This is a genomic window from Winogradskyella flava, assembly GCF_014243395.1.
Taxonomy (GTDB): Bacteria; Bacteroidota; Bacteroidia; order Flavobacteriales; family Flavobacteriaceae; genus Winogradskyella; species Winogradskyella flava.
On the sequence record NZ_JACLCP010000002.1, the window covers coordinates 346,029 to 403,699 of the forward strand.

General features: G+C 34.5%; 57 protein-coding genes (2 of these 57 cut by a window edge). 37 read left to right on the plus strand and 20 right to left on the minus strand.

The features are described from left to right. Both H7F21_RS08625 and aroC read right to left on the minus strand, forming a co-directional pair. Positions 1–2,611 carry the 5' portion of an AsmA-like C-terminal region-containing protein gene (locus tag H7F21_RS08625; RefSeq protein ID WP_246431449.1) on the minus strand. 584 nt of this gene lie to the left of the window's left edge, so the window shows 2,611 of its 3,195 coding nt (coding positions 1–2,611); it begins with the start codon at positions 2,609–2,611; its stop codon lies off the left edge, out of view. Between the two features lie 29 nt (positions 2,612–2,640). Then, positions 2,641–3,705 carry a chorismate synthase gene (aroC, locus tag H7F21_RS08630; protein WP_185788866.1) on the minus strand — a complete coding sequence of 355 codons (1,065 nt, stop codon included), beginning with the start codon at positions 3,703–3,705 and terminating at the stop codon, positions 2,641–2,643. A 206-nt stretch (positions 3,706–3,911) separates the two neighbouring features. Between aroC and H7F21_RS08635 the strand changes: the two genes are divergently transcribed. Then, complete coding sequence (locus H7F21_RS08635) at positions 3,912–4,763, plus strand: UDP-2,3-diacylglucosamine diphosphatase (RefSeq protein WP_185788867.1); 852 nt, start codon at positions 3,912–3,914, stop codon at positions 4,761–4,763. On the opposite strand, the gene H7F21_RS08640 is transcribed toward H7F21_RS08635, so the two are convergent. Next, on the minus strand, positions 4,755–7,673 hold the full coding sequence (locus H7F21_RS08640) for an FAD-binding and (Fe-S)-binding domain-containing protein (protein ID WP_185788868.1): 2,919 nt from the start codon (positions 7,671–7,673) through the stop codon (positions 4,755–4,757). The two genes, H7F21_RS08635 and H7F21_RS08640, sit on opposite strands and share 9 nt — an antisense overlap. Before the next feature lie 106 nt (positions 7,674–7,779). On the opposite strand from H7F21_RS08640, the gene H7F21_RS08645 reads away from it, so the two are divergent. After that, the gene (locus H7F21_RS08645; RefSeq protein WP_185788869.1) at positions 7,780–8,262 is read left to right on the plus strand and encodes a hypothetical protein; all 483 of its coding nucleotides are present in this window, start codon (positions 7,780–7,782) and stop codon (positions 8,260–8,262) included. A 48-nt stretch (positions 8,263–8,310) separates the two neighbouring features. Here H7F21_RS08645 and H7F21_RS08650 read toward each other — a convergent pair whose 3' ends face one another. Then, positions 8,311–9,084, minus strand: a complete 774-nt coding sequence (locus H7F21_RS08650; RefSeq protein WP_185788870.1) for a TIGR03915 family putative DNA repair protein — start codon at positions 9,082–9,084, stop codon at positions 8,311–8,313. Further along, on the minus strand, positions 9,085–10,347 hold the full coding sequence (locus H7F21_RS08655) for a putative DNA modification/repair radical SAM protein (RefSeq protein WP_185788871.1): 1,263 nt from the start codon (positions 10,345–10,347) through the stop codon (positions 9,085–9,087). A 181-nt stretch (positions 10,348–10,528) separates the two neighbouring features. On the opposite strand from H7F21_RS08655, the gene gcvT reads away from it, so the two are divergent. From gcvT to H7F21_RS08810, 31 genes are all read left to right on the plus strand, one after another. Continuing rightward, positions 10,529–11,611 (plus strand): glycine cleavage system aminomethyltransferase GcvT, encoded by a 1,083-nt coding sequence (gene gcvT / locus H7F21_RS08660; protein ID WP_185788872.1) that lies wholly within the window; start codon positions 10,529–10,531, stop codon positions 11,609–11,611. Between the two features lie 22 nt (positions 11,612–11,633). Further along, the gene (locus H7F21_RS08665) at positions 11,634–12,464 is read left to right on the plus strand and encodes a sugar nucleotide-binding protein (protein WP_185788873.1); all 831 of its coding nucleotides are present in this window, start codon (positions 11,634–11,636) and stop codon (positions 12,462–12,464) included. Between the two features lie 224 nt (positions 12,465–12,688). After that, the gene (locus H7F21_RS08670; protein WP_185788874.1) at positions 12,689–12,976 is read left to right on the plus strand and encodes a 4a-hydroxytetrahydrobiopterin dehydratase; all 288 of its coding nucleotides are present in this window, start codon (positions 12,689–12,691) and stop codon (positions 12,974–12,976) included. A gap of 144 nt (positions 12,977–13,120) precedes the next feature. Then, complete coding sequence (locus H7F21_RS08675; RefSeq protein WP_185788875.1) at positions 13,121–13,867, plus strand: YebC/PmpR family DNA-binding transcriptional regulator; 747 nt, start codon at positions 13,121–13,123, stop codon at positions 13,865–13,867. Positions 13,868–13,923: 56 nt separating this feature from the next. Further along, entirely contained in the window at positions 13,924–14,433 is a 510-nt protein-coding gene (locus H7F21_RS08680; protein WP_185788876.1) for a hypothetical protein, read from the plus strand. 188 nt (positions 14,434–14,621) lie between these two features. After that, the gene (locus tag H7F21_RS08685) at positions 14,622–15,386 is read left to right on the plus strand and encodes a DUF6090 family protein (RefSeq protein ID WP_185788877.1); all 765 of its coding nucleotides are present in this window, start codon (positions 14,622–14,624) and stop codon (positions 15,384–15,386) included. A gap of 96 nt (positions 15,387–15,482) precedes the next feature. Beyond that, positions 15,483–16,001: a RidA family protein gene (locus tag H7F21_RS08690; protein WP_185788878.1), complete on the plus strand. Its 519-nt coding sequence runs from the start codon at positions 15,483–15,485 to the stop codon at positions 15,999–16,001. 154 nt (positions 16,002–16,155) lie between these two features. Continuing rightward, a complete protein-coding gene (locus tag H7F21_RS08695; RefSeq protein ID WP_185788879.1) occupies positions 16,156–16,752 on the plus strand; it encodes a hypothetical protein in 597 nt (198 codons plus the stop codon). Positions 16,753–16,828: 76 nt separating this feature from the next. Continuing rightward, positions 16,829–17,614, plus strand: a complete 786-nt coding sequence (locus H7F21_RS08700) for a hypothetical protein (RefSeq protein ID WP_185788880.1) — start codon at positions 16,829–16,831, stop codon at positions 17,612–17,614. 218 nt (positions 17,615–17,832) lie between these two features. Further along, complete coding sequence (locus tag H7F21_RS08705; RefSeq protein ID WP_185788881.1) at positions 17,833–18,465, plus strand: hypothetical protein; 633 nt, start codon at positions 17,833–17,835, stop codon at positions 18,463–18,465. Positions 18,466–18,641: 176 nt separating this feature from the next. After that, positions 18,642–19,220, plus strand: a complete 579-nt coding sequence (locus tag H7F21_RS08710; protein ID WP_185788882.1) for a hypothetical protein — start codon at positions 18,642–18,644, stop codon at positions 19,218–19,220. Between the two features lie 331 nt (positions 19,221–19,551). Beyond that, on the plus strand, positions 19,552–20,241 hold the full coding sequence (locus H7F21_RS17295) for a DUF6090 family protein (RefSeq protein WP_221892459.1): 690 nt from the start codon (positions 19,552–19,554) through the stop codon (positions 20,239–20,241). Between the two features lie 117 nt (positions 20,242–20,358). Further along, positions 20,359–20,832: a GNAT family N-acetyltransferase gene (locus tag H7F21_RS08720; protein ID WP_185788883.1), complete on the plus strand. Its 474-nt coding sequence runs from the start codon at positions 20,359–20,361 to the stop codon at positions 20,830–20,832. 150 nt (positions 20,833–20,982) lie between these two features. Continuing rightward, positions 20,983–21,441 carry a hypothetical protein gene (locus H7F21_RS08725; protein WP_185788884.1) on the plus strand — a complete coding sequence of 153 codons (459 nt, stop codon included), beginning with the start codon at positions 20,983–20,985 and terminating at the stop codon, positions 21,439–21,441. Positions 21,442–21,674: 233 nt separating this feature from the next. Beyond that, complete coding sequence (locus tag H7F21_RS08730; protein ID WP_185788885.1) at positions 21,675–22,178, plus strand: TlpA family protein disulfide reductase; 504 nt, start codon at positions 21,675–21,677, stop codon at positions 22,176–22,178. A 136-nt stretch (positions 22,179–22,314) separates the two neighbouring features. Next, complete coding sequence (locus H7F21_RS08735) at positions 22,315–22,803, plus strand: SgcJ/EcaC family oxidoreductase (protein ID WP_185788886.1); 489 nt, start codon at positions 22,315–22,317, stop codon at positions 22,801–22,803. Between the two features lie 177 nt (positions 22,804–22,980). Beyond that, positions 22,981–23,406, plus strand: coding sequence for a VOC family protein (locus H7F21_RS08740; protein ID WP_185788887.1), 426 nt, complete (start codon positions 22,981–22,983; stop codon positions 23,404–23,406). 88 nt (positions 23,407–23,494) lie between these two features. Then, positions 23,495–24,091: a Crp/Fnr family transcriptional regulator gene (locus tag H7F21_RS08745; RefSeq protein WP_185788888.1), complete on the plus strand. Its 597-nt coding sequence runs from the start codon at positions 23,495–23,497 to the stop codon at positions 24,089–24,091. A gap of 194 nt (positions 24,092–24,285) precedes the next feature. Beyond that, entirely contained in the window at positions 24,286–25,365 is a 1,080-nt protein-coding gene (locus H7F21_RS08750; RefSeq protein ID WP_185788889.1) for a zinc-dependent alcohol dehydrogenase, read from the plus strand. A gap of 79 nt (positions 25,366–25,444) precedes the next feature. Then, a complete protein-coding gene (locus H7F21_RS08755; RefSeq protein ID WP_185788890.1) occupies positions 25,445–25,828 on the plus strand; it encodes a nuclear transport factor 2 family protein in 384 nt (127 codons plus the stop codon). A 46-nt stretch (positions 25,829–25,874) separates the two neighbouring features. After that, a complete protein-coding gene (locus tag H7F21_RS08760; protein ID WP_185788891.1) occupies positions 25,875–26,549 on the plus strand; it encodes a ZIP family metal transporter in 675 nt (224 codons plus the stop codon). 286 nt (positions 26,550–26,835) lie between these two features. Beyond that, positions 26,836–27,495, plus strand: coding sequence for an HAD family hydrolase (locus H7F21_RS08765; protein WP_185788892.1), 660 nt, complete (start codon positions 26,836–26,838; stop codon positions 27,493–27,495). A gap of 151 nt (positions 27,496–27,646) precedes the next feature. Continuing rightward, positions 27,647–28,348 (plus strand): hypothetical protein, encoded by a 702-nt coding sequence (locus H7F21_RS08770; protein WP_185788893.1) that lies wholly within the window; start codon positions 27,647–27,649, stop codon positions 28,346–28,348. Next, the gene (locus H7F21_RS08775) at positions 28,335–29,096 is read left to right on the plus strand and encodes a hypothetical protein (protein ID WP_185788894.1); all 762 of its coding nucleotides are present in this window, start codon (positions 28,335–28,337) and stop codon (positions 29,094–29,096) included. The genes H7F21_RS08770 and H7F21_RS08775 overlap by 14 nt, the downstream gene beginning before the upstream one ends. Positions 29,097–29,282: 186 nt before the next feature. Next, complete coding sequence (locus H7F21_RS08780; protein WP_185788895.1) at positions 29,283–29,690, plus strand: YybH family protein; 408 nt, start codon at positions 29,283–29,285, stop codon at positions 29,688–29,690. 117 nt (positions 29,691–29,807) lie between these two features. Further along, a complete protein-coding gene (locus tag H7F21_RS08785; RefSeq protein WP_185788896.1) occupies positions 29,808–30,470 on the plus strand; it encodes an O-methyltransferase in 663 nt (220 codons plus the stop codon). A gap of 70 nt (positions 30,471–30,540) precedes the next feature. Then, the gene (locus H7F21_RS08790; protein WP_185788897.1) at positions 30,541–30,924 is read left to right on the plus strand and encodes a VOC family protein; all 384 of its coding nucleotides are present in this window, start codon (positions 30,541–30,543) and stop codon (positions 30,922–30,924) included. A gap of 133 nt (positions 30,925–31,057) precedes the next feature. Continuing rightward, entirely contained in the window at positions 31,058–32,743 is a 1,686-nt protein-coding gene (locus H7F21_RS08795; RefSeq protein ID WP_185788898.1) for a DNA cytosine methyltransferase, read from the plus strand. Between the two features lie 67 nt (positions 32,744–32,810). Beyond that, a complete protein-coding gene (locus H7F21_RS08800) occupies positions 32,811–33,377 on the plus strand; it encodes a hypothetical protein (RefSeq protein WP_185788899.1) in 567 nt (188 codons plus the stop codon). A 186-nt stretch (positions 33,378–33,563) separates the two neighbouring features. Further along, positions 33,564–34,346 (plus strand): alpha/beta hydrolase family protein, encoded by a 783-nt coding sequence (locus tag H7F21_RS08805; RefSeq protein WP_185788900.1) that lies wholly within the window; start codon positions 33,564–33,566, stop codon positions 34,344–34,346. A 1-nt stretch (position 34,347) separates the two neighbouring features. Further along, on the plus strand, positions 34,348–34,698 hold the full coding sequence (locus tag H7F21_RS08810) for a ribose-5-phosphate isomerase (protein WP_185788901.1): 351 nt from the start codon (positions 34,348–34,350) through the stop codon (positions 34,696–34,698). On the opposite strand, the gene bshA is transcribed toward H7F21_RS08810, so the two are convergent. From bshA to H7F21_RS08860, 10 genes are all read right to left on the minus strand, one after another. Further along, entirely contained in the window at positions 34,691–35,830 is a 1,140-nt protein-coding gene (bshA, locus tag H7F21_RS08815) for an N-acetyl-alpha-D-glucosaminyl L-malate synthase BshA (RefSeq protein WP_185788902.1), read from the minus strand. The genes H7F21_RS08810 and bshA overlap by 8 nt on opposite strands. A 165-nt stretch (positions 35,831–35,995) precedes the next feature. After that, positions 35,996–38,953: a serine hydrolase domain-containing protein gene (locus H7F21_RS08820; RefSeq protein WP_185788903.1), complete on the minus strand. Its 2,958-nt coding sequence runs from the start codon at positions 38,951–38,953 to the stop codon at positions 35,996–35,998. Between the two features lie 120 nt (positions 38,954–39,073). Continuing rightward, positions 39,074–40,297, minus strand: a complete 1,224-nt coding sequence (gene serB, locus H7F21_RS08825) for a phosphoserine phosphatase SerB (protein WP_185788904.1) — start codon at positions 40,295–40,297, stop codon at positions 39,074–39,076. 134 nt (positions 40,298–40,431) lie between these two features. Next, positions 40,432–41,859 carry a serine hydrolase domain-containing protein gene (locus H7F21_RS08830; protein ID WP_185788905.1) on the minus strand — a complete coding sequence of 476 codons (1,428 nt, stop codon included), beginning with the start codon at positions 41,857–41,859 and terminating at the stop codon, positions 40,432–40,434. A gap of 55 nt (positions 41,860–41,914) precedes the next feature. After that, positions 41,915–42,400 (minus strand): ABC transporter ATPase, encoded by a 486-nt coding sequence (locus H7F21_RS08835; RefSeq protein ID WP_185788906.1) that lies wholly within the window; start codon positions 42,398–42,400, stop codon positions 41,915–41,917. Positions 42,401–42,607: 207 nt separating this feature from the next. Further along, on the minus strand, positions 42,608–43,390 hold the full coding sequence (locus H7F21_RS08840; RefSeq protein ID WP_185788907.1) for a (Fe-S)-binding protein: 783 nt from the start codon (positions 43,388–43,390) through the stop codon (positions 42,608–42,610). Between the two features lie 16 nt (positions 43,391–43,406). Next, the gene (locus tag H7F21_RS08845; protein WP_185788908.1) at positions 43,407–44,054 is read right to left on the minus strand and encodes an outer membrane beta-barrel protein; all 648 of its coding nucleotides are present in this window, start codon (positions 44,052–44,054) and stop codon (positions 43,407–43,409) included. An 18-nt stretch (positions 44,055–44,072) separates the two neighbouring features. Beyond that, positions 44,073–45,389, minus strand: a complete 1,317-nt coding sequence (locus H7F21_RS08850) for a 4Fe-4S dicluster domain-containing protein (protein WP_185788909.1) — start codon at positions 45,387–45,389, stop codon at positions 44,073–44,075. Between the two features lie 13 nt (positions 45,390–45,402). Next, positions 45,403–46,350, minus strand: coding sequence for an MlaD family protein (locus H7F21_RS08855; protein WP_185788910.1), 948 nt, complete (start codon positions 46,348–46,350; stop codon positions 45,403–45,405). A gap of 55 nt (positions 46,351–46,405) precedes the next feature. Beyond that, on the minus strand, positions 46,406–47,524 hold the full coding sequence (locus H7F21_RS08860) for an N-acetylmuramoyl-L-alanine amidase family protein (RefSeq protein WP_185788911.1): 1,119 nt from the start codon (positions 47,522–47,524) through the stop codon (positions 46,406–46,408). Positions 47,525–47,634: 110 nt separating this feature from the next. On the opposite strand from H7F21_RS08860, the gene H7F21_RS08865 reads away from it, so the two are divergent. Further along, a complete protein-coding gene (locus H7F21_RS08865; protein ID WP_185788912.1) occupies positions 47,635–50,439 on the plus strand; it encodes a putative LPS assembly protein LptD in 2,805 nt (934 codons plus the stop codon). A 109-nt stretch (positions 50,440–50,548) separates the two neighbouring features. Next, the gene (locus H7F21_RS08870; protein ID WP_185788913.1) at positions 50,549–50,929 is read left to right on the plus strand and encodes a RidA family protein; all 381 of its coding nucleotides are present in this window, start codon (positions 50,549–50,551) and stop codon (positions 50,927–50,929) included. Between the two features lie 35 nt (positions 50,930–50,964). Here the strand turns inward: H7F21_RS08870 and H7F21_RS08875 are convergent, their stop codons facing one another. Next, positions 50,965–51,783, minus strand: coding sequence for a ComEC/Rec2 family competence protein (locus H7F21_RS08875; protein ID WP_185788914.1), 819 nt, complete (start codon positions 51,781–51,783; stop codon positions 50,965–50,967). Further along, the gene (locus H7F21_RS08880; RefSeq protein WP_185788915.1) at positions 51,780–52,343 is read right to left on the minus strand and encodes a hypothetical protein; all 564 of its coding nucleotides are present in this window, start codon (positions 52,341–52,343) and stop codon (positions 51,780–51,782) included. Before H7F21_RS08880 ends, H7F21_RS08875 begins: the two co-directional genes overlap by 4 nt. A gap of 240 nt (positions 52,344–52,583) precedes the next feature. On the opposite strand from H7F21_RS08880, the gene H7F21_RS08885 reads away from it, so the two are divergent. Further along, positions 52,584–53,708, plus strand: a complete 1,125-nt coding sequence (locus tag H7F21_RS08885) for a carboxypeptidase-like regulatory domain-containing protein (protein WP_185788916.1) — start codon at positions 52,584–52,586, stop codon at positions 53,706–53,708. 183 nt (positions 53,709–53,891) lie between these two features. On the opposite strand, the gene H7F21_RS08890 is transcribed toward H7F21_RS08885, so the two are convergent. The 3 genes from H7F21_RS08890 to H7F21_RS08900 all read right to left on the minus strand — a co-directional run bounded on the left by H7F21_RS08890 (position 53,892) and on the right by H7F21_RS08900 (position 56,686). Further along, on the minus strand, positions 53,892–54,656 hold the full coding sequence (locus tag H7F21_RS08890; RefSeq protein WP_185788917.1) for a DUF4145 domain-containing protein: 765 nt from the start codon (positions 54,654–54,656) through the stop codon (positions 53,892–53,894). A 513-nt stretch (positions 54,657–55,169) separates the two neighbouring features. Continuing rightward, a complete protein-coding gene (locus tag H7F21_RS08895; RefSeq protein WP_185788918.1) occupies positions 55,170–56,111 on the minus strand; it encodes a hypothetical protein in 942 nt (313 codons plus the stop codon). Positions 56,112–56,332: 221 nt separating this feature from the next. Next, complete coding sequence (locus tag H7F21_RS08900) at positions 56,333–56,686, minus strand: 4Fe-4S dicluster domain-containing protein (RefSeq protein ID WP_185788919.1); 354 nt, start codon at positions 56,684–56,686, stop codon at positions 56,333–56,335. Between the two features lie 76 nt (positions 56,687–56,762). On the opposite strand from H7F21_RS08900, the gene H7F21_RS08905 reads away from it, so the two are divergent. Then, positions 56,763–57,671, plus strand: partial view of an acyl-CoA reductase gene (locus H7F21_RS08905; protein ID WP_185788920.1) — the 5' portion only. It continues 150 nt past the right edge of the window; 909 of the gene's 1,059 nt are visible here — the first part of the coding sequence; its start codon is at positions 56,763–56,765; its stop codon lies beyond the right edge, outside the window.

A 57,671-nucleotide genomic window follows, 5' to 3' on the forward strand; every position in this document is an offset into this window, starting at 1 on the left:
TAGTTAGATTAGGTTTAAAATAAATATGCTTAGGATCACTACCATTAAAATAACCCGAAAGTTTAAAATTTCCACCAGCAGAGTCAAGATGTAATGTATCTACATAAATAAAATGATCTTTTGTCATTCGCAATTTACCCGAAATATTTTTCAAATCAATTCTATGATACTTCATGCGCTTTACTTCGACATCTAATAGCATATCGGTAAAAGGTAACTCATATATATTAAAGGCTTCGGCATGAGATTTTACATCATCAAATTCATTTTCTACAACAACTTTATTTGGTGGTTCTGGATTAAACTTAAAAAGCGCATCAAAATCAATATAGCTAGATTTCAACATAAGCGAATTATTTTTACTTTTTTCGGCATCTTTACCTAGATGAAAATTTAAATCTGCCTCAAAGTTGGTGCTTCCTATTTTACCTTGTAAATCATTAACAACAAGTTGATCATTCTCAAATTGAAAATGGCCTCGGAAATCTTCAAAAGTATTAGGGTGTAATTGCATTTTTGCTTGCAACTTGTCTAGGTCTAAATCGATAGATTCTAAATTTGAAGCTTTGTAATGCATTGAAGCGTTAAGATGAATCTTTAGGTTTTTAAACATTTCATGTCTATACTCTTTCGGTACGTAATTCTCACCTTTATAAGTAAAAATGTCTTCAAGTTTTAATAATCCTGAGGCCATTGTAAAGTCTAAATCAACATCGCCATTTAGAGTCTCTTGCAACCAAAACCCATAATTATGTGCTAGTCCATTAAGATGAAAATCAGAATCGTCAATATAACCTGTAAAATCGACGATCTTCATGTCATTGTCATCAATAAGGACGTCAGCATGAAAGTCATGAAAATCATGAGGATAATGCTTTAGTTGTGCATACAGACTATCGATAAAAAATTCACCTTTAGGTAAATTCTTAAACTCTGTAAAATCTTTTGCAGAAGCTTTAAAAGACACTCCAGTTTTTAAATTTTGAATTTGCTCATTCATACCTAAACTATCTGCTTCAGAATATTCAGTTAGTTCAGCAATATCAATGAGTTTCGAGGTAATATCTAAATGCGTTTCAATAGTATCACTCGTATGATGAATAATAGCAGGAAAATTTGAAAGTGTACCTGTCATAGCTATATCAGACTTACCTAAAAGCATATCAAACTTATCAATCTGTGCTGTTTTTCCATTTATAACCAAATGCGCATCGAGTCGATCTAATGGCACCGCCAAATCATCAGAGGTAATGCTCAAATTACTCACTGTTAACTCAGTAAAATAAGATTGATCTAAATTATTTAAGGTTAATTCTGGTTCGTTCAAGTCTATAATATCATGAAAATTCATACTTAAGGCTATATTCCCAGATGTATTTTGAATGCTCTTAATATTAAAAAAGTCTGCTACAAATTTTATATTAAAATCGACATCTAATTGCGCGTTGATCTCTGGATGCTCGAAATTTTTGACGATTAAAGAACCTGTAAAATTTCCTCGTTCTAATTTTGCATTCATATTGGTTAAGGCCAACTCCATACTTGCTAAACTGCGATCTTCTCCATTTGTAAAATGGCCGTTAAAACCTAAATCACTTATCCGTCGTCTTTTTTGTGTGTTCTCGAGATAGGCCTTATCTGTTCCGAAGCTCGCCTTAATAAATGGCATTTTGTTATCTGTTATTGGACCATTTATAGTGGCATTAAAATAAATATCACCTGCGTTGTTATAACTTTCTAATACGGGGATAAGGTCATGTGGCGCAAATGCTATGAGCATATCAAAATTTGACTTAGCCCCCTTAACGGTAAGATCTAAATCCATATTTTCTTTAGTATCTAATAATCCCTCTAATTCAAAGTCAGCATGCTCCATGACCACATTAGTAGGTTGTATACTAAGCATCCCTGAGGACTCATTGTAGCTTAAGTCTGTATCAAATTCAAAATGCTTGTTCTTGATATACGTGGTATCACCATTTTTAATAAGATTAAGCTTAAACTCCGTGTCGATATGTGCTTCTATTTGTTCATTTTTAGTTTTAAAGCCGCCATTTGCCCAATAGATATAAGTTTCGACATCCATGTGATTAGATTCATCCAGTTTATGAATATCTAAATTTTTAAGTTTTATCTTCTTAAGATGAATATTTAGTGGTGTTTCACTATCTGAATTCTCACTATTAGTCTTTAAGGCATTTTCAAGGTTATTTGTGCCATCTTGATGCAGTACAAAATTGAAAAATCCTTCTTCTATTAAGAGTGACTGTATATCGTAATTTTGATTTAAAATATCCCACAAATTAAATCCCACATATATATCCTCTACCTGCATAATGATAGGAGAATCATGAGCTTTGGTTTCAAATATTTCTAAATCATCTATTTTAAATGATATATTGGGAAAATTATTAAAAAGAGATACATGGCTTTTACCAACTTTTATGAGTCCTTTGTAATCTGTATTTAATTGAGAGATTTGATTTTGCAGAATAGACTCCTGCTTAGTATAGACTAAGAATAATATGATACCTAAAATGAACATAGGAATTAAACCCAACAATGCAATGAGCCGCCATAATTTATTTCCCCTCAAAGCAAAATATTTCATATCACGCTAAGTTAAGTGCTGCTGAAAATTTATAGTCTACTGGTTTTGTCTAGCAACATATAATCAGCAAGAACCAATGCAGCCATAGCTTCAACAATAGGCACAGCGCGTGGTACTACACAGGGATCGTGTCTTCCTTTGCCTTGCATTTCTACAGTTTCTCCAGAGCTATTTATAGTGTACTGCTTTTGCAGCGTTGTCGCTACAGGCTTAAAGGCTACCCTAAAGTAAATATCCATACCGTTGGAAATACCTCCTTGTACACCGCCTGATAAGTTGGTCTGTGTACTACCATCTTTATTGAATTTATCATTGTGCTCACTACCTTTCATTCTGGCACCACAAAACCCGCTACCATATTCAAAACCCTTAACAGCGTTAATGGATAGCATCGCTTTTCCTAGTTCGGCATGCAATTTATCAAAAACAGGTTCTCCCAAACCAACTGGCACATTTTGCAACACACAAGTTATGGTACCACCAATGGTATCTCCTTGTTTCTTGACTTCCTGTACCTTGGCAATCATCTTTTCTGCAGAGGCTTCATCAGGGCAACGAATCACATTCGATTCAATCTTGGAGAAGTCTAAGTCTTGATAGGGCTTGTCCAAAAAAATATCGCCTACAGAAGATGTAAAGGCATTAATTTTTAAGTTATTCAACATCTGCTTGGCAACAGCACCTGCTACTACTCTACTGGCAGTTTCTCTTGCAGAACTTCGTCCGCCGCCTCTATAGTCGCGAACACCGTATTTTTTGTCATAGGTATAATCGGCATGACTAGGGCGATACACATCCTTTATATGCGAATAATCCTTTGATTTTTGATTGGTATTATGAATTACAAAGCCTATTGGTGTTCCTGTTGTCACACCCTCAAAAATACCAGAGTAAAATTCTACCGTGTCTGGTTCTTTACGCTGTGTTACAATTTTAGATTGTCCAGGTTTACGTCGATCCAGTTCATTTTGAATAGCTTCAAAATCTAGCTTTAAACCTGCTGGGCAACCATCTATAATGCCGCCAATAGCAGGACCATGTGATTCACCAAACGTCGTAAGTTTAAATAATTTTCCAAAGGAATTTCCTGCCATGAAATATAATTTATGCTAATGTAAATCTATTCTATCAGAAACAAAAATGCTTGTTTGGTTTTTGTAATGTTATATCAACGTTAAGAGATTTTTAAAGTACATAAATTCAGTAACATATTAATAACAGTTTACTGATATATAGATAATTATAGTATTACATTCAGTTAACAGTATAGTCGGTTATTTGCAAAACTTAATAGCATGTTTTGAATCTAAAACGAAAAGTAGAAATAGCCGTTGTTTCCGATGTACATCTTGGTACTTTTGGTTGCCATGCTAAACAACTATTAACATATCTAAATAGCATAGAGCCAAAAACATTAATTCTTAATGGCGATATTATTGATATTTGGCAATTTAAGAAACGATACTTTCCGAAATCGCATTTAAGTGTTATCAAAAAAGTTATGGATTTTGCAGCAAATGGCACTGAGGTTATCTATATTACTGGCAACCATGATGAGATGCTAAGAAAATTTACTGATACAGAAATTGGCAATATTTCAATAGTCAATAAAGCTGTATTGGACCTTGATGGCAAGAAAGCTTGGTTCTTCCATGGTGATGTTTTTGATATTTCTATTCAGAATGCAAAATGGTTAGCAAAGCTTGGTGGTTGGGGCTACGATCTCTTGATTCTTTTCAATCGTTTTGTTAACTGGAGCTTGGAAAAATTAGGTAAAGAGCGTTATTCCCTCTCCAAAAAAATTAAAAATAGTGTTAAGGGAGCTGTTAAATATGTCAGCGATTTCGAAACTGTTGCTACAGAATTAGCTATAGAAAATGGCTATGATTATGTGATTTGTGGCCATATTCACCAACCTAAGATGTTACGAAAAGAAACTAAAAAAGGCACAACAACCTATTTAAATTCTGGTGATTGGGTAGAAAACTTCACCGCATTAGAATATCAGTTTAAGCGCTGGAAGATATATAATTACAATAGTGATAAGCTCTCTCCCTTTTTTGCTGATGAAGATTTAAAGGATATGGATGTGAAGGACTTAATTGCAGCAATTACTATTGTTCAGAATCCTAAAAAAGAGAAATCAAATTAGGGCTTCTTTTAAAATGGTGACAGGGTGTTTAGCTACTTTACCTGTACCATCTTTTATTTGATGCCTACAGCTAGTGCCATTGGCCGCAATAATTGTGTCTTCTGAGGCTTTTCTTACCGCTGGAAACAAAGTTTGCTCTCCTATTTGCATACTAATATCATAATGGTTCTTCTCATAACCAAAACTACCAGCCATACCACAACAGCCACTAGGAATTATGGTGACTTTATAATTTTTGGGCAGGTTCATGATATCGAAACTCGACTTCTGATTGGATAGTGCTTTTTGATGACAATGCCCATGAAACTTAATGGTTCTTTCGGCTTTGGTAAATTGTTCTACTTTGATATGACCTAATTCTATTTCTTTCTGAATAAATTCCTCGATCAGAAAAGTATGCGTCGCAATGGATTGAGCCGCATCTTTGTCATCTGCCAGTTTTAAATATTCATCCTTAAATGTGAGTATGGCCGAAGGCTCTATTCCAACGAGATGGTGCTCTGAATTCACCTTATTTTTTAGATAGGCTACATTGGTATTTGCCAAAGCTTTTGCTTCTTTCAAAAACCCTTTAGAAATATAACTTCTTCCACTTTCTAAATTACTTAAAAATAGAACTTTATATCCTAATGAATTAAGTAAAACTTCAATATCTGTTGCAATATCAGATTCTAGATAATTGATAAATTCATCAACAAATAGATAGACTGTTTTAATAGGTTGTGTAACATGATTATTTTTAGCGACTTTTTCGAAAGACTTAGTGATTTTAGGAAAACTTCGTTTGGGATGAATACCTAAGGCTAACTTCAAATAACCTGCCACGAACTTGGTTCGAAACAAGGCATTAGACAAACCAGAGAACTTTGAAGCCATCTTGTTATATGTCGTAGAGTTAGCAAAGAACTTATCTTTAAAACTAAAACCGTTGGCGTTTTGATACTGATACTGAAACTCCGCCTTAAGACTAGCCACATCAACGCTACTTGGACATTCACTGGCGCAAGCCTTGCAGCTTAAGCATAAATCAAAAACCTGCTTCAATTCTTCATGATTAAACTTATTGGCTTTATCTGAATTAGTTAAATACTCACGCAGCGCATTGGCTCTGGCCCTTGTGGTATCTTTTTCGTTTCTAGTAGCACGATAACTAGGACACATTGTCCCCCCAAATTCTGGCAACTTTCTACAATCACCTGACCCATTACATTTTTCGACCTCCCTAAGAATACCTTGTGATGCTGAAAAATCCATGACTGTTTCAATTCGTGGTTCTGCCCTGTCGACTTCATAACGCAAGTTCTTATCCATAGGAAATGCCTCTACAATCTTACCTGGATTAAAAATACCACTAGGATCGAAAGCCGATTTAATGCGCTTTAAAATCTCATAATTGTCTTTACCTATCATCATTGGGATAAACTCAGCGCGCACAATGCCATCACCATGTTCCCCTGACATGGAGCCTTGATATTTTTTAACCAATTTTGCTACATCCGTAGTTATTTGTCTAAACTGTTTAACATCTTCGGAGCTTTTTAAATCCAGTATCGGTCTGAGGTGTAACTCTCCTGCGCCAGCATGCGCATAGTACACCGCTTTTTGATCGTATGTAGCCATTAAGGCTGTAAATTCCGAAATATAGTCATCTAAATCACCCAAAGCTACTGCAGTATCTTCAATACATGCTACAGCCTTTTTATCGCCAATCATATTACCCAAAAGGCCTAAGCCTGCTTTTCGCAATTCTAATGCTTTATCAATTTCGGCACCTTTTAGAACTGGTGCCGCATAACTTAGACCAAGCTGATTCACACTTTGCAAAACATCAGAAACATCACTATTAAGTTTTTCAGATGTTTCTGCTTTCAGTTCACACATCAAAATAGCAATAGGATGACCTTCGATAAAAAACCTATTGCTTTGTTGCGCTTTATTATGTTTCGTAAGATTAAGTATTGAATCGTCCATCATCTCGCAAGTATGGAGATGGTGTTGCATTAAAGGCCTTATGGCTTTCATGCAATTTTGAATACTTTCAAAATGTAAGGCTATCATAGCATTTTCAGCTGGAGGTAATTCATCCAATTGTAAGGTAATCTCAGTCGTAAATGCCAAAGTTCCCTCACTACCAGACAATAACTTACACATGTTGAAGTTTGAATCTGAACTAGAACATGAAGTCGAAAATACATCCGCTTTCAACAATTCATCAATGGCATAGCCTGTATTTCTGCGATGGATATCTGGTTTGGGAAAGTTATTGTGAATCTGCTCCTGAACAGCTTCAGATCTTAATTCTTCAAAAACGGTTCTATAAATATAGCCTTCAAGCGTTTCTAAATTTTGCTTCTGTTCAAATTCTTCCTTAGAAATGCTAGTGAATTCCACCTCACTTCCATCACTCAATATGGTCTTTAAACGTATCACCTTATCTCGTGTAACTCCATACTGAATAGAGGTTGTTCCAGATGAGTTATTACCAACCATTCCACCAATCATACAGCGGTTAGAGGTTGACGTATTCGGTCCAAAAAACAAACCAAAAGGCCTTAGGAAATTATTCAATTCATCTCGTACAACACCAGGCTGTACTGTTACCGTTTTTTCTGTTTCACTGACCCCAACGATCTTGTTAAAATATTTGGAAACATCTACCACTATGCCCTTTCCAACAACTTGTCCTGCTAAGGACGTGCCTGCTGTTCTAGGAATTAATGAGATGCCATTTTCAGCAGCAAATCTTATAAGTGCCTTTATGTCATGGACATCTTTCGGAAGAGCAACAGCAGTTGGCAACATTCTGTAAACCGAAGCGTCTGTAGCATAGAGTTTTAGCATTAAATCATCAAAATAAAGCTCACCATTAAGCTTAGATTTTAATTGTTGTAATACTCTATTTTGACTCATCTGATAGGATAAATATGCTCATAAAACTATAAAGAAAACCAATATAAAAATGGTTTTGGCGTTATTTTTGCAAAGATTATTGAAATCAATAAAAAAACGACATATTATGAGAAAATTAATTTTAGCAACATTTGCAATTTTTGTAGGATTCGCATTTACCAATGCACAAGAGATAGCCGATAACGCTATTGGGCTAAGAATTGGTGATGACGATGGCTTTGGTACGGAAATATCGTATCAACGTGCCCTAGGAGATAATAATAGATTAGAGGCGGATTTAGGTTGGCGAAGTGGCAACAATTATGACGGGTTTAAATTAACAGGGCTTTATCAATGGGTTTGGCAACTCGATGGTGATTTTAACTGGTATGCTGGCGCTGGTGGTGGTATAGCCACATACAGCGTAGATTTACCGGGAAATGATGACTTTGATGACACTTTCTTTTTTGTGGCTGGTGATATCGGGATTGAATACAGCTTTGATATTCCACTATTACTGTCGTTGGATTTTAGACCAGAGATTGGATTTGGAGATTTTAGAGACGATTTAGGCTTTGATATTGCTCTAGGTGTAAGATATCAATTCTAGAGAAAAATTTCAATCATTTATAAAGCCGCCTCCTGAGAGGTGGTTTTTTTAATTAGGTTGCTTCTCACTCAAATATTTCCAATATCGCTTGGGAACATGCCTAATATGTAATTTCATGTTTTTTCTTGATGCTATATTCGTGCTTTTAAAATAATCTTGCCATAATTTCTGAAACTCAAATTCTTGTTCTGTAAAATAATCTGAATCTGTTTTAGTGAAATCAAAACCTACAGGAAAATTCATGTTTACGATGTCAACCTTATCTAAATCATAAAACAATCCGTAACGTCTTTTAATATCATAAATGACCCATTTTTGATCTGCGTATCGTCGTTTAAAATGCTTTTGAATCAAGGGTAACACATTGAAATCTGGTTCTATATTAGCGAAATAAATATGATCCTTGGTTAATCTAAAACGCACAAAAGCTTCCATCCGATGCTTTTCTCTACCAACCATTTTGGCCATTTGAGCGACTTTTAAAATTGATGGATGTGAGTAATCCTTGTCCACCGCACGGTCTCGGGAAAATGCATATTGTATATAATCTAGCAAGGTATTCTCAATACCTGATTGTTCACTCAAAAATGCATAGTATAATTGGCACCGACCATGAGTCGAAAGTTTCGCTTTAAGCCCTTTCCATACGCGATTAGCCTTGGATTCTTCAGTAATAATGGTTTCATTATCCGAAAACAGCTCATTTTGTGCTGCAAATTCATTCTGAATATTAACATGTCCTGTTTTATGCTCAAACACATGGAACACCGCACTTAAGAAACCATCAAACGTGCCATCGTATGTTAGGTTTTTTTCTTGCATCTATCCAAATAAGCTTAACTGATTACTTAAACTTTTACGGTACTTACTCGTAGAATTCTGAAGAATAAAGCCTTTAATTTTTTCAGAGGTTAAATCACGACGTTCAAACTGATTGCTATTACATATTATAAAATACTGTGCCCTATTCAAGGCCACACCAATCTTTTTAAGGTGCTCCCAATTGAGGCGTCTAAAACGTCTAGCATTTATGATTTTATGTACGGATTTCATACCTAATCCGGGTATCCTGGCCAACATTCTTTTGTCGGCCATATTTATATCTACAGGGAATTCGTGTAAGTTTCTTAAAGCCCAACTTAATTTTGGATCAATATCCAAATCTAGGTTTTGATGGTGTCGATTCAAAATTTCACTTATATCAAAACCATAAAAACGCATCAGCCAGTCGGTTTGATAAAGTCTATTCTCACGGAGCATTGGCACATCACTTCCTATTTTTGGCAAACGATCGTCATAGCTAATTGGCACGTAACCCGAATAATAGACGCGCTTTAGATTAAAGTTTTTATAAAAGTGGTTTGAAGTCTGCATGATCTGAAAATCATTTTCACCACTTGCGCCAATAATCATCTGCGTACTCTGTCCAGCAGGAGCATATTTTGGTGTGCTTTTTATAATCTTCTTTTCTGCTTTATATTGAATAATTTCATTCTTTACCTTAACCATAGGCTTTATAAAATCCTCACGCTTTTTATCAGGCGCCAATCGTTTTAGTCCTGATGTTGTAGGAATTTCAATATTAACACTCAACCGATCGGCATAAAGACCGGCTTCGCGCATTAATTCGTCTGATGCACCAGGAATGGATTTTAAATGAATATAACCATTAAAGTTTTCTTCTAACCGCAATTTCTTAGCTACCGCTACCAAGCGCTCCATGGTATAGTCGGCACTCTTGAAAATCCCTGAACTCAGAAATAAGCCCTCTATATAATTCCGCCTATAAAAATTAATGGTAAGATCTACCACCTCTTGAACCTTAAATGCAGCACGCTTTATATCATTGCTCTTTCTTGTTACACAGTATGCACAATCAAAAATGCAGTAATTAGTCAGCAAAATTTTTAAAAGTGATACACAGCGACCATCTTCGGTGTAGGAATGACAAATTCCCATACCAGTAGCATCACCTAAACCTTTATTGATATTAGCTCGTTTACTTCCACTGCTGCTGCATGATACATCATATTTAGCCGCATCGGCAAGGATTTTAAGTTTTTCTTGAGTTCTCTGAAATGACATTTGGGGCTTTTTACAAATTTACTACAAAAAATAGTTAAACAATGCTACATTATATAGTAATAAGTAAAAATTTGGATATGAGTTTTGTGATAATCTTTTAAACTACAAGGATAAAATTTATGTAATTTTGCACATCTAAAATCATGTATAATTAAAAGATTACCGCTTTTGCGGCAAAACTATGAAAGACACTGCATTATCCTCTACTCATGAAGCGCTTGGTGCTAAAATGGTTCCTTTTGCTGGTTACAATATGCCTGTACAATACGAGGGCGTTAATATAGAACACGAAACCGTAAGACATGCTGTAGGTGTATTTGATGTGTCCCACATGGGTGAATTTTTGATAGAGGGTCCAAATGCCTTAGACTTAATTCAGAAAGTATCAAGTAATGATGCCTCTAAACTAGAAGTTGGAAAAGCACAGTATAGTTGCTTACCAAACGACGATGGTGGTATTGTAGACGATTTAATCATTTATAAAGTCAAGGAAGATAACTACCTCCTTGTGGTTAATGCTAGCAATATAGAAAAGGATTGGAATTGGATTTCATCCAAAAATGATGTTGGTGCTCACATGCGTGATTTAAGTGAAGACTATTCATTATTGGCCATACAAGGACCAAAGGCAGTGGAAGCTATGCAATCTTTATCGAGTCATGATCTATCTGCTATAAAATTCTACAACTTTGTCGTAGGTGATTTTGCAGGCATAGAACACGTTATTATTTCTGCCACTGGATATACGGGAAGTGGTGGTTTTGAAATCTATTGCAAAAATTCTGAGGTTAAGCAAATTTGGGACGAGGTTTTGAAAGCTGGTTCGGAATATGGTATTAAACCTATAGGCTTAGCAGCCAGAGACACATTACGATTAGAAATGGGTTATTGTTTGTATGGTAATGATATTGACGATAGCACCTCTCCTATCGAAGCCGGTTTAAGCTGGATTTGCAAATTCAACAAGAAATTTACCAATAGCGAAGCCTTAAAAGCAGAAAAAGAACGTACTCCTGAGCGTAAATTGGTCGCCTTTAAATTAGATGATCGTGGCATACCTCGCCAAGGTTATGATATTGTGGATACTAATGGAAACGTTATTGGCAATGTAACTTCGGGCACCATGAGTCCGAGTTTAGGTGTTGGCATAGGACTAGGTTATGTGCCAACCGTATTTGCGAAAGTTGATAGCAAAATCAATATTCAGGTTCGTAAAAAAGCGATACCAGCTACCGTTGTAAAATTACCATTCTATAAAGGCTAGTTTAGGAGAATCCGAACGATTAATGAAGGAGAGCAACAGCAAGCATCGTATACTTATTCTAGGAGCTAGTGGCTATATTGGGCACTCTATCTACAAGGAACTTGGTCCATATTTTAGAACTTTTGGGACCTATCGTACACCGCGAAAGGAGTTTGAGGCCAACAAGCAGTTTTTTCAATATAATGTCGAAGAGGATGATGTTTACGAGATTTTAGAAGCCTGCAAGCCAACCATCATTATCTCAACATTACGAGGAGACTTCAATGCACAGATTATAGCACACCAACATATTACCGAATATATTTTAGATACTGGTACTAAAGTCATCTTTCTATCCTCTGCCAATGCGTTTGACGCCTATAGTAAATATCCAAGTTATGAACTGGATAAAACCTTAAGTCATAGTGTTTATGGGCATTTTAAAATAAAAATTGAAAACATGCTTCTACGCTTGCCTAAAAAGCAAGTCGCCATATTGCGTCTGCCAATGGTATTTGGCGTCAATTGCCCTAGAATACAGGAAATAAAATCGCTTATTTCCGATAATGAAGCTGTGGAAATTTTTCCAAACTTAATCATGAATGTAACCTTAGATAAAAAGGTAACGCAACAGATCCATTATATCATTAACAGAAATAAGTACGGTGTTTTTCATTTGGGAAGCACGGATTTGGTCCATCACGATGAGTTCATTAAAGAAATTTTGGCATTTGTTTCAGAAAAGAAAGCACTTTTAAAGCATGTGTTCACCACAAACGATGATCGTTACTTAGCGGTATTACCAAAATACAATAAGCTACCCAAACATCTTCAAATTACAAGTCAAACGGTTTTGGAGGAGCTTCAAAAATAGTTTGCAATCACAGTATTTAATTTTCAGCATTCAGGATTAAAGCAAGGAAATATACTACACGTTAGTCTTTGAAATAGTTCTCGGTACGATTTTTTGATAAAAATTCACTCGAACTGGCCTTTTGGAAGCTCTTTTAATCTAAAATGGATTATTGGTAATAAGATCATATTTTTCTTGTTACGCTTGCGATGTTTTATTAATTTTAAATGTATCAAAATGCCATTATGAAATTAGACGACGCCACTATAGAAAAAAAATTGCTCCACTTTCCTGATTGGGAGTACCACAACAATGCAATCCATGCCGAATTTGAGTTCGACAATTTTAAGGATTGCTTTAGTGCCATGAGCCGCATTGCTTTTGAGTGTGAAGCGCAGAATCATCATCCCGACTGGACCAATGTTTATAACATCTTAAAAATATCCTTATCGACACATGATGCTGATGGTGTAACCAACAAGGATTTTAAGCTAGCAGAAGCCATTGAGACTATAGTAGAAGTTGAGGAATAAGGTTCCTTTTGTCCTTGGGGCATTTGCCCCATTAGGAAAAAACTAGTAGTCTGAGATAGATTTATAAAACTCCAATATTTTACTAAATTTGCGAGACCTAACTTTAGGCAATTTAAATACATAATAACTTAGTAACTTCAATCTATGGGAAGAGCTTTTGAATTTAGAAAAGCAAGAAAAATGAAACGTTGGTCTGCCATGAGCAAGGCCTTTACGCGTATCGGCAAGGACATTGTTATGGCCGTAAAGGAAGGTGGTCCAGATCCGGATAGTAACTCGAGATTAAGAGCAGTGATACAGAATGCTAAGTCTGTAAACATGCCAAAGGATAATATAGAACGTGCCATAAAGCGCGCAAGTGATAAGAATCAAGGTGATTACAAGGAGGTACTTTTTGAGGGCTATGCGCAACACGGTATTGCTGTACTCATAGAAACTGCCACAGACAATAATACACGTACTGTTGCCAACGTGCGCTCTTATTTTAATAAATGTGATGGGAGCTTAGGTACCTCAGGATCCGTAGTATTTATGTTTGACCATACCTGTAACTTTAAAATTAAAGGCGACGATTTAGATTTAGAAGAATTAGAGTTAGAGCTTATAGATTTTGGCGTTGAGGAGATTTTTGAGGATACGGACGAAAATGAGGCAGGTGAAGAAGAAACGAGTGTGATGATCTATGCACCGTTCGAAAGTTTTGGCAGCATTCAAAAGTATTTGGAGGACAATAACATTGACATTGTTTCTTCTGGATTTGAACGTATTCCTCAGGTCACCAAAAAGCTAACACCAGAACAGGTTGAAGATGTCGAGAAGCTTATTGAAAGGCTGGAAGAAGATGATGACGTGCAGAACGTGTATCATACTATGGAAGAAACTACTGAATAAATTTCTATGTAATAGTTAGAGAGGGCTTGTGCCCTCTTTTTTATTTTAAATAAAAAATGAAACCAACACTAGCCTTTTTAGTACTAGTATTTACAACTATAGCTTATTGCCAAGATGCATTTGTATTTAATGAAAATGGCATAACACCAGGACATATAATATTTAAAGTTGACAGTGCCCCTAAAGCAGCTTTGTACGCCAAAACACTTCTATGGATAAAAAATACTGATGCTGTTGTTGATGTGTATGCAGAAAATGACTTTATTCAACTTACAGGCACTACAACTAATTCTATAAATGAAGGTAAACGGTATTTCCACATGAAATACGTCATTAAGATTAGCTTTGAGAATGAAACCTACAAGTTTGAACTTTTGGAGATCCAATTAAAGGCAAATAGCAAATATGATATGGGCTGGATGGATTTTAACCTTAAAGACGGCAGTCCATTCTTTAAAAAAGGTAAGGTAATAAAGAAGTTAAGGTCTTATGTAATTGATATTCCAAAAATATTAAATGAGTTAAATACAAATCTTTATAATTACTTAATTGCAGAAGAAGATTGATGTTTTAAAGTATAATGACATTTATGGCCCATTGCGTCTTGAATTACCTACTCTGAAATTCCCAGCTGCTGGACAATAGGTTCCTCGCTTTTTGCTATCTTAGTCTCTACGCAACGAAACCATAGCCAAAACCGTTGTAATTCATTATGACCAACCATTAAGATTCCCGCTTTCTCGGGAAATAGAATATGATAAAATTCTTTAGAAAAATTAGACAAAATTTACTTTCAGAGGGAAAAACTGGAAAGTATTTCAAATATGCTTTTGGAGAAATTATACTTGTAGTCATTGGTATTCTAATTGCGCTTCAGATTAATAATTGGAATGAAAACAGAAAAAACAAGATTACTGAAGCTGATTATTACTGTAGGATTTTAGATGACTTTGAACTCAATGAGAAGTTAATTGATAAAAATTATGCGCTAACAACCAACAGAATAAAACTCACCAAAGAGCTTATAATAGATTTAAACAACATACCAAATGATAGGAGTATAATTCTGAACAAATTTACTGCTGCTTTAAGACACGATGTTTCTGCACCCAGTAACATTACTTTTGAAGATTTAACATCTTCGGGACAGCTAAAACTGTTATCAGATATTAAATTAAAGAATAGACTGATTGAGTACAGTACATTTTTGAACAATACTTTAAATCTACTAAAAGAAAATCGGAATGAAGTTGTTAAAAGATATACAGATTTTGAGCTTATAACTGAATTAGGGTATCAAGATATTGAATATATGAAAAAGGAGCTTGATAAGGAACATATTGCTTTATTGCCAAACACTAATTGGACCAACGATCCTACTCACCCATATTTCATAAAATTTCAAGACAACCTCGTTTTTATTTTAGGTATGCAAATTAGGCAGAGACAACATTTGTCTAATTTAAGACAAGAATTACAGGAACCCATAGAACTATTAAAAGACAAAAAGTGTAAGTAACCATGCACAAACAAGTTGTGCGTCATACGAAAAAGGAACAACAGCATTATAGAAAACGCGAAAACGGAATAAAACAAATACTAAATAAGCAGAATTATGAAAAATTCAACCAACCGACTGACTTTATTTGCAACACTTTTTGTATTAACTTTTGGAATTCAAAGTTGTGACCAAAAACAAAGAAAAGAAACCAAGGAGATTGAAAAAGAAGCAAAAGTTGAATCCGAAAAACCTGAATACTTTCTGTTACGACCTGAAGTTGAAAAAGCTTACGGGTATTCCCACGCTGTGAAAATTGGAAATAGCATTAAAATTTCAGGAGCTGTAAGTATGGACGATGCAGGAAATCCAGCTGCTGTTGGCGATATAGAACAGCAAATGAAAAACTGTTATGCTGACTTGGAAAAAATATTAAAACATTATGGTTGCACGTTTGACGATGTTATAAAAGAAGACATTTTTACAACTGATATGGCACAAATGCTGGAAAAATCGGCATATCGAGCTGAAATTTATAAAAACGGATTTCCAACTGGTTCTTGGCTTGAAGTAAAAGGATTAGCATTGCCAGAATTTATGGTTGAAATCGAACTGGAAGTACATAAATCGGAATAAAAAGTACGAACACACAACAATGTATGACCTGAATTACGGCGGATTCGACTACGTTCGAATCCACTCGGAATTGCTAAAGTATATGCTAAACCGAAAAACAATAACTTTAAACCCGTAACTGACGGTTATACAAAACAGTTATGGAGTATTAAAAATGAAGAAAATTAAGATTCTATATTTACTGATAGTAGTTTGTACTGATTGCGGTCAAAACAATACCTCAAATAATAAAACAGACGAAAAACTGGAGAAAGACTCCTTGACTGCCTTAGTAAAGCCAGAAGTAAATGGAGAATTTGCAATCTATGAACATGATTTGTCAATGTATAACGAAAAGTATTTAATGCGAATTACCCCTTCTGTGGATTCTATTAATAGCAAATATGAATCCTATATTCTCTTGACTAAAAAAACTGACACTATTTTCAATAAGAGAATAAATATAGATTCATTAGGGCAGACTATAATAAAGCATAAAATATTTGCAGACAGTACTGAACACTCTAAAATTACTACTGATTACGAACTTAGAAGAATAGTATACCATGGAGTAAGAACGAATAACTTGTATTTCGAAGCTGATATAGCATCAACAGTAGGAACAAAGGATTTAAAAGTTCTATTTCAACTTTCGTATTTATACAAAGGAGAAATAGGAAAATTGTTTGTAAACGGATTTAGTGAAAAAGGCTGGGAAAACAATACTGGAGAAATTGACAATAAAAAGAATAGAATAATAATAAATCCATAACAATATTTATAGTGCATAGCACCCTTCCGGATACTACGACACCATACAAGGACCGTTACTTGCAAGCTGAATAAAAATGAAAGAAATAGAAAACACAAACGAAAACATCAAACTTTATTCATCAAAAGCAATCGGTGGAGCAACTTTTTTGGGTGGGCCTTTAGCGGCTGGATATATGATTAGTGAAAATTTCAAAGCATTAGATAAACCAGATGATGGTAGAAAATCATTAATAATTGGGATTGCTACAACAATAGTTCTTTTTGGTGGAATGGTTATGCTACCTGAAAGAATAATTGATAAAATTCCAAGGCAATTAATTCCACTAATATATACTGGAATTATATGGGGAATTGTTGAATGGACACAAGGAGACGTATTAAAAGCGCATAAAGAAAATGGCAATTCATTCTTCTCTGGCTGGAAAGCTGCTGCAATAGGACTGATATCACTTATAATAATCGGTATTGGGATATTTGGATATGTATACATAGAATCTAATAATCCTGCTTACAAAATTTATGACACGAAAATTGCTGAATTCTCAAAAAACGAAAGTGAATCATTGACTTTTTATGACAATATTAATTTTAAAAGTAACTCAACCTTGTTATCGGAATTAGATAATAAAGTGATTCCAAAATGGGAAAGGAATATCCAACTAATTAATGAATTAGAGAACATAGATGGTTTACCATCTGATTTATTAGACCAAAATAAAACTTTATTAACATATTCGGAATTGAGACTTGAAGCATTTTTATTAATCAAAAAAGCAATTTCTGAAGATACAGGCAAATATGATACTCAACTGAATATGTTGAATATCAAAATTGAGAATGAATTGAATAAACTGAATTAAAGCGAGCAGGTAACAACGTGTATAGTTAATTGCGCTGAATCGATTAATAGAAAGATTATTTCCGACATTTCATTATCTTAGTTTCTTTAGAAAAATCGAACTAGCTCAGCTAATCACTTTTTCCCCACTGCGAATTTTCGCCTTAAAAGGCTCATCTGAAGATAAAAGATCCAGCTGAAATTCGCAACGAAACCATAGCCCAACCGTTGTGCTCAATTATGAAAAAACTCAATATGAAATTCATTCAGATTATAGTACTTATTTCAATTTTACTTGTTGGGTGCTCTAAACAGGACAAAAAACAATCAACAATAGATGAATTAAACAAAACACCTGAAGTTCTTGTAGGAACAGAAAGTAGAGTTTTAAGTTCATATCGATATGATGGGAATATCATTGACAACCTTTACAAAGAAGCACTTAGTAAAAATCAAAACCTGGAAGAATTAAATGACCGTATCGAAGAAATCTCTTCAGACAGTTTATCAGACAAAACAAAAGACTATTTAAAATATAGAAGTGTCAATAAAAGATATTGGACTTCGGCAAAAAGTTATGCTAATAACTTAAATGATAGCCTTTGGAAAGTTGAAATGCTTGATATAATTGAAAAGTTAGAATCGAGCTATGAAAAAAGAGTTACAAATCATGAAAGCAGAATTGATTCAATTGAGGCACTTAAATCGACTTTAAAAGATAAACTTATTCTATTGAAATTATTCATTACTGAACCTATGATACATAATTATCAGTCTAATGAATTACCTAATGTTGAGCAACTGGAATCGCTAATAAAAGATTACAAAAAAGCAATTGAGGATTCAAAGGAATATATTAAAATCAATAAATAACTGCACACAACAATGGCTATAAGTAATTGCTTGTTCTCGCCTACTTCTGAAAATTGATACTCACAGTTCACTACGTTCATGTCTATTCGGTTTGTATTTGCTAAATTAGTTGCCGAAACAAGCAACGAAATCATGAACAAACACCTTGCCAACAAGCCGACTAAAAAACCTCTAAATTGAAAATTAAACAGAACTATTTAAAAGGGAAATCCGTTTTCATAGTTTCATTAATCGTAATCGGAATTACAATTCTGACAGTTTATCTAACTGGAATAAATTACAACCGAAGTCTGACTTCCAATCTCTATTTGTCACTCGGAATAATTGCAACAGCCCTATTCCTTTTTATGACTTATGGACTTTATACTGGAATTGGACTGATTGACAACTTTCCAAAATTTCGGAATTTTAAAAGAGGCGACATAATGGGAAATGCTTCACCGACTTTCGACACGCCTTCAATTGAAGTTGGAGACGGAATTGGTGGACTAATTTTATCAATACTACTATGGATTGGAATGACAATTTTAATAATTGTGTTATTACTCGTCTTGGAAGCTGTATTTTGGTTTTCACTATTTATAATTTTAGCAATGTTGTATTGGATTTTCTTTAGAGCATTAAAGTTTGTTTTTAATAAATCAAAAGGTACGAAAGGAGATATTGGAATTTCAGCAGTTTACTCGCTGACATATACTCTACTCTATGTTGGTTGGATTTTCGGAATCGTTTATCTGACTGATATAATAAAATAAAGCCTGTTGGCAACAACGCATATAGCACATGCCTCTTTAGACACCAAAAATTTATCTATCTTTAAACTAGATAAATTTCGTGTATGTCACTCAACCGATGAACGGCACGTGCCATATGCGAGGACATTGTGCTTCATTATCAGAAACCAATAAGATTCCCGCTTTCTCGGGAAATAGAATATGATAAAATTCTTTAGATTATTGAAACACAATTCTGCAAAGCAAAATCGAATGTCCTGTGGACATTTGGTTGAGATAGCCGCTTGCGGACAATCTAAATGCTTAAATTAGATTTATGATAAAGTTTTTTAGAAAAATCAGATTCGACCTTATGGAGAAAAACAAAACTGGAAAGTATTTGAAGTATGCTATTGGAGAAATAGTTCTTGTCATTATTGGAATTTTAATTGCACTTTCAATAAACAATTGGAATACGAACAGAAAACTTAAATCTGAAGAACAGAATCTTCTTAAAGACCTTCGAATAGAAATAAAAAATAACATTGATGAACTTTCAATTGCAATTAATGAACATGAAAAATCTTATGCAGTAGCGCAAGAGTTTAAGAGTCTTTTTAAAAATAGAGTCGCTTTTAATGAAATGCCGGATAGTACATTCTTAAAAAAATGGCGAAGATTAAATCAGAACTGGACTTTTGACCCAAATAAAGGAATTTTAAAATCAATTATTTCTTCAGGTCAAATCAATAATCTTTCGAATAAGGAACTTAAATATACTTTAGCATCTCTTGAAGATATTATTACAGATGCCTTTGAAGATACAATGAAAATAGAAAAAAGAAGAGATAACTTAATAAAAGAGATATTTGTAGACGCACATATTATTAATAATAATGAAATTCTGAATTTTGAACCAAAGCGATTTTATGATAATCCAAATTTCAGATTGCTTGTCATATATTTTGACGAAGTTCGAAATGATGGATTAAAAGAAGAGTACGAACTAAAAAAAACCATGAATCGTATTCTTGAACTAATTGAAATGGAAATAAAAAAATAACGAAAGCACAACACCGTGAATAATTCATTGCTAGTACTCGCCTACTTACGAAAATTGCATCGCCAGTTCGCTACGCGCGTGTCCGCTAGAATTTTCTATTTTTGATTGAATACTATCATGAAAAACAATTTCAAAATCTCAAGGATTCAAGAAAATGATATTGAGAGATTCATAGAACTTATAGAACTACTGAATGAGGTTTTCGAGGAATCTAATAAAGTAGCTTCAAAAAGACAATTGAAGAAACTATTAAATAAACCAGATTTTTATGCAATTGCAGCAATTCATGAAAATAAAATTATTGGAGGACTGACTGCATATCAACTAGAAAAATATTATACTGACAAAAGTGAACTATATATTTATGACATAGCGGTTAAAGTAGAGCTTCAAAACCAAGGAGTAGGAAAAGAATTAATTGACCATCTAAAAAATTATTCAAGTAATAATGGAATTGAAACAATTTTCGTTGAAGCACACTCGGAAGATGAACAAGCAATTAAGTTTTACAAATCTACATTTGGAAAAGGAGAAAAGGTTGACCACTTTAATTTTGAAATAAAAACAACACACAACAATGATTATAAGTAATTGCCTGTTCTCGCCTACTTCTGAAAATTGCTTCGCACAGTTGGCTATGCTTGTGTCCGCTGGAATTTCCTATCTGTGATTTGTTTGTTAACTTAGTCGCTAAACCACGCAACCAACCATACTCAAAACCGTTGTATTACATTTGAGAAAATGAGAATATTATTGATTTTATTGATTGGATTTTTAGGTCTGACAGCTTTTTCACAAAATTCATATTCTGACAAGAGTTACGAATTATTGTCTAAGCGAAAAGACAGCCTTTTATTTTCATTCTTTTCGACAAAAACTCAGCGGAATATTGTTCTAGAAACGAATGGAAAAGATAAAAACACATATTCAATCAACTCAAGTGAGACCCAGAAAATCATAGAGATTTTTAAAGGATTTGGACTTTTGAAAATTGATAATCTTATTCCTGCAGATAATCCTGACTTCGACTATCAAATTAATGATTCTACAAAATTGTTTGTTATTATTGGTAGAGAGGACTTTGACTTTTATTTGGCCATTCGTGATTTAAAAACGGCGGAATTAGTTCTTGAAAAATTAATTGAGACACTCGAATATGATGAAGTTTTTACAGAATTTAAAAAAGAAATAAAAACGTAGTTCAACAAAGTGTATAGCTCATTGCGGCTGAATTCCTAATCGGAATTTCAAGCCTTTTTGCTATCTTTCGGTTACGGCGGAAATCATAGCTGATTTTATTCATGGAATGACTAGTTTTAAACTAATGTATTCACGAATCCTAAGGATTTACGCAACGAACTTTACACAAACACGTTGAAACAAATAAGAAAAACAGTAAGACTATTTGTTCAATGGGGACTAAACATAACGTTATGAAAAAAAATATTCTTATTCTTTTTGTGGTTTTATCTACAATAATTTCTCATTCAATGGTCAATGCGCAAGATTTACATGAAACAAATGCGCCAGAATTTGAGTTTACAGATATTAATGGAAATATTATTTCTACTGAGAATACTATTGGTAAAGTAGTTGTATTGAACTTTTGGTTTGTAGGCTGTGCGCCTTGTTTAGAAGAAATACCAGCATTGAATGAAATTTATGAAAAGTACAAAGAGAACTCTGATGTTGTATTTGCCTCTGTTACTTATGACGATCAAAAAAAAGTAAAGAGAAGTTTAAAGAAATATAATTTTGCGTATCCTATTGTTACCAACGCTAAGGAAACTTGCAATGTATTTCAAATCAACGGCTATCCGACCAATATTGTTATTGATAGAAAAGGAAAAATCTACTTTAGTTTTACTGGTGGATTTTCAGGTATTGGAAAAGTTGTGTCCAAATCTATTGAAGGAGCTTTAGAAATCAATGATTAATGAAATATTCAGTTGAAAATATTGCCAAAGAATATTTACTATTTTTAATTCGTACTGATTCCTTACGCAGAAATCACAACTGATTTCACGCAACGAAACCATACACAAACACTGACCAGCATTAAAACCCTTTGATATGAAAAAACAAATTTTGATAGTATTATGTATCGGATTTGCACTTGGGTGTAATTCGAATAAAGAAGGAGTGAAAATAGATAAAAGTATAGAATCGGAAAGAATAATTCGGACGATTGATAACTGGAATGAAGGATGGGATAAAAAAAATGTTGAATTAGCGATTTCGGACTATTCTGAAGATATTGATTGGACCAATGCCTTTGGCGATAGAATTAAATCAAAGTCAGAATTAAGAGCATTACTTAAAGAAATTTTTGCAATGAACTTCGTTATGGAAGGTACTGACAATTATCAAAATGATGATGTACAATTTCTAACTGATGACATTGCATTATTGCGCTCAACCAATATAAGAACAGGTCAGAAATGGAGTGATGGTACTTTTATGAAAGATCGATACATACACCACTTACGGGTTTATAAAAAAATAAATAATAATTGGAAAATAACTGACCATATGATTAGTCAAGCACAGGAAAAAAAATAAACACGACTCGCCAACACCATGTATAATTCATTGTGCTGGAATTTTAAACGGAAAATCCCTACCTTTCAATCATTACTTGATTGTCAAGGAATGGCCCTTGCAGACAATTCAAAAATGAAATCATAGCCACACCTTTAGCGGCAGGCAGAATAGAATAAAGACTCAACAATTGATTCTATGATTACCATAAATCCATACATCTACTTTGACGGAAATTGTGAAGAAGCGTTTAATTTTTACGAATCAGTCTTTCGGAAAAAGATAAGCCATATAAGTAAATATGGTGACGTACCTACGTCTGACAAAACTCTTTTTCAAGAATCTGATGAAAAAATTATGCACGCCACCTTACCTATAAGCAATGAAACCATGCTAAATGGCTCAGACAATTCATTGGCCTATAAAGAAATGATAAAATACAAATCCTTTTCCCTTATCATTCATGCCGATAGCAAAGAAGAGGTTGACCGAATGTTCGAAAAGCTATCTGAAAACGGACAAATAAAAGTACCCGCAGGTTTAACATTCTGGGGTTCGTACTATGGTCAGTGTATTGATCAGTTTGGAATTAATTGGAAAATAACTTTAGCATCAGAAAATTAGCGTAAATCTTCTGTCTATGAGGAGATATGGAACAAGTTTGTTGCAATTAAAAAAGAAAAAATCATCTAATTGTTAAATAGTATTAGTGATGGCAAAACAAGATAAATCGTTGAGTATATACAAGGGAATATTGGATCACATTGCCAGATATGTTGAATTATCTGATAATGAAATAGAAGAGTTCATTTCCATACTAAAAACCAATAGAGTAAAGAAAAGACAATTTATTGTTCAACCAGGGTTTGTGTCTGAATATCGAAATTATATTGTAGAAGGCGCAGTTAGAGTTTTCTATTTGGATGACTCGGGAAAGGAACACACTATAATTATTGCAATAGAAGATTGGTTTTTTACGGATTTTTATAGTTATTTAAATAGAACTCCTGCAGAATATTATGCTGAAGCACTTGAGGATTCCCTGATCCTACAAATGAAATACGAGGATGTTGAAGAGCTTTGTAGTAGAATACATGCTTTAAGTCAGTATTTTAGATTATTTACAGAAAGATCCATGGCTCATTCTTATAAAAGAACCATTTCTAATATTAGCAAAACCTCAGAAGAGCGCTATTGGGAGTACGTTAATAAATATCCCCAAATAGCAAACAGAGTTCCGCAGTACGTATTAGCATCTTATCTAGGTATTTCTCCAGAATCAATAAGCAGAATCCGTTCGAAATCTTAAAAAATTGATATAAATCAATTTTATTGCTTGATGTAGGTCAAGCCTTTTTCTTAATACATATCATATTTACTTTTTTAATTATGAGGCAATTTTGTCTTGTCAATAATTGACAAATACTAGCTTAAGTTTTATTTAACATTAGTTCTGTAAAACCAAGCTGTATTCTTTTAAAAATGAAAAGTAAATAATTTATTATGAAAGCAGTAGTATATAAGAAACGAGCCAAAATCGAGGTCGTAGATATACCAAAACCACAAATATTAAAAGATGATGATGTTATCGTGCGTATTACCCTTGCAGGTGTTTGCGGCGCAGATTTAGAATTCACCCAAAATGGACCAGAAATGGGTTTATATGAGGGAATGCGAATCGGTCATGAGTTCGTGGGTATCGTAGATCAAGTTGGTAAAGGAATACATACTTTGAACGTAGGAGATCGTGTTATAGCGTCCGCCATGTTTGTGGATGGCGATTGTTATTATTGTAAACGAGATTTACCTTCGGCGTGTGATCATGGAGGTTTATTTGGAACACCACTCTTTGCGCAGCATGGAGGAGATGATATCCAAGGAGGTCAGGCTGAATTTATACGTGTTCCTTATGGTAACTCTTCATTGTTTAAACTTCCTGAAGGCTTGACTGGAGATGAGTATGATACTAAAGTTCTTCCACTAGGAGATAACTTTGCTACAGGTTATCACGGTGCATTAAATGCAAATATTAAAACAGGAGAAACCGTAGTCGTTATTGGTGACGGTGCAGTAGGACTTAGCGCAGTAATGGCAGCTACATTATTCGGACCCTCTACTATTATTTTGGTAGGACGTCATGATAGCCGATTAGAACTAGCAAAAACTATTGGAGCTACCCACGTCGTGAACTCAAAAAATGAGGATCCTGTAGAATTCGTCAAGTCCCTTACAGAAGGTCGAGGCGCTAATTCCATTATCGATTCTGTCGGTAATAAAACGGCCATTACGCAAGGTATGGAAATGACTCAGGCTGGAGCATCAATAAGTGTTCTAGGGTTTGGTCATCTTTATGAGCCAGTAGAGCAACCATATTCTTCAGCTTTGTTTAGAAATATAACGATTCATACGGGTGTGGTAAATGTAGCAGCTTACATGAAAAAATTACTTCCTATTGTAGAAAGAGGTGTCATCGACCCTAGTAAGATTTTTACTGATATTTTACCATTATCAGAGGCGGAAAAAGGTTATGATTTAATGCGTGATCGTACATCAGGAACGCTTAAAGTAGCATTACGTCCTTAGCATTTTTGAATCAAAAATTTAAAATAACTCATTTATCATGAAAAAAATATTTTTCGTGTTCATCTTAAACACAATCATTATGACCCAAGTACAAGCACAAAATAAAGATCTACAATTGATTGAAAAAACGATCAATCACTACTTCGATGGAATGACTTCGCACAATGCTGCATCTTTTGAAAAAGCATTCCATCGCAATGCAACCATGAAATGGATAGACAAAAAATATGAGGAAGTAAGTGCTATTGAAGCATTAAGCGAGTATGTCAATGCAAATGATCCTGTAAAAACAAAAACCAGTATTGTAGCTATAAGTATCGCAGGAGATGCAGCCAATGCTCAATTAGAGCTAGAATATGACACCTTTTCTTATATTGATTTTATGCATCTATTAAAAATTGATGGGAAGTGGAAAATTGTCAGTAAAACCTATTCTACAAGAACAAAGAGTAACAAAGAATAGAAAAAAATAAGAAAAAACCCAGGTGTAATTTTTTACAGATATCATTATGAATACGTATTTGCTTCCTGTTTTTGCCATAGTTATTGGTATTATCATTGCTTTTGTAACCAAAAATCAAAAATCGATAGGCACTAAACTTTTATTATCATTTAGTGGTGCATTTCTATTAGCATTAACACTTTTTGATTTATTGCCAGAAGTGTATCATCATTTAGAAGCTAAACAAACTGGTTTCTTTATAATGTGTGGAATATTATTACAAATTATTCTAGAGTTCTTATCGCAAGGCGCAGAACACGGTCACGTGCAAACACATAAAGAAGATAAAAAATTTCCCTGGGTATTATTTATAAGTTTATGTATCCATAGTTTTTTAGAAGGGTTTCCTATTCATCATTACAATGATATGGTGTACGGTATACTAATTCATAAAATCCCTATAGCCACATTAATAACCACCTTTTTATTACAGTCTAGTTCTAGTAAGCTACAGATCGCTGCATTCTTGGTGGTGTTTATGATAATGACACCATTGGGCTCATTTATATCTAATAATATGGTCCTGGCTACTGAATATATAAATTATATTAATGCTATAGTCATCGGTATATTTTTACATATTGCTACTACTATTCTATTTGAAACTAGTGAAGGCCATACGTTTAATTTATCCAAGCTGGTGGTGATATGTTTTGGTGTATTCATTGCTAATTTGATCTAAAAGTTCTGATCACAATAATCACGTCAATTGTGATACCAATGGCAAAAAGAATTAAATCAAATCATAATTGAGCTTAAGAGGGACCTTAGAAACATTTCTTGAAAAATATTGCTTAATATAAACTTGCCTCAACACCATGTATAATTAATTGTAAGAGTATCGCTTGCTATTCGTAAAATTCTCCGAATTTTCCCCAGACTCATCCCATTTTGCTATCTTAGTTCTAGCCAACGCAACTCCATACTAGAATATCTTGAACGTAAGCTGAAGAGCCGACTCAAATTAAATGAATCAATTATTAATTTTCGATTTAGACGATACTCTTTTTGAGACAAAATCAATTAGTAAAACGTCGGTCAAACCGATTTTTGACCAGTTTGAGCGTTTATTGATAAATAGCTATGGAAAGGAAATGACCGAAAATATCGTTTCTGAATTATGGAAGTTTCCATTTGATTTTGTAGCTCAAAAATATTTATTCGACAATACACTGAATTCAGAATTTGCACGCCTAGTAAATCAATATGAATATCAACTAAATATTAAAACCTTCGAAGATTTTGGAATTGTTCAAAATTTACGACAAGAGAAAATATTAGTAACAACTGGATTTCTTAAACTACAAAATGCCAAAATTCGTGATTTAGGAATAGAAAAAGATTTTGCCGAAATTTATATTGATGACCTACTTGACCCAAAAAGAATTCATAAGCAAGGCATTTTTAAAAATATCCTTTTAAAAAAGAATATTAATCCCAATTTAATTTATGTAATTGGAGACAACCCCAATTCCGAACTAAAAGCAGGATTTGAACTCAATTTAAATACAGTACAAGTTTCGAAATTCGGACAAGAAAAATCTGAATATGCTCATTATTGCATAACGGGCTTTGATGAACTCAAAACAATTCTGAAACAGAAAGCCTGCATACAGCACTCTTTATAATGCATTGCTAGTAATCGCTTACTTACGACAATTGCTTGCACTTGTGTCCGCTAGAATTTTCTATCTGTGATTTGTTTGTTAACTTAGTCGCTAAACCGCGCAACCAACCATACACAAACATGTTGAAGGTAATTAAAACCAATCTTTACGAATGAATGACTATTTAATAATTATACTGATTGTACTGCTTTATTTTTCGCCAGTATTTTATCAATTATACTTATTATTAAAAGAACGAAAAGAAGAGAACAAAAAACTGCTCAAAAGGTTATTGCGTTTTACAAAATATAGTTTTTTAATTCTAATTTTTACTGGAGTTGTGTTTGGAATTTTAAGTCATACAAACTACTTGAATTACCAAAAACCTATGACTTTTGATAAGTACGACCAAATCACATTTCAGAACTTCCGAGGTTTGGAATTTTTTAAAAAATCACTGTATGGAAATGAACGATTTGCATATGTCGTAACATCAATAGATAGTGAAATTGATGATAATTCTGTAACTATACAATCTTTATTCTATCCTTCACGCTCTTTCGTTTATAAAAAAAACACGAATAGTACAGAACTCTTAACTCACGAAAAGTATCACATCAAAATCACAGAATTGTTTGCTCGTAAAGCAAAACAAGAAATATCTGATTTAGAGGTTTTAGATAAAAACAAAATCGAGGGAATAATAAAAGATGTAAAGGCAAAAGAAAGAGCTTTTCAAAAAGAATATGATTACAATACTTTTCACAGTTATGTATTAAGTGAACAAAAAAGATACGAGAAAGAAGTTGATAGTTTATTAACTTCGCTAAATCAATACGAAAATCCAAAAATAATAATTAATGACAAAGACTAAATATATTCTTATAGCATTAGTTCTCATAACATTTACTAATTGCAAAACAGAGAAAAATGAATACCCATTAGATAAAAGATATTGGGATACAAAAGACTATAAAGATGTAATCCTTAATTTAAGATTTGGTTATGAAGACGATGAAAAGAAACCAACTTTTGATAATCCAGAACAAAGAATAATCGTTGAAAAATTAACTGACGAGCACAATTTTAAAATAGTGCTTAAAGACAATGAATTAGGCATAAAACATCGGAATGCAGTTGCAACAGAATTCTTTGAGCGTTGGAAAGATATGCATCAAATTTACCAAGCAACTGACCGAAAGGATATGTATGTCTATGACATAGAAATGTTGGCTGTTTGGCAATATGGTTTGAGTTTGCAACTTGACTATTTTAAATTAGGAAATGAGGAAATATTAGAAAGTGCAGACGACCCAAATTCTGCAAGAGTTAAGAATGTTATTAATTCGAACATAAGAACTTTAATTGACAATTATGTTATTTATTTGGATGAGATAAAGGAAGAAAAGGCGTTTTCCGATAAAGGAAAAACTAAACTTGCTGACGGAATAGATAAGTACTTTACCCAACTAATTGAACTTTATCCAGACGCAAATTATAGCGGAATGAAAAAGAAAGCGGAATTGATGTTTAAAAAGAGTGAATCGGACAAAATTAAATCGTCTCTGACAAAATTAATTGAGTTAATCGATTCAAAACATAAAACGGAAACAGAAGAATAACTACCTACGACACCGCGCATAATTCATTACTCTGAAACTCCTAATCGGAATTTCCTTGCCGCCTAACTATGGGTTTCTCTTTATTTGCTATCTTAGGTCTCACAATAAAATTATGCACAAATACAATGACTGTAATTTGCGATTAAACCCTAGATGATGAGATTTCTTTTACTAATATCCTGTTTTATGTTTTTTAGATGTCATACATCTGAAAAGACTTCTGAAATGGAACAATGGAAATCTGAAATCATAGCAGTCGAAAAAGCTTTTAATGATATGGCTCAAAAAGATGGATTGACTAAAGCATTTGAACATTATGCTGCAGAAAATGGCGCCATTAGAAGAGGTAAGAAAATAATTAAAGGAAAAAAAGCAATTGGTGAGTGGTACAAAAAGGACGTTAGACCTAATGAGTCGCTTTCCTGGTCACCCACTTTTGTCGATGTTAGCAAGTATGGTGATATGGCATATACTTATGGAGATTATACTTTTACTTATCAAGATTCTTTAGGAACTAAGAAAGAAAATAAAGGCATTTTTCACACTGTCTGGAAAAGACAACAAGATGGATCTTGGAAATTTGTTTACGATTAGCAGTTTTTCAACCAACATGTATAGTTCATGCCTCTAGATGCACTAAAATTTATCGATCTTTAAACTATATCCATTTTATAACACTCGCACTGCTTATATCGAAGACCAACATTACCAATGAAAGAAACAATTTTTGAAAAAGTAGATCATTACTTAAGTGAAATCTTCTCTTTAGAGGATGATATCCTCAAAGACACCGAATCCTCAATAGTCGAAAATGGAATGCCAGAACATTCCGTTTCATCTAATCAAGGTCAATTTTTGTATTTGCTTGCTAAAATGTGTAATGCTAAAAACATTATAGAGATTGGAACTTTAGGAGGCTATAGTAGTATTTGGTTAGGTAGAGCGATAAATGGACAAGGAAAAGTCATATCGATCGAAATCGACAAGGATTTTGCAGAAGTGGCTAAACGGAATATTGAAAAAGCTGGGCTTACAAATACGGTAGAAGTAAAAACTGGTCGCGCTTTGGATGTCCTGAACCAAATAGACTTGAAAGGAAAATCTGTAGATCTATTTTTTATGGATGCAGACAAACCAAATTACGTAGCCTATTTTGATTGGGCCTTGAAAAATGCACGAAAGGGTTCTTTAATCATAGCAGATAATGTCATTCGAGAGGGAAAAGTGCTGGATCAAAATAGTACTGATGAAAAAGTTGTTGGTGTGAGAGCTTACAATCAAATGCTTGCCAAAAATAACAAGGTTGTCTCTTCTGTTTTACAACAGGTTGGAATAAAAGATTATGATGGCATTGCTATATCACTCGTAAAATAAAGGCCTATATCGTGCAATGTCTTTCAATACTTTTTTAAAATCAATTTTATCTCAACTTAAATCTTAATACATGCTTACTTTTTCATTTAACCATATAGCGCTTTCCGTAAAAGATGTCGACAAATCTGTTGAATTTTATCAGAACGTGTTTCTTCTCAAAGACATTGAGAATACTGCTTCAAACTCAAAAACGCGATGGTTAGCTTTAAGCGGCGACATACAGCTTCATTTGATTCCTCGTCCAAATTCTGAAATAAAAACAGATAAAGCCGTGCATTTTGCTTTGGCCACTTCGGACTTAAATTCGTTTATAAAAAGACTGGTGGATTTAAAAATTGAATATTCGGACTGGCTTAACACGCCAAACAAGGACTACATCAGAAAAGATGGTATCAAACAGATTTATTTTCAAGATCCAAATGGTTATTGGATAGAGATCAATAACGCCGTTTAATAGCATTTAGGCCTGAATGTATTGTCCCAATTCTTGGTTAATTACCCATTAGAATTTGTGTGTAATTTATTATCTTTCGGCAAGAAGTATCTTCAAAAAACCAATTAAACAAAATATTTGCAATCAAAGCGCTATGACAAAAAAACCATTGACCTATATAAGTCTTTTTAGTAGCGCAGGCATTGGATGCTACGGCTTTAAAAAAAATGGTTTTGAGTGCATAGCAACTAATGAAATCCTAGCAAAGCGACTTAAAATACAAAGATTTAATAGTAAATGTAAGTTTGATAGTGGTTACATAAGCGGAGATATTACAAAAAGGGAGGTTAAGCAACAACTCTTGGATGAGTTAGAACTATGGAAAGAAACATATAAGATCCTATCTCCAGACGTTTTAATTGCAACGCCACCTTGCCAAGGCATGTCTGTAGCCAACCACAAAAAAAATAACGAGAAGTCTAGAAACTCATTGGTTGTAGAATCTATTAAGTTAACCAATCAAATACGTCCAAAATATTTTGTATTTGAAAATGTAAGAGCATTTTTGAATACGATCTGTACGGATATAGATGGTATTGACAAACCCATTAAAGAAGCTATAAGTGTTAACCTTGGAGGCGACTATAATATTCTATCTAAAATTGTAAACTTTAAAAACTACGGTTCTAATTCTAGCAGAACAAGATCCTTGGTCATTGGCGTAAGAAAAGATATTAAACATTGTTCGCCCTACGATATTTTCCCAGAAAAGAGCAAACCAAAGACTTTGCGTCAACTTATCGGAGATTTACAACCCTTGACCAAAATGGGAGAAATCTCTAAGGACATATTTCATGCTTATCGTGAGTTTGATCAAAGAATGCTACCATGGATCGAAACATTGGAAGAAGGACAATCTGCTTTCGAAAATAAGGACTCTAGTAGAATTCCCCATAGAATTGTTAATGGAGAAATTATCTACAATAAAAGCAAGAACGGTGATAAATATGCACGTTGGTATTGGGATAAGGAAGGTCCTTGCGTACATACTAGAAACGATATTCTATCAAGTCAAAATACCGTTCACCCATCAGATAATAGGGTATTCTCCATAAGAGAATTAATGCGAATGCTGTCTATTCCCGAATCTTTCGAGTGGTCTAACATTAAAACGGAAAAGCTTAATCAACTTTCTGATTCAGAGAAAAAAGCATTTTTGAAAAAAGAAGAATTGAATATTCGTCATTGTTTGGGCGAAGCTGTTCCTACAGGCGTATTTAAAAGTATAGCTAAGAATATCAAAAGAGCTATCAATGAGGAGTGTTTAACAAGCGCTGATCTAGAAACAACTAAGGAAGAATTTAAGCTCAATGAAACACAAAGTATTATCGACTTTGTTGAAGCGAATATTAAGAATTATGAACTATACAATGTATTATTGATTACCGAATATGCATACTCAGAAATGCAAGACACCCTAAAACAGCTCACCACAAAGGATGTTGTGTATTCTGTAATTAATGAGTTGCCAGAACTTAAAAAGAAAAAGAAGATTAGGATTCTAGAACCATCAGTTAACATAGGTAGCTTCATCCCAATGTTATTTAACAAATATGAAGAAAAGGATGAAGTTGTTCTAGATATATACGATAATAATGAAGAGTCAATGCAAATCTTTAAAGCCCTGTTATCACTAATAAAAATACCTGACAATTCTAAAATCCACATTGTAAATCTTGAAGAAATTCATATGGATTTAACAAAAACATACGACATTATACTTGACAGAAAGCCTAGTCTAAAAGTTACTAAAGCTGATGTATTGCTAAAGTCGTACTGAAGCTATAGGTTATAAAAAACGAATTGAGTATATACATACTGGTTTCTTTTTTTTGATTTGCTTAAAGATGAAAAAAATACCTCGAATAGATATCAGTGATGAGATGCGTGAATACGCAAAGATCGAGTCTAAGAAAAGAGATGCTTTCATTAAACATCATTTTGAGGTAAAGCATTTATCTTATGAGGAAAGAGATGAGCTTGGATTTATTGGAGAGTTTGCTTGCTGTCAACTTTTAGGAATTGACTGGAAACAGAATATAAGAGATACTTACCATACCATTGATGATTTCGATGTCGTCATTAAAGGAAAAAAAATCGATGTTAAAACTGAAACTGTACCGACGGCATACGCAAGAAAAATTTTAAGGAAAGAAATTCTAGATGACGAATTATATGGAAGGCGACTTATTAATGAAGGTCAATTCGACTTATTAAAAAAATATGATATCGTTATATTTAGTCTGTTTGCTAGGGAGCATCTGGATTTTTGGTTTCCAATAGGTTATTTAGAAACGAGTCACATCATAAATAATTATCCACCTGGTAAAGCAAGACCTGATGGTGGTACATACCCTTTTTCTGGTTGTCCAGTGCCCACATCGGTTTTAAAGCCAATTGAACAATTAATTTAAATAATTAAACGCTTACGTCACCATGACGAACAGGTCACAAAAATAATATTTACATCTGCATATCCGCACTGTACAAAACAAGTATAGAAATCTTGAATCTCAATTATAGAGTAAATATTTATAAATAAATACCATAACTTCACCTTGATTTATAATATTCAAAGTCAATTTTCAAAATCTTTCGGCATGAACAAACGCCTCTCGCTTTCATTTATACTATTAATCTTAATTTGCTCATGTAAAGAGAAAGACGTTGAACGTAAAATCATAGCAGAAGCTAGAGCTAGCAATGAAGTCTACTTTTATGCAAATGATAGCATTAAAGTTTACGGTGACCTTTACGAAAAAGACAAATCTGCTCCTACCCTTTTAATATGTCATCAAGGTGGATCCAATAGCAGGGCAGAGTACAAATCCATTATTCCTGAACTAGAAAAAGAGGGTTTCAATATTTTAACTATAGACCAGCGTGTAGGGGGACAATATTACTATGGTGGCCATAACCGTACTGTTGCTGAAATTTCAAAAAACGAATTTGGATATTGTGATGCCTATCCAGACATGGTTGCCGCTTTGGACTACATAAATGCTAATGGCTTTACCGGAAAAACAATACTTTGGGGAAGTAGTTATAGTGCCACTTTGGCTCTTAAACTTGCTAATAACAATCAAGATATCATCGATGGTGTTTTGGCCTTTTCTCCAGCTTCTGGCCAACCTATGGAAGGTTGCCAGCCAAATGCACACATTGAAGCATTAAAAATACCTCTACTGCTTATGAAACCAGCTTCCGAGATGCAAAGTGAACGTTCCCAAAACCAAATAAAACTTGCAAAAGAAAATGGTCACCAGACGTATATCGCAGACAATGGCGTCCACGGATCATCGATGCTGGATGAAGACCGTGTTGATGGTAGTTCTGCTCAAACATGGAACGTAGTTAAAACGTTTTTAGCACAATTTAAATAAAATGCCCAAAACACTCTATCGTATTTATGTTGTAGAATTATCTAAGCGTGTCTATTCTGAAAACACCAAGTTCAGAACAGCAAACCCACAATACAATGGGGTGTTGGAATGCCTTTATGTTGGAATGACCAGTAAAACACCAAAAGAACGATTTCAACAACACAAAACCGGATATAGGAACAAAAAAGGCTATAAGATTTCTTCTAATATTGTTGAAAAGTATGGTCTTTATCTAAGGCCTAGTCTCTATAACCATATTGATCCTTTTTTAACAAGATCCGAAGCCCTTACTGCAGAAAAAGAAATCACCTTAGAACTACGCAGAGCGCGTTATGCAGTTTGGTCTAATTAGTAACTAAGAATTGCTTCAAGGTTTCTTCGTAGATATCTTCATACATGGGTACTATATTATGAAGATCAAATTTCAGAGATTGCGCCTTAGCATTTGCTTTAAATTTCTTCAAAACCTCAGGGTCTTTTAAAATCTTTAAGGCATTTGTAGACATTTCACCAATCGCATTGACATCACTTAAATAACCTGAATAACCATCTTCATTAACTTCTGGCAAACCACCTGTATTGGACGAAATTACTGGAACGCTACTAGCCATTGCTTCTAAGGCCGCCAAACCAAAACTTTCGGTTTGAGACGGGAGCAAAAACAAATCACTAAAGCAAAGAATTCTATCTATTTCGTTGCTGTTACCAAAGAAAATAACCTTGTCGGTAATTCCTAGTTCATCAGCCAAAAGTTCAGCGTGCTCCTTTTCTGGTCCTTCACCAACCATCATCAATTTAGCTGGTAATTCTTTCTGGATGTTATAAAAGATTTTAATGACATCAGGTATTTGCTTTACTTCCCTGAAATTACTGATATGTGTGATGATGCGTTCATCATCATTGGCCATCATTCCACGCTGACAATCCGTGAAACTATTGAGATGCTTTTCTAAGTCAATAAAGTTTGGAACGACATGAATATCTTTTTTGATGTCAAAAAGACGCATGGTATCTTTCTTCAAGCTTTCTGAAACCGAAGTAACGGCATCAGATTTATTAATACTAAATGTCACCGCAGGTTTGTAGAAAGGATGACTTCCTACTAAGGTAATATCGGTGCCATGAAGCGTAGTTACAATTGGTACTAAAATTCCCTCATCAATAAGCATTTGTTGCGCCATATAAGCAGCATAGGCATGAGGAATTGCATAATGCACATGCAACAATTGAATTCCATGTAACTTTACCATGTCCACCAGTTTACTGGATAATGCTAATTCATATGGTTGGTAATGAAACAAAGGATACTCTGGCACGTGTACTTCATGAAAATGAACATTATTACTCAATAGTTCCAAGCGAACTGGCTGACTATATGTTATAAAGTGTATTTCGTGACCTCGTTTAGAAAGTTCTAAACCTAATTCCGTGGCCACTACTCCACTTCCGCCAAATGTAGGATAACAAACAATACCTATTTTCATATAAAGTTACAAGTGTCTAAAGTTAAAGCGTGTTTCAAGTTAACGTATATAAAGTCTTAATTTTTATGGAACCCTTACAACTTTAATTAAAACCATAAAGTTAGTAGATTTATAAAATTGCCCATCAAATTTAAGTAGTTTTTAACTTACGTTTTAAGTACTGAATTATTCAACTATAGCTTCGTAGATCAAACGTTGAATTTCAGTTCGGATATTTTCTCGGAGCAATAGATTTTTTCCCGCTTGCGGATAGGTTCTATTCGCCAAAAAGACATATATAATTTCTTCTTCAGGATCTGCCCAAGCGTAGGTGCCTGTAAAACCTGAATGCCCAAAACTAGTCATGGATAAACAACCACAGGTTGGTCCTTCTTCTCCCAATTGCGGTTTATCAAAACCTATCCCTCTCCTATTGTCGCTTTCGCAATAGTAGCAGGTATTAAATTTGTCAATGGTTTCTGATTTTAAATAACGTTTTCCGCCATAAAACCCTTTTTGTAAATACATCTGCATAATCTTGGCAACGTCATTGGCATTACTAAAAACTCCAGCGTGTCCACCAATACCACCTTGCATGGCTGCTCCCATATCATGAACGTAACCGTGTACTTTTTTATAACGATAATAATCATCAACCTCAGTAGGCACAATATCTTTTAAGCTAAATTTCTTCCTTGGATTGTATGTGGTATAATTAGCGCCAAGAGATTCGTAATAGCGATCCTGTGTAATCTCATGCAACGATTTGTCATAAAACCCCTCGAGATAATTCTTTAAAATATAATAAGGCAAATCACTGTAGCGATATCGCAATCTCGTTAACAACTCGCTCTCTTTTATTATTTCCTGTATGGAATCCTTATAGTCATTGCGCAAAAACAACGAATTGGTCACTTCTATATTAAAATCTTTAGTGCGCTTGCTACGATAATACTTAGGATCTGGCTTTTTGGTAACCGTATCCAAGGTTGCATAATAAAATGGGATCCAAGGTCGTAACTTGGCGTAATGCGACAACATTCGTTTTAAGGTTATGTTTTTCTTATTGGAAGTTCTTAGACTAGGAAGTAATTTTCCCAACTTATCATCCAAAGAAATAGATCCTTGCTGCTCCAACTCCATCACTACTGGCAATGTGGCCAGTATCTTAGTTAATGAGGCCACATCGTAAACATCATCAAAATCAACTTTGTTCTTTTTTGAATAGGTATGATAACCGAAATTCTTGTTGTAAATCACTTTACCTTTTCGAGCAACCAAAAGCTGAATGCCTGGTGTCATTCGGTTATTTACGGCATGATTGGCTACGGAATCTATCCGGCTTAGTTTTTCAGAGTCCATTCCAACGCGCTCTGGCAAACCGTAGCTAAGACTTGATATTGAATTATAGTTTTCACCTGTTCCTACAGGAAAAAACTGTCCAGTACTAACAGGCAATTTCCCTTTCGCTCCGACAGCGCCAAAAATAAGTTGAGCAGACTTTTCTTGAGCAATCCGACTATTCTGGTAGCTCATGACTATGGCTTCAATGTTTTGTATAGATAACAGTTCGTTGAGTGCATAAGGTCTTGCAAATACGTCTAAAACAACGGTGTTTGATCTCGCAATTTCATACAACCAAGCCAATTCTTTTTGCGAAAATTTATAACCTTTCCAAGGGTTGTCATTAGACTTATGAAAACCTAAAACAACCGTATTGTAATTTTGTAATTTGGCAATTAAACCATCCAATTTATCCGCTTTTATATGATGGACCTTAGTGTACTTCTTTAATTCATCATAGAATGCCGAACCATCGCTATCTCCTAGTGAGACATAAGCAACCGTTTTAGTTTCAAGATTGCGGAAAGGCAATAGTGAATTCTTGTTTTTAACTACTGTAATAGCACTCTCCATTAGGCTTTCATAAAGTGCGTCATCCTTGATTCTGTTTAAATCCTTTCCCAGATTATATAGACCAACAGGAGAATAGTCATGCAAACCAACCTTATACTTCGCCATTAAAACTTTCTTTACAGAATGTGATAAACGGTCTTCGGTAATAATGCCTTCATTATAAGCCTCTACGAATTTAGCGATACCTTTTTGTGGATTTTCAGACATTAGCATCACATCATTACCTGCCAAGAATGCCATTAGGTCAATTTCTCCACCTTTTGTCATTGTTTTTGGTGTGATACCATCAACACCCTTCTCTACATAATCTGCCGCACCTTTCATGGTTAAGGCATCTGTAAAGATTAGTCCTTTAAATCCTAGTTCATCTTTAAGAATGTCAGTAACAATATGTTTTGAAAGTGAAGATGGGAAGCCTCTTCTATTTTCTAGACTAGGAACATTAAGGTGTGCCACCATAACACTAGACAATCCCTTTTTAATCAATTCGCGATAAGGATATAATTCGATAGAATCAATACGTTTTTCACTAAAGGACACCGTAGGCAATGTTTCATGTGAATCATCTTCCGTATCACCATGTCCAGGAAAATGTTTTGCATTGGCCAAGACACCTGCACTTTGCATCCCTCTCATAAACGCTAAACCCTTTGCGGTGACATTATCCCTATCCTCTCCAAAAGAGCGATTTCCAATAATAGGATTCTTAGGATTAGTATTAATATCTACAACTGGTGCAAAATTAAAATGCACCCCCAAGCGCTTACAATGTTCACCGATCTGTCTTCCTGTTTGTTCAACCAACTTATTGTCGGAAATCGCTCCAAGCGTCATATTCCAAGGGAAAGCATATGTAGAATCGAGACGCATGCTCAAACCCCATTCTGCATCCATACCCACTAAAAGTGGGATTTTAGAAGTAGCCTGCAATAAATTATTCAACTTAGCTTGTCTATAAGGACCGCCATTAGAGTAAATGACACCTCCTATATGTTCGTTCTTTATGAGATCTACAATCTTATTATTGACCTTGGCACTATTCTCGGACATGACTTGAACCATGTAGAGCTGGCCAATACGCTCTTTTAAAGACATTGAATTATATACACTATCTACCCATTTTTGTTGCTGAATTGGATCTTCGGAAAGTAAAGGGTGATTGTAAAGTTCTTGCGCAAAATTGATTTGGACACAAAGGCAAAAAAGAATAAGGGACAAATATCGCATGTAAATCTTTATCGTTTATAGGTTAAATAACGAATACTATGCCAAAATAGCATATTTAACAGTAAGTAGAAAGACTTTAATACACTTTTATAAACCGTGTAATTAACAGTTTGAAGAAATTTAGCTCATCAAGTCTATATGCCGGTCATGATAGCCGAGTAAATATAGAATACCATCTAAACCAATACTCGAAATAGAATTCTGTGCGCTATCCTTAACCTTTGGCTTGGCGTGAAAGGCGATGCCTAATCCAGCAAGATTAAGCATTTGAAGGTCATTAGCACCATCACCAACAGCAATGGTTTGACCAATATCTATACCCATATCCTCTGCAAGCAATTTTAAATAGTCCGCTTTTTTATTGCCGTCAACAATTTCACCAACGTAACCGCCAGTTAAAACGCCATCTTTAATTTCGAGCTGGTTAGCATGGACATAATCAATATCCAGTTTTTCTTGAAGATAATGCCCAAAATAGGTGAATCCACCAGAAAGTATCGCTGTTTTATAACCGTAGTAGTGTAATGTATCAATGAGTCTTCTCGCACCTTTGGTAATAGGAAGATTAGCAGCAACGTCCTTTAAAACGTCTTCGCTTAAACCTTTGAGGAGTTTCATACGTTGCTTAAAACTCTCGTTGAAATCTATTTCGCCTTGCATGGCAGATTCCGTGATAGCTCTAACCTCTTCTCCAACGCCCGCACGCTCTGCCAATTCGTCTATAACTTCCGTTTGAATCAAGGTAGAATCCATATCAAAACATACTAAGCGACGGTTGCGTCTAAACATTGTATCTTCTTGAAACGCAATATCCACATCTAATTCCTTAGAGATCTCCATAAATTTTGATGTAAACTCAGACTTATCATTCAGCTTTCCTCGAATAGATAATTGTATGGATGCTCTTGGGTATTCCTCTTCTTTTACCAACGACGTTCTTCCTGTCAAACGTTTTATAGAATCAATGTTTAAGTTTTTTTCAGAAATAATCTTTGTGACTTCAGAGATTTGCTCGGCCTTTAATCGATCTCCAAGAATTGTAATGATATAGCGATCTTTTCCTTGCATACTTACCCAATGCTCGTAGTTATCTAGAGATATTGGGGTGAACTTAGCGGTAATACCCAGTTCGTAGGCTTTAAATAGTAAATCTTTTAAGACTGCAGCAGATTTTTTACCAGACTTAATTTCGAACATCATACCTAGTGATAAAGTATCATGAATATTTGCTTGTCCAATATCAAGTATCTTAGCATCATACTCAGCCAAAACACTAGTTAAACCCGATGTGAGTCCAGGTTTATCTTGACCGGAAATATTAAGTAAAAAGATATCTGTTGCCACGATTTATAATTTTATATCATTGTGGTAAAAATCTACATTATATCTGATAAATAAAAATTATTACTGATGAGAATATTACAATTTTAAAGGAGATTTTTTATAGGATTCTTATTTAGGAAAAATGGAAACATAATTTATTCGCTCAATTTTTCAATCATTCTTTTTGAACGATTAATGAGCCGGTTTTCGTTACTTGGATTCAGTTCAACTACTTTTTTATAGTTCTCTATGGCCAACTTATTGTTCCCCTTGTCTTTATATGCATAATATTGTGCTAAACCATAATAACCTCCAAAATAATCTGGAAACTCCGTTGTAATTAATTCGAATACTTTTAGCGATTTTTCTGGTTCATTTTCAAAATAACTAAAGCCCAATCTAATAAGACCATCTTTAGAAATGTCATATTTGTTCTCGTTCGATTTTATTTGATCAAATTTAGCCGAGATACTTTCTATACCATTATCCATAATATTCTTTTCAAGCAAAATTTCGCAAGGTATTGGAACTGCTCCATCAGAAAAATAACTAGCTAAAAACAAAGCCTTTCTTCTCAGACCACCCAAGTTTCCATTATTTGTATAAATAACCACTGTAATTTTATCGGACGGGACTCTTAAAGTGGTATTTAGAAAACCTGTTGAACTTCCGCCATGTACCAAATACTTTTTACCATTTTTATAACCAATTTGCCAACCAAACCCATAGCCATCTCCATCTGTTTTTCCATCTTTATCCCATTTTGAAAATGCATCATTCATCAGGTCTTCACTGATAAGTGTTTCTTCATATAAACTCTTGTCCCACTTTGCATAATCACTTACTGAGGAATAAATTCCGCCATCACCTTGTATTGCAGACCATTTATTCTGGTCTTTGTTTTGGTACTCACGCTCAATTAATTTATAGCCGTATGCCCGATTCTTTATATGCAAATCTTTTAAGTAGACCGTACTATTGGTCATCCCTAATTTTTCAAAAATTTCTATATCCATAAACTCTTTGAAGCTCTTGCCCGAAACACGCTCTATGATCTTAGCTAAAACAGCATACCCAGAGTTACTGTATCTAAATTTAGAATTAGCAGGAAATAACAAACTATTTTGTTTCATTAACAGGTGAAGTACATCCTCATCAACGATCTGTTTTTTCCAATCTTTAGGATATAATTTGGTGTAAGACTGTAGTCCGGACCTATGTGACATTAAGTTTTTAATTGTAATATCTTTTCCGTACTCTGGGAATTCAGGAATAACTTCCGTTAGTTTAGTCTCGTAATTTAATTTACCTTGATGAATTAAAATTAAAATTCCCATTGCAGTAAATTGCTTTGTTACCGATGCCAATCTATAGTTGGTTTCTCCATTAGCAGGAATTTTATGTTCTAAGTCTGCATAACCAAAACTTTGGTTCTCTTTTATCTTACCATCTTTTATTACAATGAAACTTGCACTTGGTTTTTCTCCTATATAGTCTTTAAACAAGAAGTTGATGACGTCTTGTCGCGTTTCTATTTCGTTTTCTTGTTCTAATTTTTGAGATGGTTTGCAGGAACAAATCATCAGTATAAAGACTAATACTAAATGGGTATATTTCATTTCTTATGTCGAACAAGAATTACTTGACAAACCGACTATGCCAACTCTCACTTGCAGGCACTTCCCAATTATCGTTAAACTCTGCGATATTGGTTACTAGATTATTAAATACAATCGTGTTTTTCGAAACAGATTTGTTCTTAGCCATTTTTTTGAAGTCCACAAGTGGCTTATACGCTATAAATTCGCCTTGCTTATAAGAAACGTTCATTTTATCCATAAGATCGACATTATAGGCGTTCTCTAATTCTTGAATAAAATGTACTGAAGCATCAATAGAACAACCTGTAGCAGCACTTAAGTTTTGGTTTAAAGCTATCACTATAAAACGCTTATATACAATCTTATAGCCAGATTGTAAATCCTTTCCGTGAGCTGTCCAAGCTTCAATGAATGTTTCTATTTTAGATTTTAACTCTTCGAGTTCATCCTTTGAAAACGAGCGGTTAGCTTGGTATATCCAAACACGGGATTCTTCTGGTAAGGTATCAAAATCTACTAGCATATTTTAATTTCCTTTAAAAGTATATAATCTAAAAGCTAATCCCATGATAATAGAATAAATAATGAAATTAAAAACAAACAGATTAATTGATATTAATGAAGATTCTTGGTAATAATCTATACCTATACTAATCATAGCTATAATTAGACCACTAACGAGGCCAAATACAATGCTATTTCTAAATAGATTGTCGGTCTTTTTCAATTTTTAAGAATTAGCAATTAATTCAGCAATATCCAATACTGAAATCTCACTTTCTTTTTCTTTGAATTTCACACCATCACTCATCATGGTATTGCAATACGGACAGCCTGTCGCGATGATATCTGGTTGGGTATCCAGGGCATCTTGGGTTCTAAGAATATTGACATCCATATCCCCTTTTTCCGGTTCTTTAAACATCTGGGCACCTCCTGCTCCACAGCAAAGTGCGGTGCCTTTATGCCGTTTCATCTCAACCAAATTGGCATTGGTCTTTCTAAGCACGTCTCTTGGTGCGTCATATTCACTATTGGCACGTCCTAAATAGCACGGATCATGAAAAGTGATACGTTTGCCTTTATAGGTATTTCCTTCTACAGTCAGTCTTCCTGAACTCATTAACTCTTTGATAAACTGCGTGTGATGCACGATATCATAGTTACCTCCCAAGCTCGGGTATTCGTTCTTAATGCAGTTATAGGAGTGCGGATCGCAAGTCACGATACGTTTTACTTCATAAGCATTAAGTACTTCTATATTCATCATGGCTTGCATCTGGAACAAGAACTCGTTTCCAGCACGTTTAGCTAAATCTCCTGTATTGCTTTCTTCTGTTCCTAAAACGGCAAAATCGACATTGGCCTTATTCAATATTTTAACAAAAGCCTTAGTGATTTTTTTTGCTCTATCATCATAACTACCAGCAGAACCTACCCAAAATAAGATTTCAGGTTGCTTACCTTCTGCCATCATTTCTGCCATTGTTGGCACTTTAAGTTCTTCGCTCATAACGTAATTTTATTATCTAAATAAAAATGTTAAACCCTGCTAAAAATCCAATGGTACTATTTTTGAATTTTAGATCAGAATCCTCTGGTTCTGAATTGGTTTGACTATAACCTACTCCCAAGTCAACAGAAACTTTGTCATTAATAATGATAGCTATTCCGCCGTTTACACTATATTGAAATACCGTTGATTTACTTTCGGAAGCTTGAAACACCGGATCGGGATTGGGTGAAACCGAATTGTCTTCAATCGTCGTTTTTGAAGATCCAAAACCAATATTAGCTTGTACAAATGGTCTTATATTAGATCCATTAAAATAGTATCTTACAAAGGGAGACGCTATAAAGGATGTTATTTTTCTTTCGAAATCAATATCGTCATCTTTAAATCTCGAAAACGAAACTGGCAATTCGACACCAACTAAAAGATTATCAATAATAAAATATCCCCCTCCGGCACCTAAGGTAATATTTAATGTATTACCTGCATCTAAATCTTGCTCTGCTGTTTCAATTTTGGAATTGGTTGAATTAAAAAAGAAATTTGAACCTGCACCAATGAACCAATTTCCTTTCTCAGTTGGTTCTTCCGTCCTTTCCTCTTCTTCTTGAGCCAAACAGAAAGAAGGCATTAATAAAAGAACAAACAGGACGTTATATTTCATAGCATTAAGCACTTTTAATTATTTTTCGTCAGCCCAGTTTAAACGATCCATTTGGTTATAGGGCCAAGGTGCACCATTATTTTCTATGTTGGTCATCATATTATTGAGTTCCATCGGCGCAGCGCTTTGCTCCATCACCAAATAGCGACGCATATCCAGGATGATTGATAATGGATTGATACTTACAGGACATTCTTCGACACAGGCATTACACGTGGTACATGCCCAAAGTTCTTCATTGGTAATATAATCTCCTAAAAGTTGTTTGCCATCATCCTTGAACTCCCCATTATTGGCATCTATATTTTTACCTACTTCTTCTAGACGATCACGCGTATCCATCATAATCTTACGAGGCGACAACTTCTTTCCTGTAAGATTTGCAGGACAAGCAGATGTACAACGCCCGCATTCGGTACATGTATAGGCATTTAATAGCTGAATTTGATCTAAATCCATAACGTCACTCGCACCAAACTTAGCTGGAAAGTCATCTTCTGCCCCTTCTGGTGCAGCGGCAAATGGATCTGCATTAGGATCCATCATTAATTTCACCTCATTGGTAACCGCTTCAAGATTATCAAATTTGCCTTTAGGCTGCACACTACCATAATAGGTGTTAGGAAATGCTAATAGAATATGTAAATGCTTCGAGAAATAGAGATAATTCAAGAAAATTAAAATTCCAATAATATGTAACCACCAAGCCGTACGTTCTATAGTATGCAAAGTACTTTCAGACATACCCTCAAACCAAGGTGCGATAAATTGCGTGATAATATTTCCATAATTCATATCTTGAAATGACGTGTCGGCGGCATTCATCAATAAAAATAAACACATTAATACGACTTCAAAATAAAGAATAATATTACCATCACTCTTAGGCCAACCTTTCATTTCTGAACTTAGGAAACGCTTTAATTTAATGACATTACGTCGCAACCAAAACACGATTACTGATATTAAGACTAAAACTGCGAGAATTTCAAAACAATCAATTAAAAACCCGTAAACTGGTGGTGATAGTAATTTTAAACCAACACGATGGGTCCCAAAGATTCCATCAATTATAATTTCAAGAACTTCAATATTTATAATTACAAAGCCAATGTAAACGATAACATGCAAAAAGCCAGCAATCGGCCGTTTCACCATTTTGCTTTGTCCAAGGGCAATACGCGCCATATTACTCCATCGTTCGCGTTTATTATCACTGGCATCAACTTCTCTACCTAATTTTATGTTTCGTATTAGTTTCTTTATGTTTCTTGCAAAATAACCGATACCTAAAACTAGGATTATGGCAAAAAGAATATTTGGTATGTACTCCATACTAAAAGTAAATCTAGTTGTTATTTAATTGCTCTTCTGTTGGCTCTTGATAAGGAATTTCCTTTTTTGACAAAATACGTCTGTATCTAGCAGGATGTAGCTTAATATCCAATAAAAGTAACTCCATTTCTTTTGAAGCGGCTTCAAGATTTTTGTAGAGCGCGTCATCATTTAAGAGTTTACCAATAGTACCTTCGCTATTATCGATACTTGCCATGATACCTTGAATACCTGTTAAGGTTTTATTCAAATTAGCTATGGTGTTGGATAAATTCATATCCTTAAGTTCAGTGGATAATTCGCTTAAATCCTTACTTGTTTTTTCAAAATTATCGAGTACGGCCGCTATTTTAGTATCGTTTTCTTTAATAACGCCTTGGATTGAATAAGATAAGTTCTTAAATGATTTTAGGGTAGAATTCAATTCCGCAATAGTATTCTTTAATCCTTCATCGCTCTTATCTACCACTAAGGCATTAATATTGGTCATAAGCGTGTCTGCAGAACGAATAGTACTATCTAAATCTAAACTTATACCAGAAAAATTATCCTTTAAAGATGTAATAAGACCTGGTTCTACTTCTGAGGCGATAAAATCGCCTGGTTGCGCCGTTTGCCCATCTTCAGTATCTATAATAGCCAAGGCATTGCCTCCCATAAGTCCTGTTTCATATAAGCGTATGGTACTGTTCTTCGAAAATTTTAACTTAGGATTTACAGAAAAAGACACTTTGGTTTTACCTGTTTCAAAGTCGTATTTTATTTCTTCTATCTTCCCAATTTTATTACCCTTTATGGTAACAGGAGAGGCAGAACTCAATGCATTATAATCAAAGGCGGTGTAGTAGGTTTTTTCATTGGTAAAAATATCCTCACCTCTTAAAAAAGAAAATAAATATATAAACAGAGCGATACCAGATAGTACCAATATAGCCGTTTTAACTTCTCTTGAAATTTTCAATGGTCTTCACTTTGGTTAGAAGCAAAATTAGGAATAAAAATATTAATAATGTTTCTTAGTTGGTAGTAGTTTTCAATACCTCATTAATATCGGTTTGTTTACCATCTTTATAGGCTACCAAGAAGCTCGTAGTATAACCTTTTTCTTTAGCTTTCTCATTGAGTTGCCTGGCTTCATTATAGTCTGATGTACTTCCATAAAAGTATTTATAGAGTGCTCCAGCTTTTTCCTTACTTAAGTTTGACAATCCTTTAAAATTGTAAGGTTTCGCATCTAAATTCCGCGAACTGGCGGCAATTTGTACTTTAAAGGTAACGCCTTCATAAATATCGGGAGTTGTCTCTGAGTTCTCATCTATTTCGGTATCACTAATCAAAATACTATTGCCTACATTTTGATCAAGTTCTTTTTTGTAAGCGATTATAGCATCCGTAATTGCTCCCGCAACTTTAACTTGTCCGCTACTTGAATTTAAGTATGCCCCCTCTTTTTTATTGGTAATAAAACCTGTTTCAATCAAAACACTAGGCATGTAGGTATTGTGCAATACCCAAAGGCTCAATTGCTTGATTCCGCGACTTCTTCTTTTAAGTTTACCAGAAAAATTATCTTCAACCTTACGAGCTAAAACGATACTTTGCTCTACGTACACTTCTTGTTCTATACCTATAGCTATGCTAGATTCTGGAGAACTTGGATCAAAACCTGCATAATTCTCCTCATAATCCTCCTCTAAAAAGATCACTTCATTTTCGGCCTTGGCTACTGCCATGTTTCGTTCTGAATTTTTAGCTCCAAGTACGTAGGTCTCAGTACCAAAAGCTTGGGTATGATGTGCGTTACAATGCACAGACACAAACAAATCTGCATCCGCTTTGTTTGCTATTTTAGCTCTATTCTTCAAAGTAACAAACACATCCGTTTTACGCGTATAAATGACCTTGAAATCAGGGTTTTTCTCAAGTTCCTTACCTATTTGTAATACTATCTTTAAAGCAATATCCTTTTCCTTATAGCCATTTTTTGTTGGTCGGCCTGGATCATGACCACCATGACCAGCATCTAAAACCACTACAAATTTATCGTCTTGTGCTTGTAATGACGAAATGCCTGTTAAAGAAGTTATAAATGTGATAACTACGAATACTATTATATGTTTTACTGTCGTTTGCATATGTAATCTAACGGTTTCTAAACTCTGATTATTACACGTTATTGTTGGTAAATCAGTATTTGTAAACTTTATGATTTTAATAAAATAATCACAAAAAAATATCTGTACTTTTGGCGATTCAAAAACCGAGCCATACTTTTACAAAAATACATCTAAAAGGATTGCGTACAAATAGCTTACACATACTTTTTGCCTTGAGTTTTACAGTGCTTATCAACACTTTGAGCTTCGCCCAAGAATTACCAAAAAAGAATAAAGAAATTCCAGCTCAACAAAAAAAGGAGCGCACCATTACTATTAAAGATTCTACTAGTATAATTTTAGATTCGCTTTCCAACAAACCTAGCAATACGAAAGTAGCTGATTCCACAGAGCAAGATTCGGTAAAGAAAGATGCGTTTTTAAAGGATATTGTAACGTATAAGGCTCAAGACTATGTTGCCATTAACCAAAGAAAACAGCAAATTCGCCTATTTAACGAAGCCCAAGTCCTCTATGAAGACATGGAAATCACGGCAGGTGTTATCGTTATAGACTACAGTAAAAATTTGGTTTATGCAGGTCGCCTTAAGGATTCTACTGGCTATTCACAAAAACCCGTTTTTAAACAAGGTGCCAACGTCATTGAACCTGATTCCATAATTTTCAATACGGATTCAAGAAAAGCAATTATATTCAATTCAGTCACCGAACAAAGTGGAGGAACTATAATAGCAGAGAAAACCAAACGCGAAAACGACTCAGTCTACTTTATTTCTAGAGGAAAATTCACAACCTCCGAAAACATAGAGGATCCTGAATATTATATCTTAATGAACAGGGCTAAAATTGTTCCAGGTAAAAAAATAGTTACGGGAATGAGTCAAATGTATATCTATGATGTACCAACACCAATTGCCATACCTTTTGCTTATTTTCCGATGTCCAAAAAACAAACTTCAGGTATAATTTTCCCCTCTTTTGGTGAAGATACTGGTAATGACAGAGGCTATTTTTTACAAAATGGTGGGTATTACTTTGCCATTAGCGATTATGTAGATTTGGCCGTGTTAGGCGATTACTATACAAATGGAAGTTACGGCTTACGATTAGAGAGCAGCTATGCTAAACGCTATAAATTTAGAGGTAATTTCGGTTTTAGGTACGAGAACCTTTTAAATAGTGAACGTGGCTTTCCAGATTTTAGTCAAAGTACGATCTATAATATTAGATGGTCGCACAGTCAAGATGCAAAGGCCAATCCCAATTCACGATTTTCGGCGTCTGTAAACTTAGGAAGTAGCCAATATTACCAACAATCCATAAACCAGATCAATCAGTCTAGCTTTCTAAATAACACTTTGGCGTCTTCCGTATCCTATTCCAAATCATTTCAAGGCGAGCCTCAGGTAAATTTGAGTTTGTCGGCAACACATAATCAAAATACCAATACCGAAGCGATTAATCTTACCTTACCTACGATGCAAGCCTCCATGAGTAGGGTATTTCCTTTTGCACCGAAATCGGGAGCAAAAAAAGGCGCTATTCAAAATATTAACTTTCAAGTAAATACTAGAGGTGAATATCGTATTAGCACTACGGATTCCTTATTCGGAAAACAAGAAATGTTTGACGATGCCCTAGCAGGTATGCGCCATAGTATTCCGTTGACAACCAACTTTAAGATATTTAATCATTTTAGCGTGAGTACCAACGCCAATTTTGAAGAAACTTGGACACTCAATACGATTCGTAGATTTCAAGATCCAACAACCGAAGAGATCGTCACAATTGACCAAAATGGTTTTGACCGCTTCTTGACCTATAATTTTGGTGCCAGTATTGGTACTACCTTATATGGTATGTATAATTTTGAAAGGGAAGGCAAAAACCCCAAAATACAAGCCATAAGGCACGTTATGCGACCATCGATTAGTTACAGCGTCAGCCCTGCTTTTGATCAGTTCTATGAAACCTACGATGTTGTGGATGCCAATGGGACGACGAGTGACGAGGTTCGCCAAGTTGAATATACGCGGTTTGAAAATTCGTTGTTTGGATCGCCTCGTAATGCGTATTCCAGTAACATTGGTATTTCCTTGGGGAATAATATCGAAGCCAAAGTACGGTCCAAGGATTCTACTAAAACCGAACCGGAAAAAGTCTTTTTGTTGAATAACCTTAACTTTTCCACAGGCTACAATCTTGCGGCCGATTCCTTAAATTGGAGTCCAGTGCGTGTTACGGGTGGTACACAAATTCTAAAGAAAAAGATGAATATCAACTTTGGGATGACCTTAAATCCATATGCCTTAGATAGTAACAATAATGTGATCAATACCTTTAATATTGATAATGGCGGAAGCTTGTTTAGACTTACTTCTGCCAATCTTAATATCAGTTATACCCTTTCCAATGAAACGTTTTCAGGTAAGGAGGGTGAGGATGATAAAGATGAAAGCGAGGAACGTCGTGCTGCAAATACCAATAGTAGGACTGATGACCTTTTTGGAAAAACCCAAGATTTTGCAGATAAGCGACTCACGGATAAAGACAGGGATAAAGAGGAAAAAAACGACAATGAACTCTACAACTACAAAATGCCATGGAATGTCCGTTTGGCTTATGCTGCTAACTACGCCAATACACGACGGCAAGACGAGATAAGTTCACATTCGTTGATGTTTTCTGGTGATATCGAAATTTCGCCGCGTTGGAGTGTTGGTGCCTCCTCTGGATATGATTTTCTTAATCAAGGTTTTACCTTTACCCAATTACGTTTTGAGCGTGATTTGTTAAGTTGGCGTATGAATTTTACTTGGGTACCTTTTAGTAATCGCTCCTCATGGAATTTCTTTATAGGTATAAAATCCAACTTATTAAAAGACTTAAAATACGATCAACGCCGACAACCCGATAGAAATCTTGGGAACTAATTCTAACTGTCACATTGAGCGCAGTCGACCTGTCTTTTTTCATATAAATACCTTAAATTTGAATGATGTCTAATCTATTGATAGAATTCTGATTTCTTAGAAAGCACGCATGAAAAAAATAATCAACACTACTAAAGCGCCAGCACCAATAGGCCCCTACAATCAAGCCATTTTGGTAGGCAATACACTGTACACCTCTGGCCAGATCGCTTTGCATCCAGACACTATGGCACTGGTTATGGATGATATACAAACGGAAACCAAACAGGTCATGGAAAATATGAAAGCTGTTTTAGCAGCTGCGGATATGACCTTTGAGCATGTGATAAAAACCTCTATTTTTATTAGTGATATGAACAATTTTGGAGACATCAATGCGGTTTATGGCCAATACTTTGATGAGGCTACGGCACCAGCAAGAGAAACCGTAGAAGTGGCTAATTTGCCCAAGTTTGTCAATGTGGAGATTAGTATGATTGCGGTGAGGTAAATTTTAACTCTAAAAATGCTCTATTCACATATTACCTATTCAGAATATTTTGTGCTGATACCATTAGAGTTGATGGTTACTTCAACATGATAGTTATCATCCGTTCTCGCATAAGTAAAGCCTTGATTATTTAGAACATCCAAAACTTCAACATGAGGATGATTATAAGGCCTATTATGTGTACTCATAGCCAAAAAAGCGTTGTTAGGACAATCCGTCGTCCAAGTCCCTTGACCTGAATGATCTAATGTGCCGTGTCTTGAACCGTGATGAGGCACTTTGAAAAAAGCCGTATTACTTGGGATCTGCGATTTTATGACATTCCAAACGTCCTCTTCAGCATCACCTGTTAACATACACGTCATGTTATGAAGATTTAATGCCATCACAATGGAGTTATCATTTTCATTATCTGAAATTTCATCTTCATTTGGCCATAAAATATCAATTTTAACATCACCAAAATCAGGAAAAACCCTATTATTATCAATCGCTTGGTGATTAACACCTACCCTATTCGCGTAGTTCTGTAGGTGGGCTAAATTCGAGTTCAGGATGCTTTTAGGATAATAGAATCTTGATGTACCGAAAAAGCGCATGATCTCTTTTAAACCTTGTCCATGGTCTAGATGTGCATGTGATAACATTACCCAATCAAATGTTGGTTTAACTATACTACTAGTATTAAACTTTCGTTGAAAATAACGCTTAAGAAAAATAAGACTCGATCGAAAATTAGATGTATCGTTAGAATCGATTAAGGCATAATGCTCATTTCCATTGCTATCAGTAGATTCTAGAAAGATAGAATCTCCCCAGGCTACATTGATTAAGATAATTTTTAGTTGACTCATTCTTTAAATTTTTGAAGGTAATCTCCTCGACTTTCTTGATAGATTTCCCGAGATCTAAATATTTGCGCTTTAGTCCAATCATTAAAAGCGTTGGTTTCTTTTTGCGAGAATCTTAATTTGATATCTTCTTGGTAGGCTATTTCAGTATTGAACTCATCAAAGGAGATATAATCATGTCGAAGTTTCCAGCAAAGAGAAAATTTCTCTTGTGAAATACGATATACCAATCCTTGTTCTACTTTTTCGACACCAAACCAATGAAAGGGTACCCAAATATCATTGATATCTACAAAAAGACCTTGGTTTTGTTCGGCAAAGATGTACATTGAATCAATATCCTCAACACTATCAAATTCATCACCTTTATTGGTTGGACCGAGTAGAATGGCTTCTATATTCAAGAGCAAAATTGACGAATTATTATTTACAGTACTAATACTCCAATTTGGAATTGGAGAGTCCGATTGGACGGAGTAATAAGAGCATCTAATCATCTCTACGCCATCAATATTTCTATCCACATCAGTAATAATTGGTATACTTAACTTTTTTTGTCCCATAGGCCATTTCTAAATGAGTTGATAAGTTTGGAAAAACAAAGTGAATTCCTGTAAGCAAGTTACATGTATTTGAAGCTAGAAACTATACGTAACCTTACGTATTTTTCTAAAAATCAGCTAAAAAAATAAAAAAAGTAGGAGAATTAGTAACTTAACTGTTATATCTTTAGTAGATGTAAACGCAACCTTTTTGTTGTTTTTACATCCTATAACTAAACGCTATTAATCAATCCTATAACTATGAAGAAAACCACCGCACTTCTATTTGCCCTCCTTGTCATCGTTGCCTGCTCTAAAGATCAATCCGACAACTCACCAGAAGCCAACTATGGTATTTCTGGAAAATTTGTGACGCCAAATGGCACGGATGCCGTATCTAAGGCCCATGTAAAGCTCTACAAGAATAACGACCTTATCCAAGAAAGCCTTACGGATAGCGAAGGTAATTTCTCCTTGGACGGCCTTACCAAAGACGATTACGAACTTACCATTTCCAAAGGGGCGTTTAGAACCTCTACAACTGTAGATTTAAATGATCTTATCGACGCCTTTACGTTTAATTTCGATAGCATTCCTATAGCAGAGCTACCAAATATTGCCGTAGTTACTGGGAGTTTTGATCATATTGAAGAGGTCTTGTATAACATAGGCTTGGTGAATCCCATAACCCAAGAACCACTTTTTGATATAATCGATGGTCATGATACCATGGATAGAAATCCTGACACGAGTCATCGCCGTCACCATGACATGGCCAACAGAACCTTTAATCCAATGTTGCAACCCAATGTCGATTTTGGCTTTGGAGATCTTATAGAGTCTCCTACCCTGTTATCCAACTATGATATTATATTTCTAAATTGTGGTCTCAGTGAATCTAAAGTAGAATTTGGCAATAATCTTACGGCTTATGTGAGTAATGGCGGTTTATTGTATGCTACAGATTGGGCTTATAGCTACTTAGACGATATTACGGCAGGTGGTACCAACTATTTAAGCTTTTACGATCCATATAGAAGTGGTAGCTCCCTTTCTACTGAAGCCGAAATATTGAACCAGGATCTTATCGATTGGATATCCTTAAACTTTGGTATTGATATACCTAATGGTAATGTCACCATAAATGAATTCCTTGGTGGATGGCAAGTCGTAGATTCGTTTGATAATACGACCGTGATCCCTTGGTTATATGGTCCTGTTGAATACGATGGCATTAGTGAAAGTAAATATTTGGCGTATACATTTTTACATGGTGATGGCGGTGTAATGTATTCTTCTTTCCATACGGAAAACAATACTTCAGACGCGACAACTGTTGAGCGCTTGATGCAGTATATGGTGTTTGAGTTGGCCGCAATGGAATAAAAACAACTACCCATAAAATAAAAACCCGAAGCTATAAACTTCGGGTTTTATATTTAGTATATCACGTTTAATCTTCTGGATGCATAAAGCGTTTCGTCATGCCGCAGTAAGTTAATTAATTGCACTAAACTCCGAGTATATAATTCAGCGGCAATGAGCTATACACGTTGATGCCACATGTTTTTATTTTTTCGTTCGCGGTTTGTTCAGAACAACTATTTCTTTTGCCAATTCCGCTATTCTTTTGGTTTTCTTGATATATGCAAATTCAATTAATTGTTCCAAAATCTCGTATGCATCAAGTATATCATCAGTTTGTAAATTTCCAATATGACTGCCCTCATTTCCAATTATCTTTAAAGCAAGTAAATGATTTGCGATATTTTTATTTCTTTTTCCATAATGCTGAATTCTTCGATGAAGAACTTTAAACTTATGAATATTGCCACCGTTTGTTTTTTTCCATTTAGGTGCTTTTAAGTCGTCTAATATCAGTTCGATAGAGTGTCTTATTCTATTTGCACAGGATGATAAATCATCAAAATAATTTGAAAATGATAAATTTATTTGTTCAGCAACGTTTGTTGGTACTTTATCTGACAGATGAAATAATCTCAAATTCGGGTAAAAGTACTTTGGGAAATAGTCCGAATATCTGTCTTCAATCAACTGTCCATCTGGTAATTCTTTTCCAAAAACTATGTCTTTTAAGCATTGTCCACTTATAGTTACTAATTCCTTGCAATCAGCATTTTTACATTGTAAAATTCCGCTAAATAAGTGTTCAATTCCGTTGTCGTAATTATAATATTCCATTTCTTTACCTGTTGGTGTGATTTTGGTCAAAATTCTATTCAGGTCTAATATTCCTACGTTACAAGTCGGACAAGGATAACTTTTTGGGTTGTTATTATTAAAATTTCTTCTTGTCCAAATTTGTCTATTCATAGGTTTTTATCAAATGAGTGGCAACGCTGCGCTATGTGCAGTTGTCTGTTTTTTTGTGAAGATAATGAAAAATCGAGTCGATGATTTGCAATAGTTATCCCGCGGTATGTTTTTTAATTGCCAATTATCGACCTTTAGCTAGCTGGCGAAGCGAGCGTTAGCTTTGATTTTTCTTTTATTGGGAACAAAAAAAGAGCAACCAATTGCATCTAGCGACCTGATATGTTGAGTAAATCAGCCTCAGCGGCGAAACTTGTTGATATGTACTTGATAACTGTTAAGTTGCAATTGGCATAGCGCAGCGATGATGTCGAACTGCTTTTGGATATATAGTCTGCGAAGCAGCATAGACAAAAGTACGCCGCAGGCGTATTCGACATCATCGTGTTTGTATATGGTTTGTTGCGTGTTTTAAGTACCTAATTTAGCAAATACAAACCAAATAGAAAATACTCTACGATTTTCGTAAGTAGACTAGACCTAGAAATAAATTATATACGGTGTTGTAACACGTTATTCTGATTTAATATAATTTTTTGAATTAGCTAGTTCACTTTTATAGTCGACTTTTGAAATATCCCTTAGAATTGATTTTAATGCCTCATAATTGTTAAATGAATCAGTGAGAAAATTAAAATTTTCAACAAACTTATTTTTACTTTTCTCTATCATTTTTCTTATTTGTGGCACTTCATTATCTTCAGATGGTGAATGCATCCCTGGAACCGTTGCTTTGATAATTTTAGTTTCTATTAGTCTCAAATCAGAAACTTCGTTTAAATTAGATTCTATTTTGTAAAAAGATAAATAACGTTTTTTTTGTTTAATAATGGTTTCAGTTATAAACTCCTTTGTAATTTCAACCAATGATTCTCCAATTTCTTTTTGATATAATTTGATTCTATCAATAACTCTCTGAATTAGAATTTTGGTATAATCTGAATAAATACCTTGTGAAATAAAGTTTAACAGTTCAGTAACTTTAGGAATTGCAGACAAATGATTAATTCTATATTCGTATGTACATACGGAATTATAGGCAAGTGTTATATCATTCCACTCGTCTTTAGTAATCATAAAATCTTCTACACTTTCAAATATCATAAGAGTATTGTCAATTAATAACCAATTACTCCTTAAATCAGTCTTTAGAAGTTCTATATCTAAAACTTTACCAAATTTTTCAGGTAGAGAATTTATAGCTTTTAAAATTTGTTTAGCAGTTTTATTTAATTCATCAAGTTTCCTGCTTATCTCTCTTAAAAGATTAATTTGTTCTTGATATTGTTCTCTATTTTTGTTGGAACTCCAAATATCTATTATTAAGCTTGCACCAAATGTATAAGGATTGAATGTGCTATTTATTTGAAGTAAATTTTCAAAGTCGAAGTTAGCATTATCTACTTCTAAATTTGCTGTTCCTTCAATCGATACATCTCCTAAATTGAATGGCATACAATATTGTTTTTTTAAATGTGTTACAACTTGTTATATCAAAACTATTTTGATCAATATCCTTAATATGTTCAGGGATAACAAAACTTTTAGTTGTTTTTAGCAACTCGTAAATCTAATAATTGATGAGACAAAAAACTATACGTAACCTTACGTATTTTTTAAATAAAAAAAATCCCAAGTCATGGACTTAGGATAATTATTCATTATTCATTAGGCATTTATCCGTCTGGATGCATAAAGCGTTGCTTACCTAATAACTCGTCTTCAGTTTCTACGATATCTTCATCGGGCACACAGCAATCCACAGGACATACCGCAGCACATTGTGGCTCCTCATGAAAGCCCATACATTCCGTACACTTATCTGGTGCAATATAATAGACCTCGTCACTTATGGGTTCTTGGGTTTCCTCGGCATCCACTTCCTTACCGCTTGGTAGCACTACCTTGCCCTTTAAGCTCGTGCCATCTGCATAGCGCCAATCATCAGCACCCTCATAAATTGCAGTATTTGGGCATTCTGGCTCGCAAGCGCCACAATTAATACATTCATCCGTGATTATAATCGCCATAGTAATTCTTCTTTTTTTATTGCTTAATTTTGCAGTTGCAAAAATAGAGCCAAATTGGCGTTTTACCAAACACTAGATGGATTTACAACAAAGAATTAACGCTTTCTCTAAACTGGGTGATTTTTTAAGCCAATTTTCAACAAAAGGCATTCAAAAAAACGAAACGGTTGAAGCCAATGACCTATTCTTTGATGGTTTTAAACATCAAATTAAATTGGCCAAAGAACATAATGGTTGGTTTACGGAAAACAATATCCTGTACAGTCTAGAGTCTTGGTCTAATGCACTGCAAGCAGACCACATTACTAAATGGACTCACACTTATAATTTTAAAGATATCAGTCCTAAAACCATTGCCATTATTATGGCAGGAAACATTCCATTGGTTGGGTTTCATGATTTCTTGTCCGTACTCATTACTGGTCATAAGGTTTTGGTGAAGCAATCCTCAAACGACAAACACCTTCTACCCTTTTTGACAAAGTATTTAGAAATCGTTGCGCCAGCATTTAAGGGCAACATCACATTTACGGAAGACAAGCTAGATAATTTTGATGCTGTTATTGCCACTGGAAGTAACAATACAGCCCGTTATTTTGAATATTACTTTAAAGATCAACCATCAATCATTAGAAAAAATCGAAATTCGGTAGCTATACTCACTGGTAACGAAACTAAAGCGCAACTCGAAGCTTTGTCTGAGGATATCTTTAGATATTATGGTTTAGGCTGCAGAAACGTCTCTAAATTATTCGTACCCAAAAATTACAATTTCGATGATTTTTTCAATGCAGTTTACAAGTGGCACCCTATTATACACGAGGCTAAATATGCCAACAACTATGATTATAACAAAGCGGTCTATTTAATGAGTGAATTCGATATGCTGGAGAACGGCTTTCTTATGGTTAAGGAAGACCAAAGTTATGCCTCTCCTATTGCGACACTATTTTATGAAACTTATGACAACGACAGTGGATTAAAA

Bases quoted from the DNA above. Each gene is read 5' to 3' on its own strand.
- aroC (WP_185788866.1), bottom strand. From the start codon at position 3,705: ATGGCAGGAAATTCCTTTGGAAAATTATTTAAACTTACGACGTTTGGT.
- H7F21_RS08640 (WP_185788868.1), bottom strand. From the start codon at position 7,673: ATGAGTCAAAATAGAGTATTACAACAATTAAAATCTAAGCTTAATGGT.
- H7F21_RS08645 (WP_185788869.1), top strand. From the start codon at position 7,780: ATGAGAAAATTAATTTTAGCAACATTTGCAATTTTTGTAGGATTCGCA.
- H7F21_RS08650 (WP_185788870.1), bottom strand. From the start codon at position 9,084: ATGCAAGAAAAAAACCTAACATACGATGGCACGTTTGATGGTTTCTTA.
- H7F21_RS08655 (WP_185788871.1), bottom strand. From the start codon at position 10,347: ATGTCATTTCAGAGAACTCAAGAAAAACTTAAAATCCTTGCCGATGCG.
- gcvT (WP_185788872.1), top strand. From the start codon at position 10,529: ATGAAAGACACTGCATTATCCTCTACTCATGAAGCGCTTGGTGCTAAA.
- H7F21_RS08665 (WP_185788873.1), top strand. From the start codon at position 11,634: ATGAAGGAGAGCAACAGCAAGCATCGTATACTTATTCTAGGAGCTAGT.
- H7F21_RS08670 (WP_185788874.1), top strand. From the start codon at position 12,689: ATGAAATTAGACGACGCCACTATAGAAAAAAAATTGCTCCACTTTCCT.
- H7F21_RS08675 (WP_185788875.1), top strand. From the start codon at position 13,121: ATGGGAAGAGCTTTTGAATTTAGAAAAGCAAGAAAAATGAAACGTTGG.
- H7F21_RS08680 (WP_185788876.1), top strand. From the start codon at position 13,924: ATGAAACCAACACTAGCCTTTTTAGTACTAGTATTTACAACTATAGCT.
- H7F21_RS08685 (WP_185788877.1), top strand. From the start codon at position 14,622: ATGATAAAATTCTTTAGAAAAATTAGACAAAATTTACTTTCAGAGGGA.
- H7F21_RS08690 (WP_185788878.1), top strand. From the start codon at position 15,483: ATGAAAAATTCAACCAACCGACTGACTTTATTTGCAACACTTTTTGTA.
- H7F21_RS08695 (WP_185788879.1), top strand. From the start codon at position 16,156: ATGAAGAAAATTAAGATTCTATATTTACTGATAGTAGTTTGTACTGAT.
- H7F21_RS08700 (WP_185788880.1), top strand. From the start codon at position 16,829: ATGAAAGAAATAGAAAACACAAACGAAAACATCAAACTTTATTCATCA.
- H7F21_RS08705 (WP_185788881.1), top strand. From the start codon at position 17,833: ATGAAAAAACTCAATATGAAATTCATTCAGATTATAGTACTTATTTCA.
- H7F21_RS17295 (WP_221892459.1), top strand. From the start codon at position 19,552: ATGGAGAAAAACAAAACTGGAAAGTATTTGAAGTATGCTATTGGAGAA.
- H7F21_RS08720 (WP_185788883.1), top strand. From the start codon at position 20,359: ATGAAAAACAATTTCAAAATCTCAAGGATTCAAGAAAATGATATTGAG.
- H7F21_RS08725 (WP_185788884.1), top strand. From the start codon at position 20,983: ATGAGAATATTATTGATTTTATTGATTGGATTTTTAGGTCTGACAGCT.
- H7F21_RS08730 (WP_185788885.1), top strand. From the start codon at position 21,675: ATGAAAAAAAATATTCTTATTCTTTTTGTGGTTTTATCTACAATAATT.
- H7F21_RS08735 (WP_185788886.1), top strand. From the start codon at position 22,315: ATGAAAAAACAAATTTTGATAGTATTATGTATCGGATTTGCACTTGGG.
- H7F21_RS08740 (WP_185788887.1), top strand. From the start codon at position 22,981: ATGATTACCATAAATCCATACATCTACTTTGACGGAAATTGTGAAGAA.
- H7F21_RS08745 (WP_185788888.1), top strand. From the start codon at position 23,495: ATGGCAAAACAAGATAAATCGTTGAGTATATACAAGGGAATATTGGAT.
- H7F21_RS08750 (WP_185788889.1), top strand. From the start codon at position 24,286: ATGAAAGCAGTAGTATATAAGAAACGAGCCAAAATCGAGGTCGTAGAT.
- H7F21_RS08755 (WP_185788890.1), top strand. From the start codon at position 25,445: ATGACCCAAGTACAAGCACAAAATAAAGATCTACAATTGATTGAAAAA.
- H7F21_RS08760 (WP_185788891.1), top strand. From the start codon at position 25,875: ATGAATACGTATTTGCTTCCTGTTTTTGCCATAGTTATTGGTATTATC.
- H7F21_RS08765 (WP_185788892.1), top strand. From the start codon at position 26,836: ATGAATCAATTATTAATTTTCGATTTAGACGATACTCTTTTTGAGACA.
- H7F21_RS08770 (WP_185788893.1), top strand. From the start codon at position 27,647: ATGAATGACTATTTAATAATTATACTGATTGTACTGCTTTATTTTTCG.
- H7F21_RS08775 (WP_185788894.1), top strand. From the start codon at position 28,335: ATGACAAAGACTAAATATATTCTTATAGCATTAGTTCTCATAACATTT.
- H7F21_RS08780 (WP_185788895.1), top strand. From the start codon at position 29,283: ATGTTTTTTAGATGTCATACATCTGAAAAGACTTCTGAAATGGAACAA.
- H7F21_RS08785 (WP_185788896.1), top strand. From the start codon at position 29,808: ATGAAAGAAACAATTTTTGAAAAAGTAGATCATTACTTAAGTGAAATC.
- H7F21_RS08790 (WP_185788897.1), top strand. From the start codon at position 30,541: ATGCTTACTTTTTCATTTAACCATATAGCGCTTTCCGTAAAAGATGTC.
- H7F21_RS08795 (WP_185788898.1), top strand. From the start codon at position 31,058: ATGACAAAAAAACCATTGACCTATATAAGTCTTTTTAGTAGCGCAGGC.
- H7F21_RS08800 (WP_185788899.1), top strand. From the start codon at position 32,811: ATGAAAAAAATACCTCGAATAGATATCAGTGATGAGATGCGTGAATAC.
- H7F21_RS08805 (WP_185788900.1), top strand. From the start codon at position 33,564: ATGAACAAACGCCTCTCGCTTTCATTTATACTATTAATCTTAATTTGC.
- H7F21_RS08810 (WP_185788901.1), top strand. From the start codon at position 34,348: ATGCCCAAAACACTCTATCGTATTTATGTTGTAGAATTATCTAAGCGT.
- bshA (WP_185788902.1), bottom strand. From the start codon at position 35,830: ATGAAAATAGGTATTGTTTGTTATCCTACATTTGGCGGAAGTGGAGTA.
- H7F21_RS08820 (WP_185788903.1), bottom strand. From the start codon at position 38,953: ATGCGATATTTGTCCCTTATTCTTTTTTGCCTTTGTGTCCAAATCAAT.
- H7F21_RS08830 (WP_185788905.1), bottom strand. From the start codon at position 41,859: ATGATTTGTTCCTGCAAACCATCTCAAAAATTAGAACAAGAAAACGAA.
- H7F21_RS08835 (WP_185788906.1), bottom strand. From the start codon at position 42,400: ATGCTAGTAGATTTTGATACCTTACCAGAAGAATCCCGTGTTTGGATA.
- H7F21_RS08840 (WP_185788907.1), bottom strand. From the start codon at position 43,390: ATGAGCGAAGAACTTAAAGTGCCAACAATGGCAGAAATGATGGCAGAA.
- H7F21_RS08845 (WP_185788908.1), bottom strand. From the start codon at position 44,054: ATGAAATATAACGTCCTGTTTGTTCTTTTATTAATGCCTTCTTTCTGT.
- H7F21_RS08850 (WP_185788909.1), bottom strand. From the start codon at position 45,389: ATGGAGTACATACCAAATATTCTTTTTGCCATAATCCTAGTTTTAGGT.
- H7F21_RS08860 (WP_185788911.1), bottom strand. From the start codon at position 47,524: ATGCAAACGACAGTAAAACATATAATAGTATTCGTAGTTATCACATTT.
- H7F21_RS08870 (WP_185788913.1), top strand. From the start codon at position 50,549: ATGAAAAAAATAATCAACACTACTAAAGCGCCAGCACCAATAGGCCCC.
- H7F21_RS08875 (WP_185788914.1), bottom strand. From the start codon at position 51,783: ATGAGTCAACTAAAAATTATCTTAATCAATGTAGCCTGGGGAGATTCT.
- H7F21_RS08880 (WP_185788915.1), bottom strand. From the start codon at position 52,343: ATGGGACAAAAAAAGTTAAGTATACCAATTATTACTGATGTGGATAGA.
- H7F21_RS08885 (WP_185788916.1), top strand. From the start codon at position 52,584: ATGAAGAAAACCACCGCACTTCTATTTGCCCTCCTTGTCATCGTTGCC.
- H7F21_RS08890 (WP_185788917.1), bottom strand. From the start codon at position 54,656: ATGAATAGACAAATTTGGACAAGAAGAAATTTTAATAATAACAACCCA.
- H7F21_RS08895 (WP_185788918.1), bottom strand. From the start codon at position 56,111: ATGCCATTCAATTTAGGAGATGTATCGATTGAAGGAACAGCAAATTTA.
- H7F21_RS08900 (WP_185788919.1), bottom strand. From the start codon at position 56,686: ATGGCGATTATAATCACGGATGAATGTATTAATTGTGGCGCTTGCGAG.